The sequence below is a fragment of the Pseudomonas silesiensis genome (genome assembly GCF_001661075.1).
GTDB lineage: Bacteria > Pseudomonadota > Gammaproteobacteria > Pseudomonadales > Pseudomonadaceae > Aquipseudomonas > Aquipseudomonas silesiensis.
In genome coordinates, this window is the sequence record NZ_CP014870.1 from 2,544,740 (window position 1) to 2,602,410 (window position 57,671).

Genomic DNA, 57,671 nt, shown 5'->3' on the forward strand with positions numbered 1-57,671 from the left:
GCGGTTGAACATCGTCTCAACGGACTAACAGATTTGCTCGATACTCGTCCGATCGGACGAGGCGTCGCGCGGGGTGTACGGCTAGGGTGGCGGCAAGCGCATCGGGCGCTTCCCGGCCATGGGGCCAGTACCAGCAAGGGGACACGAATGAGTTCATTCACATCATCCGTCCAAGGGCTCACCAGTCTGTTATCCCGGCAAAAAAGCGCATTCGCCAGCGCCGGTCTGGTGAGCGCCGACACCCGCCGACGCCGACTCCAGCAAGTCATCGATCTGTTGGTCCGCCACCATGGCGCGTTGACCGAGGCGATCGACCTGGATTTCGGTGGTCGGCCTGCCGGTTTCTCGTTGATGAATGACGTGCTGGGCGCCCTGGCCTCGCTCAAATATGCGCGTGACCATCTGCAGGACTGGATGCAGGATGATCCGCGTGCGCCTTTTGCGCCTTACGATCAGCTCGGCGCCAAGGCGTGGGTGATGCACCAACCCAAGGGTACGGTGGGCATTCTCGGTACCTGGAACGCGCCTTTGTTTACCCTGTTCAGCCCCTTGGCCTCGGTGCTGGCCGCGGGCAACCGGGCCATCCTCAAGCCGTCGGACGTGGTGCCACGGACGGCCGAGTTGGTGGCGCGGCTGTTCGCTGAACACCTCGACCCGCTGGAGATCGGCGTCGTCACCGGCGACGTGGAGCTGGCCGAAGCCTTCAGCGCCCAACCGTTTGATCACCTGGTGTACACCGGCAGTACCGCGACGGGGCGGCTGGTCATGCGCAATGCCGCACTGAACCTGGTACCGGTGACGCTGGAGCTGGGAGGCAAGTCGCCGGTCATCGTCTCCGGCAGCGCCGACCTCAAAAAAGCCGCTTTCAGCATCGCCGTGGGGAAAGCCTGCAATGGCGGGCAAATCTGTATCAATCCGGATTTGGTGTACGTGCCCAAGGCACTGCTTGAACCCTTCCTTGAAGCCCTGCGCGCCACCTACAGCGAACTCAATCCGTCGGTGGCCGGCAACCCGGACGTGGTGGCGGTGGTCAACCAGCGGCACCTGGACCGGGTCGAAGGTTACGTGCTGGACGCCCAGGCCCGCGGCGCACGCATCGAGTGCCTGCCCGAACCCCTGGCGCCGAATGCCGAGGACCGGCGCCGGCCCCTGCGCGTGGTGGTCGACCCGGCGCCGGACAGTGTGATCATGCGTGAAGAAATCTTCGGCCCCGCCATGGTCGTGCTCACCTACGAAAACCTCGACCAGGTCATTGACGATATCAATGGTCGTCCACGCCCGCTGGCGCTGTATTACTTCGGCAAAGACCCCGAACAGCAGCGCTACGTGCTCGAGCGCACCGTGTCCGGCGGGGTGACCGTCAACGATGTGATGATGCACGCGGCGATGCACGATGCGCCGTTTGGCGGAGTCGGCGCCTCGGGCATGGGCCATTACCATGGTCACGAAGGGTTTCTCGAGTTCAGCCACCAGCGCACGGTGTTCAAGGCGCCGGAGCATGACCCGCGCCGCGAATGGGGGCTCTTGCCGCCGTATGGCGAACACTTTTTGGCGGCCATGCTGGCCAACGTGACCTCATAACAATAATCGACAGGGCGCGACAATCGCTATGAAAACCAACGAACACCCACCGATGACTGCCTCGACAACCACCTTGTCCAACGAGCCGCCGACCGGCTGGCCGCGGCGCAGTGTGCTCAAGGCAGGTGCCCTGGTCGCGGGAATCGGATTGCTGGGACGTTTTGCCGATGCCCGTGCGGCGGGTCTGTCGGCCAGTGACTACCAAGGGCTGGACGCCTGGGCCATGAGTCAGGCAATTCGCAGCGGCGAGCTGCAGTCCGAAGACCTGCTGGCGGCGGCGCTAGCTCGCTGCCAGGCGGTGAATCCCCGGGTCAAGGCAGTGAACATGCTGCATGAGGCCTACGCCCGCACGCTGTTATCCCAACGCCGTTCCGCCGGTACTCAAACCCAAGGGGCACTGGCCGGCGTGCCGGTGCTGATCAAAGACCTCAATACCTACCTGGAAGGCACCTCGACCAGCAATGGTTGCCGGCTGTTCAAGGACGCCCCGCCAGCGGCCCGGACCAGCACCCTGATCAGTCGTTATGAGCGTGCTGGCGCCGTGCCCTTCGGCAAGACGACCTGTCCCGAGTTCGGCTTGACCACCACCACTGAATCTATGCTGTGGGGGCAGACGTGCAACCCGTGGAACCTGGCCATGAGCGCGGGTGGTTCCTCTGGCGGCGCAGCAGCGGCCGTGGCCGCCGGGATCGTGCCTGTGGCCCATGCCACCGACGGTGGCGGCTCGATCCGCATTCCTGCCTCGTATTGCGGTCTGGTGGGGCTCAAGCCCAGCCGTTATCGCACGCCGAGCGGGCCGGCGCATTTCGAGGGCTGGTTTGGCGCCAGCGTCGGCAATGTGGTCTCGCGCACCGTGCGCGATACCGCGCTGTTTCTCGATGCCGGCCAGGGCCATGAAGCGGGCAGTGCCTACTGGATCCCGCCGCTGGTACGGCCGTATGTTGAAGAATTGCAGCGCGAGCCGGGCAAGTTGCGTGTCGCCGTGGTTCGCCAGTCATTGACCGGCGCGGCGTTGGAACCGGCGATTGCCGCCACGCTGGAGCAGACCATCAAGCAATTGCTGGGATTGGGGCATGAAGTCGAAGAACTGACGCTGAACATCGATCCACGCCAGCTGTTCGGTGCGCATGGCACAGTGATCGGCACCGCCTTGCGCACCGCGATTCACGACCGCGAACAGGTGTTGGGGCGGGCCGCCACGGCGCAGGATCTGGAGAAAATCACCCTGGTCAACCTGGAACGTGCCCAGGCCACCACGGGTGAAGGCCTCTATCGCGCCCGTCAGTCATTCGAAAGTATTGGCGCAACCATGGAGCAGCCGTTCGAACGCTTCGACGTGATCCTGTCGCCGGTCACCGCCAACCTGACACCGCAACTGGGCCTGCTGACGCTGGACCAATCCTGGGACAGCTATGCCCACCACGCCATGGGTAGCGCCGGCTTCACCGTGCTGGCCAACGTCAGCGGCCAACCGGCCATCTCGCTGCCGTTGGGCCAGAGTGATAGCGGCCTGCCGGTGGGCATGATGTTCACCGCCCGCCTGGGAGGTGAAGACGGTCTGCTGCGCCTGGCCAGTCAACTGGAGCAGGATCGTCCCTGGGCCGCCAGACGCGCCGTCCTCTGACAGCACTTGCCTGGCCCTTTCGGCCGGTTGTTCCAGCTTTATGAGCAACTGGCATCGGGCCGGGCTTCTAGTCCGCTTTGACGATGAGCCCGGCCCCTGCAGCCCCGATCATGGGCTGCACTCCGCCAGCATTCGCGCAGCGTCGTCGGCGGTTATTTCTGACCTCAGCTAATGGCATAACAACAATGACGGCTCAAGTTCAGTCTCAGACCCACTACGATGTGATTGTCGTTGGTTCGGGTGCAGGTGCAATGACGTCGGCGGTGTTCCTCGCCGATCACGGTTTCAGTGTGCTGATCGTCGAAAAAAGCGACAAGTACGGCGGCACCTCGGCGATCTCCGGCGGCGGTATCTGGATCCCCAACAACCACTATTTCGCCAAGCTGAACGGCAACGACACTTACGCAACAGCCTTGCGTTATCTGCAAGCCGCGGCGGGCGAACATGTCGATGAAACCCGGCTGCGCACCTATCTGGACAATGCGCCGAAGATGATCGAAGAGCTTGCCCAGACCAGTCGGGTACGCTACGCGGTGGCCGCCAAATACCCCGACTATTACCCGCACCTGCCGGGCGCGCTGCCCGGCGGCAGAACCCTGGATCCGGAGTTCTTCGATACCAGCCTGTTGGGCGACGAACTGGACAACCTGCGTAAACCTTCGCCGTCGACCTTGCTCATGGGCTGCATCGCCTGGACCGCCCGGGATGCGCACAAGGTCATGGCGCGTGGTTTTGGCTGGCGCCTGCTGATCATGGGCCTGATGCTGCGTTACAAACTCGATTTCAAATGGCGCCGCAAAAGCAAGATCGACCGCCGGGCGTCCCTGGGCAGCTCGCTGGTGGCATCGCTGCGGCGCTCGCTGATGGACCGCAACGTGCCGCTCTGGCTCAACACCGATTTTGCCGGCTTGCTCACCAAGGACGGCCGTGTCAGCGGCGTCAGCGTGCGGCGTAACGGTGCCGAGGTGCAACTGCACGCGCGCCACGGGGTGATCCTGGCGTCCGGTGGTTTTGAACAGAACCAGGCACTGCGTGAAAAATACTTGCCGCAACCGACCCGCATGGCCTGGAGTGCGACACCTCCGGGCAACAACACCGGTGCCGCGCTGGAGGCCGGGCTGGCTCAGGGGGCGGCCACCGCATTGATGGATTGGGCCTGGTGGGCGCCGACCATCGCCGTACCGGGCGAGGAAAAACCCCGGGGGATCTTCGCCGAGCGCGCATTCCCCGGCGCCATCGTGGTCAACAGCCTGGGCCGGCGCTTCGTCAACGAGGCCGCGCCGTATCTGGAGTTCGTCGATGCGATGTACCGCGACAACGGGCTCACGGGTGGCAAGTCGGTGCCGGCCTGGGTGATTTTCGATGGCCATTTCCGTTTCAACTACGCGATGGGGCCGTTGATGCCGGGCCAGATCATGCCCGACAGCCGCTTGCGCAAGGAATGGCTGAACACCCTGTACTGGAAGGACGACACCCTGGCCGGGCTGGCCAGACAGATCGGCGTCGATGCCGCCGGCCTCGAAGCCACCGTGGTCAAGGTCAACGAGTATGCGCGCACGGGCAAGGATCCGGACTTCGGGCGCGGCGGCAACGTATTCGACCGTTATTACGGCGACAGCAATATCAAGCCCAACCCGTGCCTGGCGCCATTGCGCAAAGGCGCGTACTACGCCATGCGTCTTGATGCCGGGGACATCGGCACCAAGGGCGGCCTGCTGACCAACGAACATGCGCAAGTGGTCCGTGAAGACGGCGCCGCCATCGCTGGCCTGTACGCGATCGGCAACTGCTCGGCGTCGGTGATGGGCACCAGCTATCCAGGCGCGGGCGGCACACTGGGGCCGGCGATGACCTTCGCCTATGTCGCCGCCAACCACTTGGCCAGCCAGCGATAGGAGGGTGTATGGCGACGTTCGATGACAGTTTCTACACGCCGATCCAGACACCTTTGCAAGTCGCCGACAGCAGCGCGTTGCTGTGGGACGAGCACTGCGATGTATTGGTTATAGGGTGGGGTGCGGCCGGGGCCTGCTCGGCACTGGAGGCCCGCGCCCTGGGTGCCAATGTCTTGATTGCCGACCGATTCACCGGTGGCGGTGCCAGTGCCAAGAGTGGCGGGGTGGTCTACGCCGGTGGCGGTACCCGCCATCAGCAGGCGGCAGGGTTCAGCGACACGCCCGAAGCCATGTTTGACTACCTCAAGCATGAAACCCAAAACGTGATCAGCGACGACACCCTGCGGCGCTTCTGCGCCGACAGCGTCAGCAACCTCGACTGGCTGGAAAGCCACGGTGCGCCCTATGGCCACCAGATGCCACCGGGCGGCAAGACTTCGTACCCGCCTGACGGCTACTTTCTCTATTACTCCGGCAACGAACTGGTGCCGCAGCATGGTGGCCCGCTGCCACCGGCACCACGGGGTCATCGCACCGTGGGCAAGGGCCAGTGCGGCGCGGTGCTGTATGCACATCTCAAGGACGCGTGCCTGCGCGCCGGGGCCCGGCCGTTGCTGCAGGCGGCAGCCAAACGCCTGGTGGTTGATGCGCAGGGGCGGGTGGTGGGTGCCGAGATGTGGTGCATGACCCCCGGCACCCCGCAAGCGGAGTTGCATGCGCGCCTGGCCGCTCGCGCCGAGCGTTTACAGAATTTCGCCGCGGGTTACTGCAACAAGCTGCGTCAGCGGATCGGTCAGCTCGAGCGGGATTTCGCCCGGCCACGTCTGGTTCACGCCCGGAACGGTGTGATCCTCAGTACCGGCGGTTTCATTTTCAATCGCGAACTGATCAAGCGACATGCGCCGAAATTCCTGCGCAATTTCAAGGTCGGGGCCACAGGCTGTGACGGCAGCGGCCTGCGCCTGGGGACCAGCGTCGGTGGTCAGGGCGCTGGATTGGAGCGGGTGTCCGCCTGGCGGTTCCTCAACCCGCCGTACAGTTGGCACAAAGGCATCGTGGTCAATCGCGAGGGCCGGCGCTTCTGCAATGAAGAAGTCTACGGCGCCACCCTGGGCCAACCCTTGATGGAAGAGCAGGGCGGCAAAGCGTGGCTGGTGCTGGATGCGCCGTTGCGCAAGAAGGCCCTCCGCGAGGCATTGTTTGGCGGCTATTGGTGGTTTCAAAGCTTGCCCGCCCTGGTCCTGATGCTGTTCAAGGTGCGCAAGGGCAAGAGCCTGAGCGAATTGGCCAATGCGACGGGCATGGACCCTGCCGTACTGCGTGCCTCGATGCTGGCGGCCAACGCAGCCGCCCGTGGCGAGGCGCCGGAGCCGTTCGGCAAATCGCCGGGCGGGCGTCAAGTGCTCGATCAGGGGCCGTTTTATGCCTGCGACATTTCCGTGACCAATCCGGTCTTTCCACTGGGTGCCTTGACCCTCGGCGGGTTGCGCGTGGACGAGGGCAACGGCGCGGTGCTCGACGGGCAGGGCCAGGCAATACCCGGCCTGTATGCCGCGGGGCGCACCGCGCTGGGCATTCCTTCGCACCTCTACATCAGCGGTTTATCCCTGGCAGACTGCGTGTTCTCCGGGCGTCGTGCCGGAGCGGCCGCGGCCCGGTTCATGGATCAACAGCTGCAGCCGACCCTCGCACAAGAGACGACATGATGACGAGCAACCACAACAACAAAGCCGGCCGGGTTCACGGCAAGGTCGCGCTGGTCACCGGCGGCGCCAAGGGGATCGGCGCTGCCAGCGTGCGGGTGCTGGCGGCTGAAGGGGCCCAGGTGCTGATCAGCGACCTGGACGTCGAGGCAGGCCAGGCACTGGCGGCTGAAATCGGGCCGGCTGCAGCCTTTATCCGCCACGACGTCAGCAGCGAAGACGCATGGCGCCAGGTCATCGACCATGTGCGCGAGCGCTACGGTCGTCTGGATATCCTGGTCAACAATGCCGGCATCCTGATGGCCGGCTCGATTGAAGAAACCAGTCTGCAGGCGTGGCAAAAGGTGATGCAGGTGAATGCCGACAGTGTGTTTCTGGGCTGTCGCGAAGGCATCGCGCTGATGAAGGGCAGCGGTGGTTCGATCATCAACCTGTCGTCCGTCGCGGCCCTGGCCGGGCGTGACGACTACCTGGCTTACAGCGCCTCCAAGGGCGCGGTGGCGGCATTGTCGCGTTCGGTGGCGGCGCTTTGCCGGCGGCGCAGATACCGCATCCGCTGCAACACGCTGCACCCCGATGGCGTGCTCACCGACATGACCCGTGGCAGCCTCCCCGAAGGCGTCGACCCGGAGCGCATGACCATCGACAGCGACCCGATGAACCGCATGTGCCGGCCCGAGGACGTGGCGGCCAGCGTGCTGTTCCTGGCCAGCGATGAAGCCCGGGCGATCAATGGTGTCGAGTTGCGCATTGATAGCGGGCAGATGGTGATGAGTATCTAGCGGCCGTTGCCACCCCATTCCACCGCGCCCCACCCTGTAGGAGCCAGGCTTGCCGGCGAACCGGACGCTCACATTCTTCTATTTCAAAAGTGCTGATACCGGCATCAACACAGCACCCCACAGCCCAGCCGCAGCACCGCCGCCACTGAAGATGAATTGCGGTCCAACACCACGTGCAATCGCCTGCGTCCCCGCAGCGATGGCTAGCCAAGGTGACGCGCAGCCTGGATGCCCCAACATTGCATCCAGGTTGCACAATCCCGTCTTATTGACTGGCATAGGGACTTCACTCAATACGCTCGCAAAATCGACAGCCCGTTGCGCGTCGATACCCACTCGCCAAACCCGCTCGATCGATGTCGACTCAAGCGGTACCCAATCCAGGGCCTGCCGCGCAGCGTAAAGCAGGTCATCGGGCGTGGGCTTGCGCTCCTGCTCCGGGCGATGAATATAGGCTATCGGCGCTAGTGTGGTTTGCGTCAGACGGTTGCCAAACAACAAGCCGACGGCAGCTTCCGCCGTGCCTTCAGGCTGCTGCGGCGCAAACTGCACGGCCAACACCAACAGCAACGCCCGATCGCCAATACGCTGGTCGAGCCACTGGTCCAGTGCAGCCAGTCCGCTGCCATCGACGGGTTCTATGCACTGGCGAATGCCGGATTCGCGCCATGCCTGTCGCCAGACTCGGCGCCATTGCTTGTCCGGCAAACCGATGTCCGTGTCCAGCAATAGGGCCAGCGGTTGATCATCAGGCAACTGCGCTAAAGTGGGCGCCAGGTTGGCGAGCGTCTGCGCCCATATGCTCAGCAATATTGCTTCCGGATTTTCATCTGCGTCGCAGGATAAACAACTATGGCGCAGCGTTGCTCCATCCAACCTGGACGCTTGTGACTTCAGCGCCATCGTCCCACTCAGCAAAACCTCAAGCTGTGTTGCCGGTTCATCCTCAGGTTGTCGAAGCGCAGTCTGCAAGCTGACTGCCAACACCTGTTGCGAGCGACGCCCCTGACGAATCTTGCGGATCATGTCTACTTCGCGAGCTTCATCCCAACCATCGGCAGCACCTTGTTGGCCGACGTGCAACAGCACCCGCCCGAATCCCAGCACGCACCAAACGAGGATTGGAATGCTTAAGGCCATACGCCAGAAATCCGAAGGCCGCTGGAGTAACGTTTTGTCGCCGAACAACAGCGTCCCTCCTGCGCCCAGCAAACAAAACAGCAACAACAGGCCGAGCCAAAGTAAAAATCGAGGTCGTTGAGGGCGCAGTGCGAGAGGAGGAATTTTATCCAGTCTGATTGGCATGACGCACCTTACTCGCCGAAAAATTTATAGACTTACATTGGGCCCATTTCGTAATTATCTTTACTTTTGCTTGGTATGAAACTTTGCACCATCCGGCCATCGAATCCTCCACTAAAACACTGTCCCCCTTGATTAAATACGTCTTGCTTGAATTCTGTAGCAACGGCTCCGAACCGCCATCATAAAGAAATGTTTTCTCCAAAATGGAGCCTTTGATTTTTTTTTCAGTGACGATGGTTTGAAACAAGGGAGAACCAACCGCCGCCTCAACACTTTTTTGATCTTTGTACGGGTAAACGTACGTTGATCGTCCTTGCCCATCGACAGTATCCCCACCTAAATCAAAAAAACGAGTGCGCTTCTGATCGAGAACTAGAGCATCTCCCTCCCGTCTAATGACACTAACATTGTAGATGTTACCTACCGAATCCCACGATCTTGGCGCTTCCATGCGATGGATAACAAAGAGCATTTCTTCGGCCGCCCCAGCAACTGGAAGAAAAAATGCGTCGGTGATTGCTCCTGCGGTACCCGCGTATGGAAACTCATAAACAAGCTTTGGGTTTTCAGATGAAATAACTGAATAAAGGGAAATCCCATCTGGGTCGCGGGAGTACTTCCCTTCGTTTTTCACACTAACCCTAGTATAGGCAAAACACGCTTTGATCCCATGCACATCTAAAAAATTATAGGCTTCCCGAGGACCAATGCCGCTGCACTCTTCATAACCCGCAATAGCTGTTGACCCAAGCAAGCAGCCAAAAACTATTAGCCCAATCATTCTTCGCAAGCCCATAAGCATCACCTCAACCTAAACTTACGATAATTCAATCATCTGTATCGGATATTTCTGTTTGGCCAAGCTCTATCGTTTGTATGCCTCGATATGCATCGTCAGTTAAGTAGTTTTTGCCAGGAAGATTGCAGTCTTTATTAAAAACCTTCTCGCCTTGTTTTCTGGCAACGACTTTGTAGCTAAAGGAGTTTAGGCGCTCGAATGAATAAAGGTACTTGCCTTTTGTAAAACGGAGAGCGGCTCCGCTAATTTCAGAATTTCTCGAGTTGTAAATTGTAAATATTTCTTTTGGAGGTATTTTTTGTTCTGGGTATTGCATTTCTACGATTGCTGGACCAACACCGTAGGACGGTTTTCCAAAGCGGTACTGTACATAGCCACTGTCAGGGGATGTATTCGACTTTGCGCAAATGGAAGCGACTTTCCCTACATAGTCGTATTGATCCAAGCTAGTATTGAAGGCGCAGCTGATATAGATATCCTCTCCTTTCTCGCACATCGTAGTATTTATATCCACGTACGGGTCTTTTGCCCAAGATTTAAAATTTATGAAAAATGTTGCAGCCAAACAAAAAATAAGTATTTTTTTCAATTCAATGTCCCTCTTCTTAACAGCTCAACAAAGTTCTCTCTTCTGTCTGGGTAGCTCTCTGTATGTTTATTTACGATGGCGGTTATTGAGTCCACTACCTCCGGAGCGCTACCTGAATCTGCTATTTCATATAGCTTATTGCTCAGCCAAAAACTTGCGGCTGATCGAACCGCATATTTCATTTCAAGTAAAAGGTCAGGATCTGCAACAAAGTCAGGATGATCATTCGGCCATTGCGCCGAAAATTTTGAGTGCCAACGTTGAAATAACGTGTAATTGTGCAGTCCTGTCAGCTGTTTCAGACCTCGCCCTCTATACTTCCACCCATCACCGCTTGAAATTCCTCGGTTGCCGAGTTCGGTGCGACCCCCATATGCCCCATTGGCGATAGCCTCATAATCGGAGCGTGTCATAGGCAGGCCGTTTTCTTTGATTTTTCCAGTCCGTACTTTATAACCATGTCGCCTTGCTTCTTCCGGGTTGTTCCTGAAGTAGCGAAATAAGTTAATTAACGCATCGGCCTCATAGGAAAAATCCTCATCTACCGATAAATCCACTCCCGTTTCTTGTTGGATTTGCGCAAAAAAGTGAGTTCTTCGCAATGGCGTATCTAGTTTGAAGAAATCGATGTTTGCGTTTAACTCGTCGGCGATTTTTTGCAAATCGCCATATCGACCTTCGCTGAGTTTCGGATAAATACTTCTCATGACCTTAAGGGAAAATTTAAATCGGTTACCACTAAAAATCCCCATCAGCCCAATCGGATGAAAGTGATATGCACTTCCCCAAGAAGGCAACCCCACCTTTTCCGCAACATCCTTCCACCACGCCATTTCTGCGATCCGCTGCTTCTCCGCCAGCCAATTCAAGTGCGGCGTCGAGCCGCTATGGCCGAGCAACTCATCCAGTGCGTCCCATACCTTCGGCTGGTGGAACCACTCGCTTTCCTTGTAAAGGATCATCTGCGAAATCGACTGCGCATGAGCCGGCAGTTGAAGTGCCGCTTGCAGTTCAGTGGCCGTCATCTTGCCGTCGCGGTTGCGATCGATGATCTCGTACAACCGGCTTTTCATCGGCCCCTTGTCGTCTTTTTCGGCAATGGGGCGGTAACGCTCGCGTTGCGCGTCGCTGACGCCGTCGGTGGCGCTGAGAAAAGAGGCCAGCAGGTGTTTGGGTCGGCTGTAGTCGATGATGACGTCATAGCCTTCCCAATCCCACGGACTGACCCAAGGCGTTACACCTATCTCTTCACACACCCAGCCATCGAGAAGTTTGTTATTGGCGTCGTGAAGCAAGTTTTCCAGGCGATACCAGGTACGAGCTTTGCGCGTCGGGCTCGCGGGCACCTGGATTTTTCGGTCTGTTGGCAGATCGTCGAGCAACTTCTTTGGGACCAGCAAGTCGGCAGCACTGAGCGGGCTGGAAGCACTCGACATCTGCAATTGTGCCGCGGTGGTATTGCCTTCAGGCGGCACCACGGGAGTGCCCTTGGCGAGTTTCAGCCAGGTTCGGTCTTTCTTCGGAAGGAGCAGGGCCCAATCCCGACTGTCGTCGATGAACGCCTCGACGTCATCACCACTGAACGTTTCCAGGTGCAGCTTCTTTTCCGGCTCACTCGCGCCGCCGTCCTGATACAGGCCGAGGTGGCCGATCAAGTCTCCAGCCTTGATCGCGATGGGCTCATCAAGCACCACTACCTGATCTGACGCTGCCGGCTCAATGGCACCGTCAAGCGTATCAAAATGCACATACTGGTTGATGCGTTCGAGCTTGCGAAACTCGCCTTCGCCACTGACCGTGACTTCCGATTCAACCGGTAAATCAAAAATGACGTTATCAGCAATCAGCGGTTCGGCTCGGACGTTGACTGTCTTCTTCGACGAACTGATGCGCGTCACTTTGCGGTCTGGGTGTTTGAGCACCTGAGTAGAGAGATAGCCCTTGATCGAGCCATCGGGGTTGAGCAGTTTGGCCGGTCCCAGGCTGCTCTCCAGCTTGCGAAATTGTCCGGTGCCGCTGATGGTCACCTCGGCGCCTCGCGGCAGAAAATCGATGACCTGGCCATGCCACTTGTTGAGCACTTTCAGACCGCGCTGCTCAGGCCGACCGGGGAGGACGTCATTCGCCGTCTGTTTGACGCGAAAGGTCGGTCGCTCGGGCCAGAATGCCGGGCGAGCGATGGTCGAATCCTCGATGTACTTCTCCCAATCCTGCAAATGCATGTAGAGGCTGTAAAAAGTCAGGCTCGGTGGAGTGTCCGGATTGCCATCGATCTTCGGCGCTTGAAGACGATGGCGGACCAGCACGAAGTTGCGCGAGAAGGGTTTCCTGGCGGTGATCTCGTGGACGTAGCAGGTCGTCGGCGATTTGTGGTCGATGCGGTAAGCCACCACTTCGCCGTCGGCCAGGCAGTGCACGCTGGATTGCTTCAGGCCCACGGCGGTACCGCTGTCGAAATGCACACCACCGTGCCACAAGCCATTGCGGCCCAAGGGGTAGTAACCGGCGGTGGCGTTGGCCAGGTGGGTCAGTTGCTGCAATGGGTCGCGCCTGTCCTTGAGCGGGTGGCACCAGTTTTTCAGCGGCGGCAAGTCGTCGGTTTTCGGGGCCGTTGGTGGGGGGATGGGCTGGGTGTCGCGCGTTGGCCAAACCGGAGGCATTGCCCTGGGGGTGCTTGAGTCGTAGTGGCGTCCAAAAATCCAGTCGAGCAGCTTCGCCATGGCGAGTACGTTCCTTGTAACGAAAGGGGGGCAGGCAGCGAAACGGTCAGCTTCAGGGGATGGCCGACGCTCAGGCATAAGGGGATTTTTATGACCATCCGCGTGCCAAGGCTCGCAAGCTTTTACGAAGTCGGTCGAGGTGGAAATAGGGCGTTTCTGATGGATGTGTAGGACGCTTCCGGGTGTTTGTAAGAAAGCCCTCACGTCACTTCCCGAAGGCCACAGCACCTTGCGTCGTTGCCTACGGTTACGCCAGAATCCGCCGGCTTGTGCGCCCAGGGGCTACTCGGTAACTTGATTCGCGTCACTGATGGTCAGTGATCGGGTTTAGTAGCCCGGCCAAGGTTAAAGCGGTCGCATGAGCATCATCAGTCAGGTAACTGCCTGCACTTGATGGCAGCTGTGCGCATGGCGTCCTCGGGCGCGCCGGTTTTTGCTTACCCTTGCCGGTCTACTAACTTGCGCACAGCTGCCACCCTTTCGTGTAGTAGCGAGATGGTGCGGCCCAGCTAATTAAGGGAAGCACTCATGATTAAGCCAACACCAAACCCGCCGGACACCGATCCGGCAACGCCCTCAGAAACCATCGACTCAAACAATTCCCACCCACCATCCGAACGCATTCCCTCTGCCGCCGACATCCAGGCCACTCCGCGCAAGCTTTGCACCATGTTCATCGTCAACCCGGAACTCGATACCGAAACCCTGCTGGCCCACGCCTGTGAGTCGCTGGCTTCGGCCAATGTCATGGCGCTGGATCTGGCGGATCATATGGCAGGGACGAGTCGCAACGCCCTGTTGGGGATTGCCCAGGTCATCATGCTGGGTGAGCTGGCGGTGAACCGGGCGTTGGATCGGATTGATCGGGCTGAATAGGAGATCAAAAGATCCCCGTAGGAGCCAGGCTTGCCGGCGAAGGCGATTTCAAATACGCCTTCGCCGGCAAGCCTGGCTCCTACGGGGATCAACGTTTTCGTTCGGGAGATGTTAATACCCTTCGAACTGCGCCGGGCGTTTCTCGATGAACGCCTGCATGCCTTCCTTCTGGTCCCGTGAGGCGAACAACAATGCATTGGCCTTGCGCTCCAGCGCCAGGCCGGCTTCCAGGGGCGCATCCATGCCCGCCAGGATCACTTCCTTGATCTGCTCGGCGGCCAGGGCTGGCATGGCGGCGATGACGCGCGCCAGCTCCAGGGCGTGTGCCTGCACCTGGTCATCGTCGACCAGGTCGCTGATCAGTCCGGCGACCCAGGCTTCCTCGGCGCTGATCGGTTGGCCGGTGAGCGCCATGCGCATCGCCTTGACCTTGCCCACCGCCCGCACCAGCCGCTGGGTGCCACCGATGCCCGGCATGATGCCGATGCGGATTTCCGGTTGGCAGAAGCGGGCGCTGCGGCCGGCGACAATCAGGTCGGCATGCATCGCCAGCTCACAGCCGCCGCCATAGGCATAACCGCAAACTGCCGCAATCACCGGTTTCGGGCAGTGCTGGATCGGCCCCCAGACCCGTTCGGTGTGGCGCTTGTAGATATCGATGGCGCCGACCCCGGCCATGCTGTTGATGTCGCCACCGGCGGCGAACACCTTGTCTCCACCGGTCAGCACGATGCAACGCACCTCGGGGTCGATCGCAAGCTCACTGAAATAACGCGACAGCAGCGCCTGCAATTCCAGGCTCAAAGCGTTGGTCGCCTGGGGGCGGTTGAGCCGCAGCAGGGCCACGCCGGGCAGTGGGCGTTCGAGCAGAACCGGTGCAGCGGATGAGTCGGACATGAGCATTCTCGAAGACCTGACAACGTGTAAATGGCCACCAGTGTCCTGTTCAGGCGGTTGAATTTTCATCGTCCGTTCAGACGTAGTTTGGCCTGCGGTTCGTCCCTAGAGTGACCCTTGTCAGTAGAAAAGGAGCACATGATGGAGCTGCATTCGGGTCTTGATTACAGCGGCAAGGTGGTGCTGGTCACCGGTGGCACCAAGGGCATCGGCGCCGGTATTGCGCTGGGGTTCCTGGCCGCGAACGCACGGGTGATCGTCTGTGCCCGGCGCGAACCTGAACAGGTGCCGGCGCAGGGTGGCAAGCGCGCGACCTTCATCGCCGCGGATGTGCGGGACCACGATTCCCTGCAACGCCTGTTCGCCACCATCGAGCGCGACTTCGGGCGCCTCGACGTGGTGGTCAACAACGCCGGCGGCAGCCCTTCCGCCGACGCAGCCACGGCGTCGCCCAGGTTTCATGAAAGCATCATCGGTCTGAACCTGATCGCGCCGCTCAACGTCGCCCAGCACGCCAACCGGCTGATGCAGGCCCAGGTGCAGGGCGGTTGCATCGTCTTTATCGGCAGCATCAGTGCGCTGCGTTCCTCGCCAGGCACCGCCGCTTACGGCGCGGCCAAGGCCGGGGTGCTGGCGCTGGTGCAATCGCTGGCGGTGGAGTGGGGGCCCAAGGTGCGGGTGGTCACGGTCAGCCCGGGGCTGGTACAGACCGAGCAGTCGCATCTGCACTACGGCTCCGAGGCCGGTATCGCCGCCGTCGCGGCAGGCATTCCGGCCGCGCGCATGGCGGTGGCCGAAGACATCGCCAACGCCTGTCTCTACATCGCATCGCCGCTGGCCAGTTACGCCAGCGGTTGCAACCTGTTGCTGCATGGCGGTGGTGAACGTCCGGCATTTCTCGGTGCCGCGCAGGTTCTGCCCACCTGATCGACCTATTGCGGCGACCGGGTTCGGTGGCCGCCTTCAATGTGAAGGAGACGACTTTGGCTGATCCACAATTGCTATCCAATGTGCGCGCCCTGGTGGGGCGCCAGTACGGCCGCGTGTATGCCTGGGACGAGGTCAATGCCCCGATGATTCGCCAGTGGTGCGAAGTCATGGGCGTGGACAACCCGCTATACACCGACGCGGGCTTTGCCTTGGGCACCGTCCATGAGCGCCTGATCGCTCCGCCTGCGATGTTGCAGGTGTGGACCATGGAAGGCCTGCACGCCAACAACTATCCACCTGGCTCCACCGACGAGAACCCTTACGAGGTGCTCAAGGAAATGGAAGCCTACGGCTATGCCTCCACCGTGGCGGTGAACTCCGAGCTGAGCTTCACCCGCCCGGTGCGCCTGGGCGAAAAGCTCTACTACACCACGCGCCTGGACTCGGTGGGCGATGAAAAAACCACCGCCCTGGGCACTGGTTTCTTCGTCACCCTGGTCATGAGCCATTTCGTCGAAAAGACCGGTGGCGACGAGCCGGTGGGCCAGTTGCTGTTTCGCGTGTTCAAGTTCCGCGCGGCCAATGCCCAGGCGCCTGCCAAAGTCGAGTCGGCACCGGTCAAGCCCAAGCGCCCGCTGCCGGGCATCAGCGACGACACGCGGTTCTTCTGGGAAGGCTGCGAGAAGGGCCAGTTGCTGATCCAGCGCTGCACCGCGTGCCAAACCTTGCGCCATCCACCGGCTCCGGTGTGCATCCAGTGCCACAGCTTCGACTGGGACACCTTGCAGGCCAGCGGCCGCGCCAGCCTGTACTCGTTCGTGGTGATGCACTACCCCGAGGTGCCGCCGTTCGATTACCCCAACCCGATCGGCCTGATCGAGCTGGAGGAGGGCGTACGCCTGATTGCCGGCCTGGTCGGTATCGAGCGCGAGCAACTACAGATCGGCCAGCGCTTGCAGGTCGAGTTCCAGACCTTCGATGACCAGTTGACGCTGCCTTTGTTCCGGCCGGTAGACGCGTAGGAGCCATTCACCATGGATTTCGAATTAAGTGAAGACCAGCGCGCCATTGCGCAAATGGCCGACAGCCTGTTTGTCGACCATTGCCATGACGACTACATGCGCCAATGGGACACCAGCGGCGAACCGATGATGGCGCCGTTGTGGGCGCTGTGCATCGAGACCGGGCTGCAGGCCTTGGCCATTCCCGAGGAGCACGGCGGCAGCGGCCTGGGCATGACCGAGCTGATGCTGGTGTTACAGGCCCAGGGCAAGGCCCTGGCCCAGGTGCCGTTGTGGCGCCATCAACTGGCGGCCGCGACCCTGGCCCGTTTTGACGCCAGCGACAGTGCGGGGTGGGTCGCCAAGGCGGCGTCCGGCGAGGCGTTGTTGAGTCTGTCCGTCGATGCCTTGAGCAGTGCGCTGGGCATTGAGCTGCAAGCACGTCCTTGTGCCGAAGGCTGGGCAATCAACGGCCGGGTGGCGGCCCTTTCCATGGGCGATCAATCCCGGGCCGCGCTGGTGCTGGTGGAGGCCGATGGCCAACCGCGCTTGCTGCTGTTGGACCTGTCAGCGCCCGAAATACAACGGGTATCGGCGGTGCTGACTCACGGCGAAGCGGTGACCGACCTGCACATCGAGGGCTTGACCGTGAGCAGCGGGGCGCTGTTGCCGGCCGAGGCCGTGGCCTGGCTGGAACTGCGCAGCATGGCGGCGCTGGCTGCCCTGCAACTGGGGGTCAGCGAAGAGCAGATCCGCCGCACCGTGGCCTACGTCAGCGAGCGCCGGCAGTTCGAGCGCAGCATCGGCAGCTTCCAGGCGGTGCAGATGAGCATGGCCGACACCCATATCGCCGTCGAAGCCTTACGCACGGCGCTGTGGCAACTGGCCTACCGCATCGATGCCGGCTTGCCGGCGCCTTCCGAAGCGTTGGCCACCGCCTGGCTGGCCTGTGAAGCGGGACACCGCATCGGCCATGTCGCACAGCACGTGCATGGCGGGATCGGCGTTGACCTGACGTACCCGATCCACCGTTTTCTCTATTGGAGCCGTGGCCTCTGCCTTGCCCTGGGTGGTTCGGCGGCAAACCTGGAACGCCTGGGCGACTGGCTCAACGATAACGACAAGCTGGGATGGAAATATGACCTCGAAGAACACCAAGCGCTTTGAAGACGTGCGCCCCGGCGAAGTACTGCCGGAGCTTGCCGTCCCAATCACGGTGACCCTGATCAACGGCGGCGCGATTGCCACCCGTGATTACTTCCCCGGCCACCACGACGCAGAGGCGGCCCGTGCCTTGGGTTCGCCCCACGTGTTCATGAACATCCTCACCACCAATGGGTTGGTGCAGCGGTTCATCGAGCAGTGGGCCGGGCCGCTGGCGCAATTCACCGCGCTGAAAATCAAGCTCGGCGCACCGAACTACCCCGGCGACTGCATGACCTTCAGCGGCAGCGTCACCGGCGTCGATGCGCACACCCGCTCGGTGGAAATCACCTTGAGCGGCAAAAATTCCATGGGCAACCACGTGACCGGCACGGTCGCGCTGGTCCTGCCCTGACAGCCGGAGAGACACAGATGACTGATTCATCGATTTCCGGGCGTGCCGCGATCGTTGGTCTAGGCGCAACCGAATTTTCCAAGAACTCCGGACGCACCGAATTGCGCCTGGCCCTGGAGGCCACTTTGAGTGCCCTCAAGGACGCCGGCATCGACCCGAGCGAGGTCGAGGGTTTCAGTTCCTATTCCGTGGACAAGGTCCCGGAATACGAAATTGCCCGTTTGCTCGGTTGCAAGGACGTGAAGTTTTTCTCGCAAGTACCCCACGGTGGCGGCGCGGCTTGCGGGCCGGTGATGCACGCAGCCATGGCAGTGGCGACCGGGATGGCGAAAGTGGTGGTGGTGTATCGCGCCATGAACGAACGCTCCTGGTATCGCTTCGGTACCGGTAACTACGGCTTCGCTTCGGCGCCGACCTTCGACAACGTCAACTACGGCTGGTACATGCCCCACGGCTTTCATACGCCGGCGGCCTGGGTCGGCATGTTTGCCCAGCGCTACATGCACACCTATGGCGCCACTAGCGAAGACTTTGGCCGGATCGCAGTGGCGGCGCGGGATTTTGCCGCCACCAACCCCCAGGCGTTTTTTCACGGTAAGCCGATCACCCTGGAAGAACACCAGGCCTCGCGCTGGATCTGCGAACCGCTGCACCTGCTCGATTGCTGCCAGGAATCCGATGGCGCCGTGGCGATGGTGATCACCTCGGCCGAGCGCGCCCGTGACCTGCGGCAGAAACCGGTGACCATCAAGGCCGGTTCCCAAGGCATCAGCCACGGCCAGCAGAGCATGACCTCGTTCTACCGCGACGACATCACCGGGCTGCCGGAGATGGGCGTGGTCGCCCGCGAGCTGTATCGCCAGTCGGGCCTGGGCCCGGAGTCTTTCCAGACCGCCGTGATCTACGACCATTTCACCCCGTTCGTATTGCCGCAGCTGGAAGAGTTCGGTTTCGCCAAACGTGGCGAAGCCAAGGAATTCATCCGCGCCGGGCACCACGCCCGTGGCGGCAAACTGCCGATCAACACCCACGGCGGGCAACTGGGCGAAGCCTACATCCACGGCATGAACGGCATCGCCGAAGCGGTACGCCAGGTGCGTGGCACGGCGGTCAACCAGGTGGCGGATGTGCAGAACGTGCTGGTCACCGCCGGCACCGGCGTACCCACCAGCGGCCTGATTCTCGGCGCAGCTTAAGGAGCAGCCTATGTTCGTCGACCTCACTCCCGAACAACATGCCCTGCGCCTCAAGGTGCGGGATTATTTCCAGGCCCTGATGACCCCGGACCTGCGCGACCAGTTGCGCGGCAAGGAAGGCGGCGAGCTGTTTCGCCAGACCATCCGCCAGATGGGCCGCGACGGCTGGCTGGCAGTCGGCTGGCCGAAGGCCCATGGCGGTCAGGGCTACGCCGCCACCGAACAGTTGATCTTCTTCGAAGAAGCCAACATCGCCGGGGCGCCGCTGCCGTTCGTGACCATCAGCACCGTGGGCCCGGCCTTGATGGCCCATGGCAGCGAGCTGCAGAAAGAGCGTTTTCTGCCAGGGATCGCCGCGGGCGACATCATGTTTGCCATCGGTTATTCCGAACCCGACGCCGGCAGCGATCTGGCGGTGCTGAAAACCAGTGCCCGCCAGGACGATGAAGGCTTCGTGGTCAATGGCAACAAGCTGTGGACCTCGGGTGCCGAGTCAGCCGACTTCGTCTGGCTGGCGGCCCGTACCGACCCGACCCAGGCGCGGCATAAAGGCATTTCGCTGCTGATCGTCGACACCACGACGCCGGGTTTCTCCCACACCCTGATTCCCACCACCAGCATTCCGACCACGGCCACCTACTACGACAACGTTCGGGTGCCCAACGAGATGCTGGTGGGCGAGTTGCACGGTGGCTGGAAGCTGATCACCTCGCAACTGAACCACGAACGCCTCGGCCTCGGCACCTGGTCGGACAAGGTGGTGGCGCTGTTCCGCCGGGTTTACCTGTGGTCACGGGCCCGCGACGAGCAGGGCCGTCGGGCGATGGACAAAGCCTGGGTGCGCAGTTCTTTGGCCGAGTGTTATGCGCGTCTGGAAGCGATGCGCCTGATCAACATGCGCATCGCCGCCGACCTGGAGCTCGAACGCATGAACGTCGCGCTGAGTTCGACCACCAAGGTCTTCGGCTCCGAGTCGGCCATCGAGATCCTGCGCAAACTGGCGGCGATCGTCGGCGCCAATGGCTCGATGCGCAGCGGCTCGGCGGCGACGCTGTTGCAGGGTGAACTGGAATTTGAATTGCGCTCTGCCCCGACCCTGACCTTTGGCGGCGGCACCAATGAAATCCAGCGCGAGCTGATCGCCCAGTTTGGCCTCGGCATGCCGCGCACCCAACGCTGACGCTCGTCCATCAAAAACAAAAACCGTACTCGCCCCGAAACCGGGGCGGGTCGAAGGGGACTTTCATGAGCACTATCGAGCAATTTCGGCAGGACACCCGTGCCTGGCTGGAAGCTAATTGCCCGCTGTCGATGCGCACCGGCATGGCTGAAGGCGATGTGGTGTGGGGCAGTCAGAACCCGCAGTTTCCCTGCGAAGACGCACGCCTGTGGTTCGAACGCATGCGCGACAAGCGCTGGTTCTGTCCCGAATGGCCAGAGGAATATGGCGGCGCGGGCCTGAGTGACGAACAACTGTCGGTGCTGGAAAGCGAGATGCGTCGCATCAAGTGCCGCCCACCGCAAATCAACCTGGGCATCTGGATGCTCGGGCCAGTGTTGCTGGCGTTCGGCAGCGATGCGCAGAAACGCGATCTGTTGCCGCCGATCGCCCGCGGTGAAGTGCGCTGGTGCCAGGGCTTTTCCGAGCCGAACGCCGGTTCGGACCTGGCCAGCCTGAAGATGGCCGCGCGTGATGCCGGCGATCACTTCGTGGTGGATGGCAGCAAGATCTGGACCTCCTACGGCGACAAATCCGACTGGATGTATGCCCTGGTGCGCACCGACTTCAGCGCGCCTAAACACGAAGGCATCAGCCTGATCGTGCTGGACATGCGCAGCCCTGGCGTGACGCCGAAGCCGATCGATTTGATCAGCGGCAAATCGGCGTTCTGCCAGGTGTTCTTCGATGGTGTGAAGGTGCCAAAGAGCCAGTTGATCGGACCGTTGAATGGTGGCTGGAACCTGGCCAAGTACCTGTTGCAGCACGAGCGCAAGGCGATGTCGAAATTCGGCGAGTTCAGTCTGCCGTCGCACTTCGATCTTTTGGCCTTGATGCGTGAATACGTGCCGGCGCCCCAGACCATGAGTGAACACGCATTGCAGGCGCGGGCCACGGCCTGTGCGATGAACGAGCATGCCTACAACCTGACCGTGCAGCGCATGGGTGAAGAGGCGCGGGCCGGTGATGACATCGGCGGCCTGATGTCGATCATGAAGCTGGTGCACACCGAACAGGAGCGCGACAAGTTCGAAGTACTGCTCGACGCCATGGCCGGGCATGCCTTCGGCTGGGAGAGCACGGCATTCAGCGAGCAGCAACTGGCGATCACCCGTTCCTGGTTGAACAGCTATGCGCTGACCATTTCCGGCGGGGCCTCGGAGATCCAACTGAATGTCATCGCCAAGCGCGTACTGGGCTTGCCCGACGCTAAAAAAGGAGTCACCCCATGAGCCTGCGTTATAGCGATGAACAGCGTTTGCTGGCCGACAGCGCGCGGGACTTTCTCGCCGCCCGCAGCCCGGTCGGCGCCCAGCGTCGACTGCGTGATGACGCGGTGGACCTGGGCTTCGATGCACCGCTGTGGCGGGACGCGGTCGAGCTGGGCTGGAGCGCGATTCCGTTCCCGGAAGATTTCGGCGGCCTGGATTTCGGCTGCAAGGGCCTGGGGCCGATCTTTGAATCCATGGGCCGCAACCTGTCGGCCTCGCCGCTGTTATCCAGTGTAGTGCTCGGCGGTTCGCTGTTGCATCTGGCGGGTAATTCGGCACAACAGACGCACTGGTTGCAAGCGGTGATCGGGGGCGAACAGCGCCTGGCCCTGGCCGTGGACGAACGCTCGCGCCACGACCCGAGCCGCATTGCCCTTGAGGTGAAGGCCGAGGGCCAGGGCTATCGCTTGCATGGCGATAAGTACTGGGTCGTCGATGGCCTCGGCGCCGATGCCTATGTCGTGGCGGCGCGCACGTCCGGGCAGCCGGGCGACACGCAAGGCATCAGCCTGTTCCTGGTGCCCGCCGAAACGCAGGGTTTGACCGTCAGTGCCTTGGCGCTGATCGATTCGCGCAACAGCGCACGCCTGCAACTGGATCAGGTGCAGTTGGGCAGCGACGCGCTGCTGGGCAGCCTGGGCGAAGGCTGGGTCACGCTGGAAACCGCGCTGGACCGGGGTCGCACCTGCCTGGCCGCGGAGCTGTTGGGGATGGCCGAGCAACTGTTCGAGACCACCCTGGATTACCTCAAGACCCGCGTGCAGTTCGACACGCCGATTGGCACCTTCCAGGTCCTGCAACATCGCGCCGCGCAGATGTACATCGACCTGGCGCTGAGCCGCAGTGCCCTGATGGCCGCGCTGGCGACCCTGGATGACGCCAGCCACGATGCCCGCGCGCGCGCTCGCCTGGTCAGCCTCGCCAAATGGAAGGCCGGCGACACGGCGATCAAGGTGGCCAACGAGGCGGTGCAGATGCATGGCGGTATTGGCGTCACCGACGAGCTGGATGTCGGCCTGTTCCTCAAGCGTGTTCGTGTTGCACAGGGCTGCCTGGGAGACCGGGATTTCCATTGTGAACGCTATTTGGCCCATGCGTAGGAGCCAGGCTTGCCGGCGAACGGGACGCCACGGTGTAACTGTTGAATCGCGTCATCGTTCGTTCGCGGGCAAGCCTCGCTCCTACAGGCGAACGGGACGCCACGGTGTGTCTGTTGAACCACGTCATCGTTCTTCGCTGTAGGAGCCAGGCTTGCCGGCGAACCAGGCGACGCGGTGTATCTGCAATACCGCGTCATCGTTCTTCGCGGGCAAGCCTCGCTCCTACATAGAAATGGATTCCCACACAAATTGGATGTTCACCGCAGACCCACAGGTCTTTCGGCTGTTCTGGAGAAAACACAGATGAGCATTGAACGCTGGCAAACCGCGTGGCGACAATTGATCGCCCCCGGTGCGCCGTTTGAAGTGGTGACGCCCGATGACGGCGCGCCACGCTATTTCCGTCACGCTGCGCACGACCTGCTGCAGGTGCTCGACGCCGGTCGTGTCCACGGCGACCGTGAGTTCCTGGTCTGGCAGTCGCAGCGCCTGACCTTCAATCAATATTACGATCAGGTTGACCGCCTCGCCGAGCAGATGGTCGCTCGCTTTGGCCTGCAACCGGGCGAGCGGGTGGCGATTGCCATGCGCAACCAGCCGGCGTGGCTGGTGGCCTTCGCTGCGATCCTGCGCTGTGGCGCGGTGTGTGTACCGCTCAACAGTTGGGGCCTGCGCGACGAGTTGCAGTACGCGCTGCAGGACAGCGGTTCGCGTCTGCTGCTGTGCGACGAAGCGCGCCTCGATACCCTGCGCGCAGATCTGGCCCGTGAGCAGCATGCCACGATCGTCGTCGGGAGCCAGGAAGGAACGTTGCCCGAGTATTGCCTGCGTTTCGAAGACTTGATCAGCGCGCCGGCATTACCGTTGCCTTCGCTGGAAATCGACCCCGACGCGCCAGCACTGATCCTTTACACCTCCGGCACCACCAGTCGTGCCAAGGGCGCATTGTCCAGCCACCGGGCGATCTGCCAGGCGCTGTTCGCACTGGATTTCCAGGGCGCGTTTTGCGCCATGAGTTCACCGGAACGCATCGGCGTGGTGATCAACAGCGGCTTCGCGCCAACCACACTGGCGGCTGTTCCGCTGTTCCATGTCAGCGGCTTGCATGCGCAGTTCCTGTCGGCATTGCGCGGTGGTCGGCGCTTGATGCTGATGTACAAGTGGGATGTCGAACGGGCCATCGACCTGATTCGTGATGAGCGCTGCACCCAGTTCAACGGGGCTCCGGTGATGATGCAGCAACTGCTTGCTTCGCCGCGCTTTGGCAGTGAGCAAACCGCCAGCCTGTTTGGCTTGGGGTTGGGCGGTGGAGCTTCGTCCGCTGGGGTGCTCGACAACATGCTCAAGCTCAAGCCCGACGCCATTGGCGGCGCCGGCTACGGCCTGACCGAAAGCAACGGCATCGGTGCGGCGATTGGTGGCGATCAGTTTGTGTACAAGCCGGCAACGGCGGGCTGGGCGCTGCCGATCGTCGATATTCGCATCGGTGACAGCCCTGACCAGCCGCAGTTGGCGGGCACCCGCGGGGTGATCTGGCTGCGTTCGCCGACCCTGATGAGCGCCTACTGGAATCTGCCCGAGGCTACCTCGCAAAGCCTGCGCGACGGTTGGCTCGACACCGGCGATATCGGCTACCTCGATGAAGAGGGCTTCCTCAGCATCACCGGCCGGGTCAAGGAGTTGATCAACCGCGGAGGCGAGAAGATTTCCGCGGCTGAAATCGAAACCTGCATTCTCGATATGCCTGGCGTCCTGGAAGCGGCGGCATTCGCCATTGCCGACCCGTTGCTGGGTGAGACGGTGGGGCTGGCCGTGCATGGCCAGGCATCGACGCTGCCCCAGGAGGCGCAAGTCTGCGCATTCATCGCCGAGCGCCTGGCCGCCTACAAGGTGCCGACGCAGGTCTATCGGGCATTCGAGCCCTTGCCACGCAATGCCACTGGCAAGGTGCTCAAGGCACAACTGCAAGAAAAGTTGGGCGCATAACGCCTGCTTAGTCTTTCCGGACGATGTTGCTGCCGGCAGAACACGAACAATGGGTCCATACCAACAAAGCCTTATCAGCGTAGGAGGCATTACATGAAAATAACAAGAACAGGTCTCGTGCTCGCGGTCGCAGTCACAGCCAATAGCGGGCTGATGGGTTATGCGCACGCCGAGGTGTCAGCTCAGGAAGCCGCCAAACTGGGCAAGGAGCTGACCTGTGTCGGCGCCGAGAAAGCCGGGAACGCGGAGGGCACCATTCCGCCGTATACCGGCAAATACCTGGGTGAAGTGCCGGGCTGGAATCATGTGAAGTTCTCCGGTGGCCAGCCGGTTGATCCCTATGCGGCGGAGAAGCCGATCCTGGTGATCACTGCGCAGAACATGAGCCAGTACGAGTCGCACCTGACAGAAGGGCAGAAGACCCTGCTGAAGAAGTACCCGACCACCTACAAAATGAACATCTACCCCGGCCACCGGGATTTCCGCTACCCCGATTACGTTTGTCGCCGCGCGATGGACAATGCGCTGCACGCCAAGCTGGTCAACGACGGTGCAGGTTTTACCGGGATCGGCCAGATACCGTTCCCGATCCCCAAAAACGGCATGGAATTGCTGTGGAATCACCAATTGCCGGCACGTGCCTACACCGAGGAAAAAACCTCCGACCTGGCGTCGGTCCTGCCCAACGGCAGCATTGGCTGGGGGCGTGCCTACGCGCGTAACCTGTCGCCGACCAACTCGCCGACCGTTGATTCAAGGGACGGCGATATTATTGCGTCCTTCAGTAACAACATGACCCTGAAACCGGCTCGCGACAACGGTACTCTCAGCATTGCCCATGAACCCTACAACTTCGGCACCGGTACGCGTCAGGCCTGGTCCTACAGCCCGTCGACACGCCGCGTAAGGCAGCTGCCAGGCTACGGTTTCGATCAGCCGATGATCGGTACCAACGGCACCATGACCGTCGACGAAGATCGCTTGTACAACGGTTCACCCGAGCGTTTCACCTGGAAACTGATCGGCAAGCGCGAAATCTACAGCCCGGCCAACGCGTTCAAGCCCAACACCGGGACCGTCAAGTACGCCGACATCCTGACGCCCAACCATCCCAACCCGGACTTCATGCGTTATGAGTTGCGTCGGGTGTGGGTCCTGGAGGCCGACTTGAAGGAAGGCTATCGCCATGTCTACGGCAAACGCGTGCTGTTCATCGACGAGGACACCTGGCACTCGGTCATGGCCGACAACTACGATGCCCGTGGGCAGCTGTGGAAACACGCCATGATCAATTACTACTACCACCCCGACATGAGCAGCTGGCAGGCCGGTTCGCAGTTCTTCATGGACCTGAACTCTGGCCAGTACACCGGCTACGGCATGACCAACGAATCGAAGAAAGGGCCGATCCTCAACGAAGGCAAATTCACCCCCGACCAGTACACCGCGGATGCGGCGCGGGCTATCGGGCGCTAAGACCAATGTGGTTGCAATGACAAAAAGCCCCATCGGTATCCGGTGGGGCTTTTTGTTATCTGCTGCACCGCATTATCGTTCTTCGCTGTAGGAGCCAGGCTTGCCGGCGAACCGGGCGCTGGGGTGTGTCTGCTGCACCGCGTTATCGTTCTTCGCTGTAGGAGCCAGGCTTGCCGGCGAACCGGGCGCCGCGGTGTATCTGCTGCACCGCGTTATCGTTCTTCGCTGTAGGAGCCAGGCTTGCCGGCGAACCGGGCGCCGCGGTGTATCTATCGCACCGCGTTATCGTTTTTCGCGGGCAAGCCTCGCTCCTACAGGCGAACCGGGCGCTGGGGTGCATCTGTCGCACCGCGTTATCGTTTTTCGCGGGCAAGCCTCGCTCCTACAGGCGAACCGGGCGCTGGGGTGTATCTGTCGCACCGCGTTATCGTTCTTCGCGGACATGCCAGGTCGCTTCACCGCTCGCTCCAGTGGTCTCGGCAGACACATCGGGAACCACAACTCACCCACCTTCTTCCTCCTGGGATCTAGCCTGAACTGACAGGCTCATGATCAAGGAGGATTACCCATGCCAACCATTCGCCATGCACACCGACTGCGCACCGGCCGCTATTCAGTGCCGGGTCAGGTCTACCTGATTACATCCATTGTTCAGAACCGGGACCCCGTATTCAAAGACTTTGAACAGGGTCGCCTGGTGGTTGATGCGTTGAGAAAAGCTCAGCAAGAAGAGCTGGCCCTTTCGCTGGCCTGGGTTGTTATGCCGGATCATCTTCATTGGCTGATCGAGCTCAAGGACAGCACGCTCACTTTCGTGATGGCGAGGACAAAATCTCGCATTACGTTCGCGTTGAATCGCTCGATCGGGCGTGATGGACCACTCTGGCAACATGGCTTTCATGACCGGGCCATCCGCAGGGAGGAAGACCTGCAGGCCGTGGCCCGCTATATCGTCGCCAATCCGTTGAGGGCAGGGTTGGTCGAGAGAATCGGAGATTATCCATTGTGGGATGCCGTGTGGCTGTAGGAGCCAGGCTTGCCGGCGAACTGGGCGCAGCGGTGTATCTGTTGCACCGTTATCGTTCTTCGCGGGCAAGCCTCGCTCCTACAGGCTCATCAAAAAAAAACCGCTGGAACCTCACAGGTTTCCAGCGGCGCGATGGTATGGGGAGGAGGGTCAGGCAGTCACGGCCTGGTTCGGTGCGGACCGCGGGGCGGGGCTCTTCATATGTTGGCGGTAACGCGGCAGCGCCAGGGTCAGGAACACGCTGGCCAGCACCAGCATTGATACCGACGAAGCCAGGGCATAGCGCAGGGATTCAGTGCCCAGGGTCGGCACGAAGAAGTCGCTGAGCATGCCTACAAACAGCGGCCCGACACCGACGCCCAGCAGGGTCATGGACATGACGAAAATCGCCGTGGCCTGGGCCAGTCGCGTGGACGGAAACAGGTGGGTAATGGCGCTCAGGCACGGTGTTGCCCACCACACACCGAAGAAGGCAAAGGCGCTGTAGAACAGGAACGCCTGTGGCACCGCGATGCTGCCGATATGGAACGCCGTACCCTGGGGCCAGAGGAAGTACGCCAGGGCGAAGGGGATGCTGATCAACGTGCCCAGTAGTGGCACGCCGATTTGCCAGCCGACATCGCGCCGCGCCATGCGGTCGGTGAGCATGCCGCACATCAGGGTGCCGACGGTCGCACCGGTGCCGCCCACCACGCCCACCAGGAACCCGGCCTCTTGCAGGTTGAGGCCGTGGGAACGGATCAGGAAGCTCGGGCTCCAGGTGCCGATGGCGTAGCCGGCAATCGCCGCCGCGCCGCCGGTGAGTACCAGGCACAGGAACGAGGGCATGCGAAACAGCTCGACGAGGGTCTTGAGCCAGCCATCCTGTTGCGCCGCGACGTTGCCCAGCGGCACTGCGCGCTTGGGTGCCCGCACGGTCAGCAGCAGAAGCAGGCCCAGGAAGATGCCGGGTGCACCGATCAGCAAGAAGGCGTAGCGCCAGCCGTGATGCTGGGCGATCCAGCCGCCCAGGCCCAGGCCAACTATCGCCCCCAGGCTGGAACCGAGCATCAGCACCGACAGGGCAGTGGAACGGCGGTTCGCCGGGTACAAATCCGAGACCATGGCCACCGACGGCGCCGTACCGCCGGCCTCACCAACGGCCACGCCGATCCGCGCCAGAACCAGGGTCAAAAAGCTGCCCGCCATGCCGCAGAGCATGGTCATCAGGCTCCAGGCGATGCAGCTGAAGGCGATCACCGGCTTGCGCCCGATGCGGTCCGACAGGCGCCCCAACGGGAAGCCGAACACGGTGTAGAACACTGCGAAGGTCACCCCCGACAGCAGGCCGATGCCGGTGTCGGAAATGCCGAATTCGAGCTTCACCGGTTCGATCAGGATCGCCATCAACTGGCGGTCGATGTAGTTGAACACATAGATGCTGGCGAGCACGAACAGCGCGTAGTGCGTTCGCCATGTCACGGGGGGTTGGTTCACTGCGGGTGCTCCCGGTTTTGTTCTGGTTGCCGCGATGCTCGGCTTGTCGCGGTTTTTTTTCATCGTCCGTTCAGACCATCTTTTTCGTCCCCGGCTGGTCTCCTGTAGGAGCCAGGCTTGCCGGCGAAGAACGATGACGCGGTGTTTCAGATGCACCGCGGCGTGACATTCGCCGGCAAGCCTGGCTCCCACAAGCGGTGTTTCAGATGCACCGCGGCGTGACATTCGCCGGCAAGCCTGGCTCCCACAAGCGGTGTTTCAGATGCACCGCGGCGTGACATTCGCCGGCAAGCCTGGCTCCCACAAGCGGTGTTTCAGATGCACCGCGGCGTGACATTCGCCGGCAAGCCTGGCTCCCACAAGCGGTGTTTCAGATGCACCGCGGCGTGACATTCGCCGGCAAGCCTGGCTCCCACAAGCGGTGTTTCAGATGCACCGCGGCGTGACATTCGCCGGCAAGCCTGGCTCCCACAAGCGGTGTTTCAGATGCACCGCGGCGTGACATTCGCCGGTATGCCTGGCTCCCACAAGCGGTGTTTCAGATGCACCGCGGCGTGACATTCGCCGGCGAGCCTGGCTCCCACAAGCGGTGTTTCAGATGCACCGCGGCGTGACATTCGCCGGCGAGCCTGGCTCCTACAAGCGGTGTGTCAGATGTATCGCGGTGTCCCGTTCGCCGGCGAGTCTGGCTCCTACGTGCGTACAAACGATGCGGTATCGGGATCGCCTTGTCGATAGCGAACCTAGTCTTGTCGGACGATGTTTCGCTCGCGCTCAACGTCAATCATTCAGCCCATATCCGCTGGTATGTCAGCACTTGCCCAAGCTGTGGCAAGCCCTGCGACAGCCTGAAAACAAAGAAGCTGAGGAATTGAAATGAGCGTCTTGTTCGAGCCGGTCACCCTGGGCGAGCTGCAACTGGCCAACCGTATTGTCATGGCGCCCATGACCCGCAGCCGCGCCCTTGCCGATGCAGTACCCGGTAGCGAGATGGTCGAGTACTACCGTCAGCGCGCCAGTGCCGGGTTGATCGTGGCCGAGGGCACCGCGCCGTCCGCCAGTGGCCTGGGCTATTGCCGCACCCCTGCGATCTACAGCAACCAGCAGATCGCCGGCTGGCAGCGGGTTACCGAGGCCGTGCATGCCGAGGGCGGGTGCATCGTCCTGCAACTGATGCACGTCGGCCGCGCTGCCAGCCAGCACAACAAACCGGCAGGCGCTGCGACGGTGGCCCCTTCGGCGCTGCGTGCGCGGACCCAGGTGTTCAGTGACGCCGCCGGCCTGGTCGATACCGACGAGCCACAGGCGTTGACTCTTCAGGGTATTGACGAGGCCATCGAAGACTATCGCCAGGCCGCATTGAATGCGCGCCTGGCAGGCTTCGACGGTGTCGAGCTGCACTGCACCAGCGGTTACCTGCCAATGCAATTCATGGCCTCTGGCAGCAATCAACGCAGCGATGCCTACGGCGGCGATGTGACCGGGCGGGTGCGTTTTGCCAAGGAAGTGATCGAGGCCATGGCCAGTGCGATTGGCGCTGGACGCGTCGGCTTTCGCCTGTGCCCCGGTAATCCCTACAACGACATCGACGACCAGGATCCGGCTGCCACGGCGGCCGCCTTGTGTGAGGCCGTGGCGCCGTTAGGCCTGGCTTACCTGCACATCATGCGCTCGCCACTGGCAGACCTCAATGCCTTCGCCCTGGCGCGTCAACACAGCCCTCATGCGTTGATTCTCAACGATGGTTTCGACGGTCCTTCGGCCAGTGCCGCTCTCGCGTCGGGCGAGGGGGCTGCGGTGTCGTTTGCTCGTCACTTTATTGCCAACCCCGATCTGGTGGAGCGCTTGAAGCGAGGCCTGCCGCTGACTCGCTTCGACCGCAAGACGCTTTATACGCCGGGTTCGGCCGGTTACTCGGATTACCCCGCCTATCAAGCCAATGCCCAGGAGGTGGCGCAATGAACCTGAACGACTTGCCCAACGTCCTGCCGGCCCATCCGGTACCACGGGAGCAGACACAGGCGCTGCTCGACCAGCGCTCGATCGCCGCCGGGCAGATCAAGCCGAAAGACCTCTACACCTTGGCTGACCGTCTGGAGCAGAAGGTTGCTGAGCAGGGTGAGCACACGTTTCTGATCTATGGCGAGCAGACCCTTAGCTACTTTGAGGTCGATGCGCGGGCCAATCAGATGGCTCACACGTTTTATGCCAATGGTCTGCGCGCCGGCGATGTCTGCGCCCTGGCCATGGAGAACCGCCCGGCGTTTTTCTGCACCTGGTTCGGCCTGGTCAAGCTCGGGGTCGTGGTGGCATTCATCAACACTCAGGTCAGCGGTCGCCCGCTGCTGCATGCGTTGCAAACCACCGAAGCCAAGGCGTTGGTGATAGGCGAAGAATGCCTGGCCAATGTGCAGGCCACCGAAGGCTTTCCGGACCTGCCATGCTGGCTGATACGCGACGCGGAAAATCCCTGGACAGGGCCGCTGCCCAAGAGCGTCGACGGGCATTTCGATGCGCGTCTGGAAAAAGCCCCGCGCACGTCGTTTCCCCGTGATATCCGCGCGCACATCGAAGCGCAAGCCTCGACCCTGCTGATCTTCACCTCGGGCACTACGGGCTTGCCCAAGGCGGCGCGCTACAGCCACATGCGCTGGATGTCCTCGGGCGATGTGATGGAAACCACTCTGCAAGCCACTTGCGAGGATGTGTTCTATTGCTGTCTGCCGCTGTACCACGGCGCCGCTGCCACGTCGGTGACCTCCACCGCCCTGCGGGTGGGCGCTGCCATCGTGGTGCGCCGCAAGTTCAGCGTGCGAGAGTTCTGGAAGGACGTCGCGCGTCATCAGATCAGCATCTTCCAGTATATCGGTGAGATCTGCCGCTACCTGCTCAATCAGCCGGTGCAAACGGGTGAGCGCGAGCACAGTCTGCGCTGCATGCTTGGTGCCGGGCTGTCACCGGACTCCTGGCAGCGCTGGCTGGAGCGCTTCGGTCCGATCCAGGTGTTCGAGGGTTGGGGCGCCACCGAGGCCAATACCTCGGTGATCAACGTCGACAACTATTTCGGTTCCTGCGGCCGGGTGCCGGACTGGAACAAAACCAACCTGCGGCTGGTGCGGTACGACATCGAAAACGACTGCCACCCACGGGACGAAAACGGTTTCTATCAAGTCTGCAAAGTGGGCGAGATCGGTGAGGCCATGGGCTTTATCGTCGATCACCCTGAGATCGGTGGCGGACGTTTCGAGGGCTACACCTCAAGCGAGGCCACCGAGAGCAAAATCCGCCGCAATGTGTTTCGCGAGGGCGATGCCTACTGGAGCTCCGGCGACTTGCTGCGCGAGGACGCCGACGGTTACTGCTACTTCGTCGACCGCATCGGCGATACCTATCGCTGGAAGAGCGAGAACGTTTCGACCCTGGAAGTGGCGGACGCGCTGAGCGATCTGTCGGGCCTGGAGCTGATCAACGTCTATGGCGTCCAGGTGCCGGGCCATGAAGGACGCGCCGGCATGGCCGCCGTGCTCATGCAGGAGGGCCAGGCGTTCGATCCGGACGCTCTGTACCGCCTGACCGAAACGCGCTTGCCGCGCTATGCGACCCCGGTGTTCGTGCGAGTCACCCAGTCGGCGGACCTGACGGCCAGCTTCAAGCTGCGCAAGGTCGATCTACAGCGCCAGGGCTACTGCCCGACCCGTTGCAGCGATCCGCTGTTCATCCGCGACGAGCAAGCCCGCACCTATGTGCCCTATTCGGTAGAGGCCCTGACGCGGGCCGGCCTGACGCCTTTCGCGGTGGCCGACCATGGCTGATCTCGACGACAACGGTCACGAACTGCGCGGCGGCCTGCGGTATCCATGGCCTCAGGCGCCTGATTCCGGGCAGGTGCGCGAAGTGGCGCCAGGGGTGTGGTGGTTGCGTATGCCGCTGCCGTTTCGCCTGGACCACATCAACCTCTACCTGCTGCGCCATACCGACGGCTGGGTAGTGGTAGACACCGGCATGAACACCGAGCAGACCCGCGAAGTCTGGGACCGGGTGCTGAATGAAGTGTGTGCTGGCCTGCCGGTGTTGGCAGTGGTCTGCACCCACTTTCACTCCGACCATGCCGGGGTGGCCGCATGGCTTTCGGAGCGTTTTCAATGCCCGGTGTACATGACCGCCAGCGAGTTCCAGTCGTTGCACGTCAAATTTCCCGCCGGTCAACCACCGGGTTGGGACTTCCTCGACTTCTACCGCAAGGCCGGCGTGGCTGACGAGCAAAGCAGCGAGATGTTCGCGGTGATGAGCAACGCCCATTTTCTGCCCGCGCCGCTGAACCATTACCGCCGTTTGCGCGAGGGCAGCCTTCTGAATATCGGTGGCCGCACCTGGCAGGTGGTCATCGGGCGCGGCCACTCGCCGGAACATGCCTGTCTGTATGCCGCCGATGACGGCTTGTTGATCTCCGGCGACCAGGTGTTGCCGCGCATCACTTCTACCGTCGGCGTACATGCCACGGAGCCGTTGGCCAACCCGCTGCTCGACTGGCTCGACTCCATCGAGCACCTGCGCAGCTTGCCCGACAGCGTGCTGGTGCTGCCGGCGCACGAGCGGCCGTTTTTCAATTTGCATGAGCGCCTGGATCAGCTGGAGGCCCATCACCGCGGGCATCTGGCGCAGATGCTGGCCAACTGTGACGAGCCGCGCACCGTGCTCGAACTGATGGCCGTGTTGTTTCCCAGGTTGTCGGGTCGTTTCGACGAACTGATGGCGCTGGGCGAAACGTTGGCCCATGCCAACTACCTGGTGGCCGCAGGGTCGCTTGCGCGGGAAGAGGACCGGGGGTGTTTTCGCTACCGGCGTGCTGTAAGGGGAGCGTGCGCTGTTACACCGCTCAACGTGTTTTGAGCGGATGGCACGGCAGCAGTGTTGAACATTCCAGGCAGCCAACCGGTTGCCCTTGAGGAGAATCAGTGTGATCAACAACAAAAATAACTCTAAGGTCATGGTTTCGAGCGCATTTCAGGTCAGCAGCCTGGCGGCGGCGATTGCGCTGGTGTCCACGCCGGTATGGGCCGGCGATACGATCGAGTTCGACAACGGTTTGACCATGGACTGGTCGGTGACCACCAGCTACGGCATCGGTATGCGCACCGGCAGTCAGAGCGATCGCTTGCTGACGGTCAACGCTGACGACGCTAACCGCAACTTCGATAGTGGCAGCCTGACCACCAACCGCGTGGGTGCGCTCGGCGAAATAATCCTGCGCAAGGACAACTACGGCGCCGTGGTGCGCGGCAGTACCTTCTACGACGACGTCTACCACAGCGGGAACGATAATGACTCGCCCGCCACCGTGAACAAAAGCGGCAGCAACGACGAGTTCACCAGCGACACCCGTTACTACAGCGGCGGTCGTAGCAAACTGCTGGATGCCTATGTGTTCAGCGGCTGGCGCTTCGACAACGACACCATGCTCGACGTCAAGGCCGGGCGGCATATCGAGTCCTGGGGCGAAAGTTTGTTCTACCCGGGTGTGAACGGCGTACAAAACCCCTCCGATGCAGTAAAAGCGTCCCAGCCGGGTGTTGAAGTCAAGGAAATACTCTTGCCGGTGGGCCAGTTCTCCGGCTCGTTCCGACTGAACCCCCAGCTGACATTCGGTGCATACGTGCAATACGAATGGAAGGGCACCGAACTGCCGCCGGTGGGTAGCTACCTGTCGAGCAGTGACGTGGTTGGCCCCGGTCGCGAGTTCATCTACGCCAACGGCCAGAAGATCGCTTACCGCGGCACCGACGAACCGCGCGATAGCGGCCAGTGGGGCGTGCAGGTGCGCTACCGCCCGGTACCGGCCATCGAGGTGTCGTTGTTCCACGTCAACTACCACGACAAGAACCCGGCCACCGCTCTGGTCGGCTACGACCCGCTGCCGGTGGGCGGTGGCCTCAACGCCTTCGTCAGCAATGGTTACCGGATCAAGTACTTCGAAGACATCAAGCTGACCGGCATCGCCGCCTCGACCAAGATCGGCGACACCCAGGTCGGCGCCGAATGGTCGTACCGCGACGGTGCGCCAGTGATGGTCAATACCGGCCTTGGCGCGGTGCCGTCCAAGGGCAAGGGCCAGCAAATGCAGCTGTCGGCGATCCGTATCCTGGGGAACCGCCCCTGGGCCAGCCAGACCACCCTGACTGCTGAAGTCATCCGTGTGCAGGTCGACAGCGTCGAATCCACTTCGGCGGCGCCCAACCTCCAAGGCGTGAACCTGCTGCCCTCCCTGACACCTCTAGTGGCGTCTTCCGATGACTATACCTACAGCACAGCCGCGGGCTTCCGCACCAAGTCTTCCAGCGCCTACACCCTGGGCGCATCGTTCAGTTATCCGGGCGTTTTCCAAGGCTGGGATCTGGAAGTGCCCTTCAGTTTCTCCAACGTATTCAGCGGCTCTACCCCCATGTCCGGCAGCATCTCCGGGGTGCGAGGTGACCGACGCCTGAGCGCGGGCACCACCTTCAAGTACCTGGGCAATCTTGAACTCGGCTTGAGGTACATCAGCTACCTGGGTGAAGCGGACCCGGTCAACCGTCCGTTCGCCGACCGCGACTACGCCACGTTCTCGATGAAATACACCTTCTGATCGACCACACAAGGACCGGGTCGCTTTCACCTGCCCGGGCTTTCAACACAACCTGGAAAAGGCCGCAGCGTAACGCTTCGGCATGGAGGCACTATGGGGCTCAAAGGGCATGCGGCCATTGTTGGCACCGCACAATACAAACCGGAAAAATACTCGACCGCGCCCAAGATGTTTCACCTTGAGCAAGTCGCCGACCTGGCGGCCAAGGCCCTGCGTGATGCCGGGCTCAAGGCCTCGGACCTCGACGGGCTGGTAATCAACGGCCCGCACTTTCATGAAGCCTCGGTGTTCGTACCGGCGATGGCCGCCGAGTACCTGGGCCTGCGCCTGAACTTCGCCGAAGTGGTCGACCTGGGCGGCTGCACGTCGGTGGGCATGGTCTGGCGCGCCGCTGCGGCCATCGAACTGGGGCTGTGCCAGGCCGTGCTGTGCGTCATCCCGGCACGCATGGCGCCGTTGGGCCCTGACGAGGACCCCGGCTGGATGGCCCGGTCCATGCGTTTCGGTGGACACAGCACAGCGTTCGGCGCGCCCGAAGCCGAGTTCGACCTGCCTTACGGGCACATGGGCCAGAACACCGGCTACGCGATGATCGCCCAGCGTTATGCTGCACAGTACGACTACGACCAGCGGGCGATGGCCAAGATCGCCGTCGACCAGCGCACCAACGCCCTGGCCAATCCGCAAGCGATGTTCTACGGGCAGCCTTTGACCATCGAACAGGTACTGGCCAGCAAAATGGTCGCAGACCCGTTGCACGTCCTGGAAATCGTGATGCCGGTGGCCGGTGGCGCCGCGATGATCATCACCAACAAGGAAGTGGCGGCACGCTCGCGCAAGCGTCCGGCCTTCATTACCGGGTTTGGCGAACACCTGGCGTTCAAGTCGCCGTCCTATGCCGAAGACATGCTGAACACGCCGATTGGTCCGGCTTCACAGCGGGCCTTTGCCATGGCCGGGCTCAAGCCCAAGGACGTCGATGCGGCGCAGATCTACGACTGCTACACCATCACCACCTTGCTGACCCTGGAAGATGCCGGTTTCTGCGGCAAGGGCGAGGGCATGGCGTTCGTGCGTGAACACGACCTGACCTGGCGTGGCGATTTCCCGATGAACACCCATGGCGGGCAACTCAGTTTCGGTCAGTCGGCCTCGGCCGGTGGCATGAGCCAGGTGATCGAGGCGGTGACGCAGATCGCCGGTACTGCCGGTGAGCGCCAACTGGGGCGTTGCGACAGCGTCTACGTCTCCGGCACCGGCGGCGTGATGAGCGAGCAGGGCGCATTGATACTTCAGGGAGCATAAGCACATGTCCAACAACAAACCGATGCCGGTGGCGACGCAGATCTCCGCACCCTTCTGGGAGGGCTTGAAGGCTCGCCGCCTGTTGATTCAGCAATGCAACGCCTGTGCGCACTGGAACTTCTACCCGCGCCGGCATTGCACGGTGTGCCTGGAACATGACCTGGCCTGGCGCGAAGTCGACGGCACCGCGACGCTGTACAGCTACACCGTGACGCGCATTGCCACCTTGCCTGACTTTATGGATGAAATGCCGCAGAAACTGGCGGTGGTCGAGTTGGCCCAAGGGGTGCGCATCAATACCAACCTGGTGGGCCTTGATGAAGCCGAAATCCGCATCGGCATGCCGCTGCAGCCGGTGTTCGCCGAAGTCGACGCCAAGGGCAACCGCTTGCTGCGTTTTACCGGGGTGGACAAGGATGCGGCGGGCCTTGAATCGCTGCCCGCGCTGGACAGCGAACCGACGCCTGTCGCGTCGCAGCAACCGCCTGTCCGGCAGATCGACCTCAACGATGGGCCGGCCTTGCAGGCCCTGGTCAGCGAGCAGTTCAGCGACTGGAGCAACGTGGTGCTGGTCGACCAGGCACTGATCGACGCCTTTGCCCTGTTGTCGGGCGACGATTACTGGATCCATACCGATCCGGAGCGGGCGCGCCTGCAAAGTCCGTTCGGCGGCACCATCGCCCACGGCGCGCTGGTCCAGGTGCTGCAGTCGCGGATGAAACTGGCGCTGGGCTTCGAGGTCAGCGGTTACACCACCCAGATCAACTACGGCTCCGATCGCCTGCGCTTCCCGGCGCCTGTGCCGGCCGGCTCGCGCATCCATTCGCGGGCCCGGGTGAAAAAAGTCGAGCTGTCGGCCCGTGGCACCCAGATGACCCTGGAACTGACCACCCATGTGGTGGGCCAGGATCGGCCGTCGGTAATCAACGACCTGGTGATCCTGTACATCGCCTGATCGCCCCACCCCTGTTCGCTGTAGGAGCCAGGCTTGCCGGCGAAGAACGATGACGCGGTGTGTCAGATAAACCGCAGTGCCTGGTTCGCGGGCAAGCCTCGCTCCTACAGGCGAAGAACGATAACGCGGTGTGTCAGATAAACCGCAGTGCCTGGTTCGTCTGTAGGAGCCAGGCTTGCCGGCGAAGAACGATAACGCGGTGTGTCAGATAAACCGCAGTGCCTGGTTCGCGGGCAAGCCTCGCTCCTACAGGCGAATAACGATAACGCGGTGTGTCAGATAAACCGTAGTGCCCGGTTCGCGGGCAAGCCTCGCTCCTACAGGCGAAGAATGATAACGCGGTGTGTCAGATAAACCGTAGTGCCTGGTTCGCGGGCAAGCCTCGCTCCTACAGGCGAATAACGATAACGCGGTGTGTCAGATAAACCGCAGTGCCTGGTTCGCGGGCAAGCCTCGCTCCTACATCTATGCGTCGCACACACACATCCCCCGTCCTGTGTCATTTGCGCCATTGCATAAGCCATTTGGACGATGTGTCACCCAGGCCTAGCGCCGACTATTCCCTCAGAGGCAACCCATCTCGATTGCCTCGCATGCCCTGGCGCCTGACAAGAACAAGAGGATTGGCCCTATGACTTGCCCTATGCACGCGTGCCTTAGACAGGAGCATTACTCATGCGCTCTGTGATCGGCTACGCGGTTTGCCTGGTGGTCGCCTTGACCATCGGCTACACCTTTTCCCCCAAATCCCCACCGCAAGCGGAACTGTTGGCCACACGCCCGGACCGGGTGCAGATCAACGGCCTGCTCAATCTAGGCTCGCGCGTGGTCGCCGTGGGCGAGCGGGGCAGCATCCTGCTCAGTGATGATCAGGGTGTCAGTTGGCAGCCAGCCAGCGTTGCCACGCAACGCAATGCCACCCTGACTGCCGTGGTGGCGCTGGACGAAAAACGCTTGCTGGCCGTCGGGCATGACGGCTGGATCCTGCGCTCCCTGGACTCAGGCAGCAATTGGCAGGAAATGCGTTACGACAGCGACCTGGGCGAACCGCTGCTGGGCATCTGGACCGGCGGTGGCGACAACATCATGGCGTTCGGCAGCTTCGGCAAATTCTATCAATCCGTTGATGCCGGGCAGACCTGGACGCCGCAGTCCCTGGACATCGACAGCGCGCACCTCAACAGCATGGACGGTGGCGGCGATGGCCGGCGCATGTTGGTGGGTGAGCAGGGCCTGGTGCTGCGCACGGCCGACGCCGGCCAGCACTGGCAGACCCTGCCGGCGTTCTACAGCGGCTCGCTGTTCGGCATCGTGCGCCTGAGCGCGGATAACTGGGTGACCTACGGCATGCGCGGGCATGTATTCGTCAGCCACGATTTCGGCGATAGCTGGACCCAGATCAACGTGGGCAATCAACTGCCGTTGTACGGCCATGTACTGCTGCCCGATCACTCGGGGCTGGTGATCGTCGGCGCCGGCAGCTCGGTGGTGCGCCTGGATGCACAGGGTGCGCTGGTGGGTGTCGAACGCCTGGCCGGGCTCGGTACGTTGACCTCGGCGACGATGGTTGGCTCGCGGCTGCTGGTGGGTGGCGAGCGCGGAGTATTGCAGGGATCAGGTGGCAGCGTTGCTGCCCTAGTGGCCAAACAGGCCACCCGGTAAATGAGAGGCAGGCAATGAATCAAGGTAAACACTGGGTGACGCGCTGCGTCGAAACGTGCGCCGACCATCTGATGGCCTGGCGCAAGGGCCTGCTGCTGTCATTCGTGCTGGTGACGCTGGGCCTGGGCTACAGCGCCACCCACACGCAACTGGATCCGGGGTTCAACAAACAGATTCCGGTGACCCATCCCTACATGGTCAACTTTCTGAAGTTCAGCCGCTACTTCACCGGCGCTAACCGCCTCCTGGTCAGCGTGCGCTGGAAAGGCGAGGGTGACATCTATAACGCCCAGTACCTCGAGACCCTGCGCAAAGTCACCGACGACGTGTTTTTCATTTCCGGGGTCAGCCGCCCCAGCGTGACGTCACTGTTTACCGCCAATGTGCGCTACATCGAAATTACCGAGGAAGGTTTTTTTGGCGACGTGGTGGTGCCACCGCGCTTTAGCGGCACCCTCGAAGACCTGGCTCAGGTACGCAGCAACACGGCGGCCTCCGGACAGGTTGGCCGGCTGGTGGCCAATGACCTGAAGTCAGCCATGGTCCGCGCCGACCTGCAGGACACTGACCCCAAGACCGGCCAGCCAGTGTCCTATGTCGACATCGCCAAGCGCCTGGAAGATATCCGCGCCAAGTACAACAGTCCCGATATTGAGATCAACATCGTCGGCTTCGCCAAACTGGTGGGCGATGTGGTCGAAGGGCTGAACACGGTGATCGGCTTTTTTGTCGTCGCCTTCGTGATTACCGGGTTGCTGCTGTGGCTGTATTCCCGTTCCCTGCGCCTGACCGTGGTGGCGCTGGTGGTAGCGCTGCTGCCGGTGGTCTGGCTGCTGGGCCTGTTGCCGTTGCTGGGGTTGGGCATTGATCCGATGTCGATCCTGGTGCCGTTCCTGATCTTCTCCATCGGTGTGTCCCATGCGGTGCAGATGACCAACGCCTGGAAGCAGGATGTGCTGGCCGGCAGCACTTCCAGGGAAGCGGCGCGTTCGGCGTTCTGCAAGATTTTCATTCCCGGTTCCCTGGCCTTGTTGATGAACGCCCTGGGATTTGCGGTGATCATGTTGATCGACATTCCCATCGTCCACGAACTGGGGGTGACGGCCTGCATCGGCGTGATGCTGATGATCATCACCAACAAACTGATGCTGCCCATCATCATTTCCTACCTGCGCCTGGAACCTGCGCTATTGCGCCGGGCGCAATCACGTCCTGCGGGAAGGCATCGCCTGTGGTGGCGCTTGTCGGCGCTGGCCGAGCCAGGGCCAGCCCTCGGGGTATTCGCCGTCAGTCTGTTGCTGCTGGCGGCCGGGGCCTACAAGGCTCGCGACCTGGCGGTGGGCGATATCGGTGCAGGCGCGCCGGAGCTGCGGGCCGATTCTCGCTATAACCTGGACAACAGCAAGATCATCAGCAGCTACTCCATCGGACTCGATGTGATGTCGGTGTTCGTCCAGGTCAAGGGCGTCGAAGAAGGCTGCCTGTCGCCCACGGTGATGCGTGCGGTGGAAGCCTTCGATTTCCGCATGCGCACGGTCTCTGGCGTACAGTCGATCCAGAGCGTGGCGGACATGGGCAAGCGGGTGATCGCCGGCAATAACGAAGGCAATCCACGTTGGGCGGCGATTCCAGGATCACCCCGTGGCCTGAGTCAAGGTGCGCGGGCCTATGTGCCGGATGACGGATTGGTCACCGACGGTTGCCAACAGATGCAGATCCTGGTGTTCCTTGCCGACCACGAAGGCAGCACGGTCAGCCATACGATCGCTGAAGCCCGGCGGATCATTGCCGAGGTCAGCTCGCCGCAGGTCGAATTCCTTCTGGCCGGTGGCAACGTGGGGGTGATGGCGGCCTCCAACGAGGCGGTCAAGCGTGCCGAAATCATCATGCTGGGGGCGCTGTTCGGTTCAGTAGCGCTGTTTTGCTGGATGACCTTCCTGTCGATCCGCGCGGTGCTGTGCATTCTGGTGCCGCTGGCAATTGTCGCGATCCTGTGCAACGCCTTGATGACCATGCTCGGGATCGGCCTGAAGGTCGCCACCTTGCCGGTGATGGCGTTGGGGGTGGGCGTGGGCGTGGACTACGGCATTTATCTGTACGAGCGCATCCAGCATGAAATGTTGCGCGGATCCAACCTGCGTGAGGCGTTCTACGAGGCCATGTGCCAACGCGGCACGGCGGCGGTGTTCACGGCCGTGACCATGTCCATTGGTGTCTGCACCTGGGCCTTCGCGCCGCTGAAGTTCCAGGCGGACATGGGTGTGTTGCTGTCGTTCATGTTCCTGGTCAACGTGCTGGGGGCGATTTTCCTCTTGCCGGCGCTGGCGGCCTGGTTCAATCGCGGGCGACCGTTGGTCAGTGAACGGGCACGCCAGCACCCGGCACCACAAGGCAGGTTTGAGCTGAAAAAAAGCCCGGCTGCGCGTGATTCTCAATAGCGAAAAAATAAACCTGCCGGGCCTATTGTGGAGTAGGCAGGCGACAGGGAAACTGACGCGCGGGGCCCCTGTTTTCGGGGCCCCCGCAGGCCACTAGCCAAAATTATAAAAATAACAAGGGAAGGGCACCGTCCTTACCCGAGCGAGGAAAGACTATGCAAGATGGTGTCCTGACCCCGGAAGTCCTGGCGAGCCTTGGCCTGGATCTCACGCGCTACAACGAGTTGGTGGGCGAGATCTACGACGGCGCCCTGGATCCGAAACTGATGGCCAACGCCCTCAGAAGCTTTCTCAAACTCTACGAGGCCAACTACGTCACGCTGATCCTGCGGGTGCCGGACCAACCCGATACGGGCGTGATGATCCTCGTGGGCGATCGCGAAGGTGCCGGTGACGTCTGTTATATGACTTACCCGCAGACCAATACGCCGTTCGCCAACCAGCCACTGGACAAGGTGTTCACCGTCGATGACATCATGAGCTCCACGGAATGGGAACACAGCGCCTACTTCAAGGCGTTCTGCGGTCCCAACGATGTGTATCACGTGATGTGTGCGGACATTTCCACCCCGGACGGCGGCAAACTGCGCTTTCGCGCCACCCGCCCGAAACATGCCCCCAACTTCTGCGCCAACGAGCGGGCGCTGTGCGCCAGTTTCCTGCCACACCTGCGCCGCGCCTCGCAATTGCATAACCTGCTGGACCGCAGCGAATCGCTGAGCGGGCTGTATTCCCAGGCCATCAGCCGGTTATCGGTGGCGACCCTGGTGCTCGACGAGAGCGGCAGCGTATTGCAGATCAACCCGGTGGCCGAGGAAATTCTCGCCCGTTCCGATGGCCTGAAACTGGTGGGCGGACGCCTGGAGGCGACCTATCCAAGTGACAACCGTGAACTGCAACGCTTGATTCGCGGCGCGTTCTGCCCGGATGCGCCGAAAAGTGCCGAGGCCATGTCGGTGACGCGGCCTTCAGGTCTGGTCAACCTCGGTGTGGTGGTCGAATCCATTCCGTCCCTGGACTGGGCCGAGGAGAAGGGCCAACCGACGGCGTTGGTGTACATCCGCGATGCGTCGAGCAAATCCCTGGCCAGCGAAGTGGTGACCAAGCAGCTGTTCAACCTGACCAAGGCCGAAACCGCCCTGGCCATGGAACTGGCCAACGGCCTGTCCCTGGAAGAAGCTGCCGAGGCCCTCAATATCCGGCGTAACACCGCGCGGGCACACTTGCGCTCGATCTTCTCCAAGACCGGCGTGCGACGCCAGACCGAGCTGGTGCGCATCATGCTCAACAGCGTGGTGGCCTTGGGTAAACCCAAGCTGGTGTTGAAGATGGGTGAGAAAATCAAGGTGCCGCCGCTAAAACTGGCCGTGCCTATCTATCGCCAGGCCTGAGCCCGGCGAAGAACGCGTTGCCACAGATACACCACGGCATGTGGTTCGTCTGTAGGAGCCAGGCTTGCCGGCGAAGAACGATGACGCGGTGTGTCAGATACACAGCAGTGCCCGGTTCGCTGTAGGAGCCAGGCTTGCCGGCGAAGAACGATGACGCGGTGTGTCAGATACACAGCAGTGCCCGGTTCGCGGGCAAGCCTCGCTCCTACAGGCGAAGAACGATGACGCGGTGTGTCAGATAAACCGCAGTGCCTGGTTCGCCTGTAGGAGCCAGGCTTGCCGGCGAAGAACGATGACGCGGTGTGTCAGATAAACCGCAGTGCCTGGTTCGCCTGTAGGAGCCAGGCTTGCCGGCGAAGAACGATGACGCGGTGTGTCAGATACACAGCAGTGCCCGGTTCGCGGGCAAGCCTCGCTCCTACAGGCGAAGAACGATGACGCGGTGTGTCAGATACACAGCAGTGCCCGGTTCGCGGGCAAGCCTCGCTCCTACACGTAGTCCGCACAGACGATGCCGTCGCGTGATAGCCCTGTCGATACTGGGGGACCCATCACGGAGAATCACCATGCCAACTACAGCCATCACCGGGAGTGCCTCGGGAATCGGGGCCGCCGTATCCGCCGCCATGCGCGCCGCCGGGCACCAGGTCATCGGTATCGATCGCAGCAACGCCGAAGTGGTCGCGGACCTGTCCACCCCGCAGGGTCGTGACGCGGCCATCGCGCAAGTGCTTGAACTCAGCGGCGGGGTGCTCGACGGGCTGATCTGCTGCGCCGGGGTCGGTGTCACGGCGCCGACCTGCGGCCTGATCCCGGCGGTCAATTACTTTGGCGTCAGCCAGTTGCTCGACGGCCTGCGAGGGGCGTTGGCCAAGGGGCAACAACCGGCGGCGCTGGTGATCGGCTCGGTGGCGGCGACGCATTCGGGGGCCGACGGCCAGCCGATGATTGACGCGATGCTCGCAGGTAATGAAGATCAGGCGATCGCGTTGGCCAACGCCCTCGACCAGCCTCACGTTGCCTATGCCGCCTCTAAATACGCCATCAGTCACCATGCCCGCAACCTGGCCATGAACTGGGGCAAGCAGGGCATGCGCTTGAACGTGGTGGCGCCGGGCGCGGTTGAAACCCCGTTACACCAGGCTTCGCTGGAAGATGCACGGTTTGGCCAGGCGACCCGCGATTTCGTCGCGCCCCTGGGTCGCTCCGGTCGCCCGGATGAGCTCGCCGCAGTGGTCGCCTTCCTGCAATCGCCACAAGCATCGTTTGTCCATGGCAGCGTGGTGTTCGTCGATGGCGGTATGGACGCCATGGTCCGCGCCTCGCGCTTCTAAAAGGAATCTACATGAACAAGGTGGCATTCATCACCGGCGCCAGCCGTGGTATCGGCCGGGAGGCGGCGCTGGCGTTCGCCCGCGCCGGTTTCGATCTGGCGATCAGCGCCCGTACCCTCAACGAGGGTGAACAACATGAACATGCCCTGCGCGATGCTGCCGGGGCACCGCTGGCCGGCAGCCTCAACGGCACTGCCGAGGCGTTACGCGAACTCGGTTGCCGGGTGCTCGTGGTGCCGATGGACCTGCTCGACAGCGCTTCGGCCCTGGCTGCCTGCGCGGCGGTGCTGGCCGAGTACGGACGCATCGACGTGCTGATCAACAATGCGATCTACCAGGGCAGTGATCTCAACGCCGGGTTCATGGACCTGCAAGCCCAGACCCTGGAGAGGATGTTCCAGGGCTACATCCTCACCCCCTTTCTATTGACTCGGGCAGTGGCCGAACACATGGTGACGCGCGGTGGCGGGGTGGTGATCAATGTCACCTCCGGCGCTGGCGAAAGCGACCCACCGGTGGCGGCGGGCAAGGGCGGTTGGGGTTATGCCTACGGCGCGGGCAAGGCCGCGGTGTCGCGACTGTCCGGGGTGCTGACTACGGAACTGGGTGAGGCCGGCGTTCGCGCCTATACCCTCAATCCGGGCGTAGTCACCACCGAAGCCCTCAAGGCCACCATCGGCGATAAAGGCCTGATCGCCCTGCGCGCCGGCAGTGCCCCACCTCACGTTCCGGCGGCCGTGATGCTGTGGCTGGCCACCGCCGAACAGGCGCCAGGGTTTCAACGCCGGACCATCGCCGCGCAGCCGTTTGCGTTGGAACACGGCATCGTCGCCGATTGGCGTTAACCCGAAGAACGATGCACCGCAGCGCCTGGCTCCTGTAGGAGCCAGGCTTGCCGGCGAAGAACGATAACGCGGTGTCTCAGATGAACCGCAGTGCCTGGTTCGCGGGCAAGCCTCGCTCCTACAGGCGAAGAACGATAACGCGGTGTGTCAGATACACCGCGGCGCCTTGTTCGCGGGCAAGCCTCGCTCCTACAGGCGAAGAACGATAACGCGGTGTGTCAGATGAACCGCGGCGCCTTGTTCGCGGGCAAGCCTCGCTCCTACAGGCGAAGAACGATAACGCGGTGTGCCAGATGAACAGCAGTGCCTGGTTCGCGGGCAAGCCTCGCTCCTACAAGGGGGGTATCGATCGTTCCCGCGTCATGGGAACGATCATTGGTCTTTACGCCTGCCGCTGCTGACGGGCGAGGGTCATGGCGGTGTCTTCGATCATGTCTTCCTGGCCGCCGACCATACCGCGACGGCCCATTTCCACGAGGATTTCCCGGGCCGACACGCCATATTTTTTCTCGGCGCGCTTGGCGAACAACAGGAACGAGCCATAGACCCCGGCGTAGCCCATGGTCAGGGCATCGCGGTCGCTGCGGATCGGGAAGTCCATGATCGGCACCACCAGATCCTCGGCCACGTCCTGGATGCCAAACACGCTGACGCCAGTCTCGATGCCCATGCGGTCGCACACTGCTACCAGTACTTCCATCGGCGTGTTGCCTGCACCCGCGCCGAGGCCCGCGCAGGCGGCGTCGATACGGTTGGCCCCGGCAGCAATCGCGGCGATGGAGTTGGACACGCCCATCGACAGATTGTGGTGGCCATGAAAGCCGATCTCGGTCTCGGGCTTGAGGGCCGCGCGCATCGCCGCCACGCGGGCGCTGACGTCGTGCGGCAGCAGGTAGCCCGCCGAGTCGGTCAGGTAGATGCAGTTGGCGCCGTAGCTTTCCATCAGCAAGCCTTGCTTGACCAGGCCTTCGGGGCTGTTCATGTGGGCCATCATCAGGAAACCAACGGTGTCCATGCCCAGGCCACGGGCGTGGGAGATGTGCTGTTCGCTGACATCGGCCTCGGTGCAATGGGTGGCCACGCGAATGGTGTTGACCCCCAGCTCATGGGCCATCGTCAGGTGGTCGACGGTGCCGATGCCCGGCAGCAGCAGGGCCGAGACCTTGGCCTTTTTCATCAGCGGGATCACCGCCGACAGGTACTCCTCGTCGGTATGGGCCGGGAAGCCATAGTTCACCGAGCTGCCGCCCAGGCCATCGCCGTGAGTGACTTCGATCAACGGTACGCCGGCCGCGTCGAGGCCGCAGGCGATGTCCTTCATTTGCTGCAGGCTGATCTGGTGACGCTTGGGGTGCATGCCGTCGCGCAGGCACATGTCGTGAACGGTGATGCTTTTGCCGCGAAGATCCATGGTCGGCTCCTTATGCGTGGGCGGTTTGGGCGGTGGCTTGCAGCACGAGTTCACCCTTGAGGATTTCCTCGGCGAACATCTCGGCGGTGCGTGCCGCGGCGGCGGTCATGATGTCGAGGTTGCCGGCGTACTTGGGCAGGTAATCGCCCAGGCCTTCGACTTCCATGAAGATCGACACCCGATTGCCGTCGAACACCGGGCCGTTGACCAGCCTGTAGCCGGGCACATAGCGTTGCACTTGCTTGATCATGGCCTCGATGGCAGCGGTGATCGCCGGCTGGTCGGGTTCACTGGCGGTCAGGCAGTGCACGGTGTCGCGCATCATCAGCGGTGGTTCGGCAGGGTTGATGATGATGATCGCCTTGCCTTTCTTCGCGCCGCCGACCTTTTCCACTGCGCTGGCGGTGGTGCGGGTGAACTCGTCGATGTTTTTCCGGGTGCCGGGACCGACCGATTTGGAGGCGGCGGTGGCGATGATTTCGGCGTATTCCACCGGTTGCACGCTGGACACCGCCGCCACCAGCGGAATGGTCGCCTGGCCGCCGCAGGTGACCATATTGACGTTCATCACGCCCAGTCCCAGTTGGGACTTGAGGTTGACGGGTGGTACGCAATACGGGCCGATGGCCGCCGGGGTGAGGTCGATCATCAACACGCCCAGGGCATTGAGCTTGCGCGAGTTCTGCGCGTGCACGTAGGCCGAGGTGGCGTCGAAGGCGATCTGGATCTGGTCTTCGAGGACATGGGGCAGCAGGCCGTCGACGCCATCGGCGGTGGTTTTCAGGCCCAGCTCGCGAGCCCGCGCCAGGCCTTCGGAGGAGGCGTCGATGCCCACCATCCACACCGGTTCGAGTACTTCGCTGCGCATCAGTTTGTACAGCAGGTCGGTGCCGATGTTACCCGGCCCGATCAGCGCGCATTTGATCTTTTTGCTCATGTTTTTTTTGGCTCCTGAAGAGGGAAGGGCGATTCACGGGACAAAGCGCAGGCTGGTTTCGCCCAGCCCGGTCATGGACAGGCTGATGCGGTCGCCGGCGACCACTGGCACCAGCGGCGCCAGCGCACCGGAAAGAATGATTTCGCCACGGCGGAACGGGATGCCCAGTTCGCCCAGGGTATTGGCCAGCCAGGCCACGGCCGCGCAGGGATGGCCTTGCACCGCCGAGCCCAGGCCCGAGCCTGCCGGCTGGCCGTTTTTCAGCAGTTGCATGTGCACCGCGGCCAGGTCCAGTGAACGCGGGTCGATGCGCTGGGTGCCGAGGGCGAATACGCCGCAGGACGCGTTGTCGGCCACGGTGTCCTGGATGCGGATCTGCCAGTCGTCGATCCGCGAATCGACGATCTCGAAGCACGGCACGACCCATTGGCTGGCGGCCAGCACGTCCTCGGCGCTGATGCCCGGGCCTTGCAGGTCTTCGGCGAGGATAAAGGCGATTTCACCTTCGGCCCGTGGCTGGATCAGGTTATGGCGGGCCAGGCTGACATCGCTGCCATCCTCGACCTGCATGGCGTCGGTGAGGAACCCGAAGTCCGGTTGGTGGACATCGAGCATTTCCTGCACGGCGCGGCTGGTGACCCCGATTTTCTTGCCGATCACCCGCTCGCCAAGGGCTTCGCGGCGTTGCAGGAAGTGCAGGGAGATCCGGTAGGCCTGCTCCAGGGTGATCTGCGGATAACGGCGGGTCAGGGGGGGCAGCGTCTGGCGACCGCGCAGGGCGTTGAACAACTCGTCGCCGAGCGCATTGATCAAATGGGTGTCCATGGCGAGGGCTCCACATGAATGGGAAGAAAAAAGCCCGCCCCAACGTCATCAGGGGCAGGCCCAAAGGAGTCGGTCAGCCGGGCCAGACCGACGAGTCGGCGCCGCCATCGACATCAATGATCTTGCCGGTCACCCAGGCCGAAGCGGGGCTGGCCAGGTACAGCGCGGCGGCGGCGATGTCTTGCGGGGTGCCCAGGCATTTGAGCGGGGTGTTGGCTTCCATGACTTCGCGCATGGCGGCGGGCATCACGCCGTTCAGCGCTTCGGTCAGGGTAGGGCCGGGCGCGACGGCGTTGACCCGGATCTGCGGCGCGAAGTCCTGGGCCAGCAGGCGGGTCAGATGGCTGAGGGCGGCCTTGGCCGTGCCGTAGGCGCTGAAATGGCGCTGGGCATAGCGCGCCGCCACCGAGCTGATATTGATGATGTTGCCGCCACCGGCCTCGCGCATCAGCGGCACGCACAACTGGCAGAAGGCGTAGCTGGTGGCGACGTTGAAGTTCAGCACCTCGGCGAACTGTTCAGGCGTCATCGCCAGAGGATCGTTGGGCCCGCCGCCGCCAACGTTGTTGACCAGATGCGTGATACGGCCCATTTGCTCAACGCTGTGGCGCACCAGTGCCTGGCGTTGCTCGGCATCGTTGACGTCACAGGCGAACGCCAGGGCGCGCCGGCCCAGACCGCGAACTTCTTCGGCCACGGCCTCTACTTCATCCAGCGAACGTGCCGAGCACACTACATCGGCGCCGGCTTCGGCATACGCCAAGGCAATCGCCCGACCAATGCCGCGGCCGCTACCGGTGACGATGGCGACGCTGCCGTGCATCTGGAAACGCTGCAAAATACTCATGGGCCCTTGCTCCGTGGGGTCGATTGTCGATGGAATTTAATATCGCCGCCACGGCTGCCGCCAGCATCGTCTCAATGGACTAGCGCCGCGGGTGCCGCGGTTTATCTGTTGCACGGCGTTATCGTTCTTCGCCTGTAGGAGCCAGGCTTGCCGGCGAACCAGACACCGCGGTTTATCTGTCGCACCGCGCTATCGTTCTTCGCCTGTAGGAGCCAGGCTTGCCGGCGAACCGGGCACCACGGTCTATCTGTTGCACCGCGTTATCGTTCTTCGCCTGTAGGAGCCAGGCTTGCCGGCGAACCGGACGCTGCGGTGTATCTATCAAACCGCGTTATCGTTCTTCGCGGGCAAGCCTCGCTCCTACGGAACCGGGTCCCCCCTAGTCCGCTTTGACGATGAATGATTGTTCGCTCGATCCGATGATCCATCACAACTCGCGCAGTGGCGCAGTGAGATCGGGAGAATTGAGTGATGCACAGCATGCGAGAAAAGACCCAGGACGAACGTGATCTGCTGGAACGTGCGCGCAGCCTGGTGCCGGCACTCAAGGCGCGCACGGCGCAGGCCGACAAGGATCAGAAGGTACCGGTGGAGAGCATCGTCGAGTTGCAGGCCGCCGGTTTGCTGCGGGCCTTGCAGCCAAAGGCGTTCGGTGGTTATGAAGTGGACCCGCGAACCTTCTTCGAAATCCAGACCATCCTCGCCGAGGGTTGCATGTCCACGGCCTGGATCTACGGCGTGATGGGGGTTCACCCCTGGCAGCTGGCACGTTATCCGATCGAAGCACAGCGTGAAGTCTGGGCCGATGACCACAGCACCCTGATCTGCTCGACTTATATGCCGGCGGCCAAGGTCACGGTGGTGGAAGGCGGTTACCGGATCAGCGGACGCTGGGGTTTCTCCAGCGGCAGCGAGCACTGCCAATGGGTGCTGTTGGGCGGCATCCTGCCACCCGATGGCGAACTGGCCGCCGAGCACGGCACCTTCCTGCTGCCACAACGCGACTATCTGATCGAGCGCAATTGGGACGTGCTGGGCCTGCGCGGCACCGGCAGCCATGACATCGTGGTCGAGGATGTATTCGTCCCGGCCCATCGCGTGCAACGCACCAATAACTGGACCCTTGAAGCGACGCCCGGGCGCCTGGTCAACACCAACCCGATCTACGCGATCCCCTTCGCCCAGGTGTTCTCGCGCGCTGTCTCGACCTCGGCCATCGGTGCCCTGCAAGGCGCGATCAACGAGTTCCGCGACAACGCCGCCAAACACATCGGCAAGCATGGCGCCCGTACCGCTGACGATCCGGTGGCGCAAACCGCTGTTGCCGAGGCGATGATCACCGTCGACAGCCTGCGCCTGGTGCTGGAGCGCAACTACGAGCACCTGATGAGCCTGGCCCGTGCCGGCGAATACCCGGACACCGAAACCCGCCTGCTGTATCGCTACCAGTCAGCCTATGTAACCAACATCTGCGCCGAGCGGGCCAACGATCTGCTGCGCAGCATGGCCGCCTCTGGCTTGTACAACACCAACCCGGTGGCGCGGCTGTTCCGCGACCTGCACCAGGCGCGTGGGCACATCGCCAACAACTACATGGCCTACGGGCGCAGCTACGGCGCGGTGATGCTGGGCCTGCCGAACCCGGACCCGTACGTCTGAGGCCATGGTGCCCGTTTCGATACCCCTGGGTTTACACCTGCCCGTGATACACGGGCAGGTGGTCATGAGTACCTGAGCTATGAACAATTATCTTGCCCTGCGCGTGGCGCGAGTGATCGAGGAAACCGCTGATGCGCGTTCCCTGGTTTTCGACGTGCCGGAGCATTTGAGCGAACACTTTCGTTATCAACCCGGCCAGTTCCTGACCTTGCGAGTGCCCTTCGAGGACGGCTGGTTGCCGCGCTGTTATTCGTTGTCGAGCACGCCGTTGCTGGGCGAACCGCTGCGGGTGACGGTCAAGCGTGTGCGTGACGGCCGGGCCTCGAACTGGCTCTGCGGCGAGTTGCAGGCCGGTCAAACCCTGGAGGTGCTGCCGCCCGCCGGGGTGTTTGTGCCGCGCAGTCTGGACGACGACCTGCTGCTGTTCGGCGGGGGCAGCGGCGTGACGCCAGTGCTTTCAATCCTGCGGTCGGCGCTGTTGGCCGGCCACGGCAGGATTCTGTTGATCTACGCCAACCGCGATGAAGCCTCGGTGATTTTTCGCGACGAACTCAAGGCCCTGGCCAGCGCGCACCCGCAACGTCTGCAGATTGTCCACTGGCTCGATTCGGTGCAGGGCATTCCGGCCGTCGAGCAATTGGCTGAACTGGCGCGTCCGTTTACTGACGCCCGGGCCTTTATCTGCGGCCCCGGGCCGTTCATGGACGCGGCGGTCAGTGCACTGAAAAGCCTGGGCCTGCCCGGTGGTCGGGTCCATGTCGAACGCTTTGTCTCATTGCCCGGCGAAGGCGAACTCCCCCTGGCGGCCAGCAGTGAAGCGGCGATGGCTGCGCAGTTATCGGTGCGCCTGGATGGCGAGGAACACAACCTGGCCTGCGACAGCGGCGAAACCGTGCTGGCAGCGATGGAGCGTGCCGGCCTGAATCCGCCCAGCGCCTGCCGAGTGGGCGGCTGCGCCTCGTGCATGTGCACGCTGGAAAGTGGCGACATCGAACTGCTGCACAACGATGCGCTGGACAGCGGTGAACTGGCCGAAGGCTGGATCCTGGCCTGCCAGGCTGTGCCAACCAGCGCCCACTTGCGTATCCGTTTTCCCGAATGATGCAGATCACCGAGCCTACGATGAACCAGAGCCTGAAGATATCCCTGCCGCTAAGCGAAGTGCCCACCACCATTGCCCGGTTGGTGTTCCAAAGCGCCGAACGTTTTGCCGGTCGCACGGCCATCGAAGACAACGGGCAGTGCACTGATTACGCCGAACTGCCAGAACGGGTCATGGGCTTTGCCCGGGGCTTGATGGCGCTGGGCATCCAGGCCGGCGACCGGGTCGGTATCTGGGCGCCGAACAGCGGTGACTGGATCCTCGCGGCGCTGGGCATTCAGTGCGCCGGTGCGGTGCTGGTGCCGATCAACACACGCATGAAGGGCCTTGAGGCCGCCGATGTGCTGGAGCGCAGCGGCTGCCGGGTGTTGTTTGTCCCGCAGCGTTTTCTCGACGTCGACTACCCGGCGCTGCTCGCGCCCCATCGGCCGGCCAGCCTCGAACACCTGGTGTTGTTAGATGGCGACACGCCGGGGCTGTCGTCGGACTTGACCCTTGCACAGTTCCTGCTCGGCGCGGCAACCATCGATGCCGACAGCGCCAGACAGCGAGCATTGGCGGTCGGCCCCGAGGCCGTGTGCGACCTGTTGTTCACCTCCGGCACCACCGGCAAACCCAAGGGCGTGATGAGCGGCCATGGTCAGAACCTGCGGGCCTTCACCGAATACGTCAAGGTCATCGGCCTGGTGCCGGGTGACCGCTACCTGATCGTCAACCCGTTCTTCCATGCCTTTGGCTACAAGGCCGGTTGGCTGACCTGCCTGATCGGCGGGGCGACCATCCTGCCCCATGCGGTGTTCGACGCAGAACAAGTCTTCCAGCGCATCGCCCGTGAGCGCATCAGCGTACTGCCCGGCGCGCCGACCCTGTACCTGTCGCTGCTGGCCCACCCGCGACTCAAGCAGACCGACCTGTCGAGCCTGCGCATCGCGGTGACCGGTTCGGCGAGCATCCCGCCGAGCCTGATCGAGCGCATGCGCAACGAGCTGGGATTTACCGTGGTCACCACCGCCTACGGACTGACCGAGTGCGGCGGGCTGGCGACGATCTGCGATCCCCAGGACTCGGCGCAGGTAATCGCCGGCACTAGCGGGCGGCCGATTGCCGGCACCGAAGTGAGCATCCGCGACCCGCATAACCAAGCGCTGGACGCCGGGCTTACCGGTGAGATCTGCCTGCGTGGCTTTCACATCATGCAGGGCTATTTCCAGAACCCGGAAGCGACCCGCGAAGCCATCGACGCCGAAGGCTGGCTGCACACCGGCGACGTCGGGCGCCTGGACGAGGCGGGCAACCTGATCATCACCGACCGCCTGAAGGACATGTTCATCGTCGGCGGTTTCAACTGCTACCCGGCGGAAATCGAAGCGGCACTGATCAGGCACCCGGCCATTGCCCAGGTGGCAGTGATCGGCATCGCCGATGAGCGCATGGGCGAGGTCGGGTGTGCCTGCGTGGTCCTGCGCGAAGGTAGAGAGCTCGACGAGGCGCAACTGATCGCCTGGAGCCGAGAGCAGATGGCCAATTACAAGGTGCCGCGCCAGGTGCGCTTCTTCAACGCCTTGCCACTCAACCCGTCTAGCAAGGTGGCGAAGAACGAACTGCGGGCGGTGGTGGCCAACGACGCTCAGGCATGAGGCGGCCCTCTCTCACCAAACGGACGATGTGCGTGGCACCGGCTTTTTTCATGCTGTGGCGACACTAGAAAAAACAACAACAAAAGGAGAGGAGCATGTTTACGCGAAACACTGTCGCGCGCCATTCGGGGAACCTGACCGGTAGTCGCTGCCTGTTGGCAACGGCCATCACCATCGCCAGTGCCACAGCCAGCGCCGCACCGACCATCGAACTGGGAGAAAACACCACCCTGGATTCATCGCTGACGGTCAACTACACCGCCTCCATGCGTACCGCCAAGCAGGCCAGTCAATACCTCAACGACCCGAACAACGACGACGGCACGCGCAACTTCAAGCGCGGATCGTTGATCAACAACCGCCTGAGCCTGTTTGGCGAGCTGCAACTCAAGCACGACAACCTCGGTGCGGTGTTGCGCGGCAGTCAGTTCTACGATGATGTCTACAACCAGAAAAACGCCAATGACTCGCCGCAGACGGTGAACAAGGTCGGCCACAACGATGGCTTCAGCGACGAAACCCGCAGGCTCAGTGGCAGCATGGCGCGACTGCTCGATGCGTATGTGTATGGCAACTTCGATGTCGGCGAGACCCAGTACCTGTCGCTCAAGGCCGGCCGGCACCTGGTGGCCTGGGGCGAGAGCCTGTTCTGGCCTAACATCAGCCAGGGCCAGGCCCCGGTGGATGCCACCAAGTTCAACGTGCCGGGTACCGAGGCCAAGGACTCGTACTTGCCGGTGGGGCAGGTGTCCGGATCGTGGTCGCTGAATGAAAACCTGGCGCTGGTGGGCTACTACCAGTACGAGTGGGAAAAGACCCAGCTCAACCCTGTGGGCGACTACTTCGGCAGCGATACGTTCGGTCCCGGCGCCGAGTTCTATCGCCTGGGCAGCGGTGCGGTCGACCGCCTGCCCAACGGCCTGGCGGTCGGTTATGCCGGTGAAAAAGATGCCAGCGACAGCGGCCAATGGGGCCTCGGCGTGCGCTACCGGATCACCGAGAACACCGAACTGGGGCTGTTCCATTACCGCTATAACGAGCGCATCGGCTCGATGTTCTTCGACTTCACCGGCACCACCCAATACTCCTCGCTCAAGAGCATCGGCCATGACGGCACCGCGCCGTCCTATCGCCTGGGCTACTTCGAAGACGTCAAGCTGACGGGCATCAGTTTCACTTCCAAGGTCGGCGACTCGGTGCAGTATGCCGGTGACCTGAGCTACCGCGATGGCGCCTCGGTCTACCTGAACAACGGCGCGCCCACCACCGGTCAGATCTGGCAAGGCAATCTCAACGCCATGTACATCCTGGGCCCAAGCCTGCTCGCCCATCAGACCACCTTCATGGGCGAAGTGGTGCATCAACGCATCGACGGGGTAGACAGCCTGACCATCACTGGCGGTGGGGCCGGCGTGGACGGCACCTTCGACACGTTCGAGTCGAAGACCCAGACCCGCGGTTCGACCCTGCTGGGCGTTGGTGCCTACATGGATTACCCCTCCATTGCCACGGGCCTGGACCTGAGCACCAAAGTGGTGTGGACGCAGAACGTCGACGGCAGCGCCTATCAGGGCCTGGGCCGTGACGAGAAGCGCCTGACCGTGGGGGGCGACTTCAAATACCTGGGCAACTTCCAGATCGGCATGACCTATGTCGCCTACCTGAGCTCGCCGGATGTCGCCCAGGGCCGACTGCTGGCTGACCGCGATTATCTGTCGCTCAACGCCAAGTACACCTTCTGATGATCATGGCTGCGTCGCGAGATGGCGACGCAGCCTTCATTTGTAGCCTGATAACAACAAAGAGAGGCCTGTCATGAACCCTCGTCCGACCCCGTCACCGTTCAGCCCTATTGCGATTGGCCCACTGACCCTGAAAAACCGGTTTATCAAGTCCGCCACCAACGAGGGCATGAGTGCCCAGGGCGTACCGTCCAAACAATTGGTCAAGCTGCACTCGGCCCTGGTCGCTGGCGGCACCGCCATGACCACCGTGGCCTATTGCGCGGTGAGCAGCGATGGCCGCACCTTGCCCAACCAGTTGACCTTCACCCAATCCAGCCTGCCGCACTTCAAGGCCCTGACCGACGGCGTGCACCAGGCCGGTGGCCTGGCCAGCGCGCAGATCACCCACGGCGGCTGCTTTACCTTCATCCGCGAACGCTCGACCAAACGTCCACTGTCAGCCAGTGGCGGTTTCAACAAGATCGGCCTGATGAGTGGCATGTTCCTCAAACAGGCAATGACCGAAGCCGACATGCAACAAGTGGTGCGCGAATTCGCGCAAGGCGCACGCCTGGCACGCCAGGCGGGTTTCGATGCCGTGGAAATCCACATGGGCCACGGCTACCTGCTCAGCCAGTTCATTTCGCCGATGTACAACAAGCGCCGCGATCAGTACGGCGGCAGCCTGGAAAACCGCCTGCGCTTTCCGCGCCAGGTGCTGCGTGCGGTGCTGGACGCGGTCGGCAAGGACATGGCGGTGATCTGCAAATACAGCGTCACTGAAGGCGTGCGCGCCGGTAACAGTGCCGAAGACGGGGCGCAGATCGCCCGCATGCTGGAAGAGGAGGGTGCTCACCTGCTGGTGCTCAGCGCCGGGATGAATGCCGAGTCGATCACCACCATGTTCGGCTCTTCCTTCCCCAAGGAAAACCGCGTGCAACAGAAGAACAAGATCATCGCCCTGGCTATGGCCATCCAGCGCCGCAAAGAGCCGACCGTGGAATTCCGTGAACTGTATTTGCTGGAACATGCGCGCAAGGTACGTGCCGCGGTGAAAATGCCACTGGCTTATCTGGGCGGCGCCAAGAGCCTGGCAAGCATCGAAAAGATCATGGCCGAGGGTTTCGACCTGGTCGCCATGGGCCGGGTGTTGCTGGCCGAGAATGACTATGTCAACAAACTCGAAAGTGGTGCCAGCCGCGACTCGATCTGCACGGCCTGCAACCGCTGCGTGGCGATGATGTACACCCCCGGCGGCACCTCTTGCGTACTGGGCCAGCCCGGCGATGCCGTGTTGAACAGCCAACAGGCGGCGAGTCGCTAACCTGCGCGGTGCCTGGTTCGCCTGTAGGAGCGAGGCTTGCCCGCGAAGAACGATAACGCGGTGCAACAGATAAACCGCGGTGCCCGGTTCGCCTGTAGGAGCGAGGCTTGCCCGCGAAGAACGATAACGCGGTGCAACAGATACACCGCGGCGCCCGGTTCGCCTGTAGGAGCGAGGCTTGCCCGCGAAGAACGATAACGCGGTGCATCAGATAAACCGCGAAGAACGATAACGCGGTACAACAGATACACCGCGTTGCCCGGTTCGCCTGTAGGAGCGAGGCTTGCCCGCGAAGAACGATAACGCGGTACATCAGATAAACCGCGAAGAACGATAACGCGGTGCAACAGATACACCGCGTTGCCCGGTTCGCCTGTAGGAGCGAGGCTTGCCCGCGAAGAACGATAAGGCGGTGCAACAGATAAACCGCGAAGAACGATAACGCGGTACAACAGATACACCGCGTTGCCTGGTTCGCCGGCAAGCCTGGCTCCTACAGCGAAGAACGATAACGCGGTACATCAGATAAACCGCGAAGAACGATAACGCGGTACAACAGATACACCGCGTTGCCTGGTTCGCCGGCAAGCCTGGCTCCTACAGGCGAAGAACGATGACGCGGTGCAACAGATACACCGCGGT

At 62.1% G+C, this 57,671-nt stretch carries 42 protein-coding genes and 1 pseudogene; 33 read left to right on the forward strand and 10 right to left on the reverse strand.

Features of this window, described 5'->3' with window-relative positions; genetic code table 11:
* Positions 1 to 147: 147 nt before the first annotated feature.
* From PMA3_RS11570 to PMA3_RS11590, 5 genes are all read left to right on the forward strand, one after another.
* On the forward strand, positions 148 to 1,581 hold the full coding sequence (locus PMA3_RS11570) for a coniferyl aldehyde dehydrogenase (protein WP_064677277.1): 1,434 nt from the start codon (positions 148 to 150) through the stop codon (positions 1,579 to 1,581).
* Between the two features lie 52 nt (positions 1,582 to 1,633).
* Positions 1,634 to 3,205, forward strand: a complete 1,572-nt coding sequence (locus PMA3_RS11575) for an amidase (protein WP_064677278.1) — start codon at positions 1,634 to 1,636, stop codon at positions 3,203 to 3,205.
* Positions 3,206 to 3,390: 185 nt separating this feature from the next.
* Entirely contained in the window at positions 3,391 to 5,100 is a 1,710-nt protein-coding gene (locus PMA3_RS11580; protein ID WP_064677279.1) for an FAD-dependent oxidoreductase, read from the forward strand.
* Between the two features lie 8 nt (positions 5,101 to 5,108).
* Positions 5,109 to 6,806 (forward strand): FAD-binding protein, encoded by a 1,698-nt coding sequence (locus PMA3_RS11585; protein WP_064677280.1) that lies wholly within the window; start codon positions 5,109 to 5,111, stop codon positions 6,804 to 6,806.
* On the forward strand, positions 6,803 to 7,585 hold the full coding sequence (locus PMA3_RS11590; RefSeq protein WP_064677281.1) for an SDR family oxidoreductase: 783 nt from the start codon (positions 6,803 to 6,805) through the stop codon (positions 7,583 to 7,585). The genes PMA3_RS11585 and PMA3_RS11590 overlap by 4 nt, the downstream gene beginning before the upstream one ends.
* 78 nt (positions 7,586 to 7,663) lie before the next feature.
* On the opposite strand, the gene PMA3_RS11595 is transcribed toward PMA3_RS11590, so the two are convergent.
* Genes PMA3_RS11595 through PMA3_RS33060 form a run of 4 tightly spaced genes read right to left on the reverse strand, consistent with a single transcriptional unit; the run spans position 7,664 to position 12,998 of the window.
* Entirely contained in the window at positions 7,664 to 8,890 is a 1,227-nt protein-coding gene (locus PMA3_RS11595; RefSeq protein ID WP_064677282.1) for a hypothetical protein, read from the reverse strand.
* On the reverse strand, positions 8,871 to 9,686 hold the full coding sequence (locus tag PMA3_RS11600; RefSeq protein ID WP_152032255.1) for a hypothetical protein: 816 nt from the start codon (positions 9,684 to 9,686) through the stop codon (positions 8,871 to 8,873). Before PMA3_RS11600 ends, PMA3_RS11595 begins: the two co-directional genes overlap by 20 nt.
* Positions 9,687 to 9,717: 31 nt before the next feature.
* Positions 9,718 to 10,278, reverse strand: coding sequence for a hypothetical protein (locus PMA3_RS32475; RefSeq protein ID WP_152032256.1), 561 nt, complete (start codon positions 10,276 to 10,278; stop codon positions 9,718 to 9,720).
* On the reverse strand, positions 10,275 to 12,998 hold the full coding sequence (locus tag PMA3_RS33060; protein ID WP_064677284.1) for a glycoside hydrolase family 19 protein: 2,724 nt from the start codon (positions 12,996 to 12,998) through the stop codon (positions 10,275 to 10,277). Before PMA3_RS33060 ends, PMA3_RS32475 begins: the two co-directional genes overlap by 4 nt.
* A 528-nt stretch (positions 12,999 to 13,526) precedes the next feature.
* Between PMA3_RS33060 and PMA3_RS11610 the strand changes: the two genes are divergently transcribed.
* Complete coding sequence (locus PMA3_RS11610; RefSeq protein ID WP_064677285.1) at positions 13,527 to 13,874, forward strand: DUF6124 family protein; 348 nt, start codon at positions 13,527 to 13,529, stop codon at positions 13,872 to 13,874.
* Between the two features lie 111 nt (positions 13,875 to 13,985).
* Here PMA3_RS11610 and PMA3_RS11615 read toward each other — a convergent pair whose 3' ends face one another.
* Positions 13,986 to 14,771, reverse strand: a complete 786-nt coding sequence (locus PMA3_RS11615; RefSeq protein ID WP_064677286.1) for an enoyl-CoA hydratase — start codon at positions 14,769 to 14,771, stop codon at positions 13,986 to 13,988.
* A gap of 141 nt (positions 14,772 to 14,912) precedes the next feature.
* Here PMA3_RS11615 and PMA3_RS11620 point away from each other — a divergent pair, with 141 nt between their 5' ends.
* The 11 genes from PMA3_RS11620 (at position 14,913) to PMA3_RS11670 (ending at position 27,535) form a co-directional block, all read left to right on the forward strand.
* On the forward strand, positions 14,913 to 15,698 hold the full coding sequence (locus PMA3_RS11620; RefSeq protein ID WP_064677287.1) for an SDR family oxidoreductase: 786 nt from the start codon (positions 14,913 to 14,915) through the stop codon (positions 15,696 to 15,698).
* Positions 15,699 to 15,754: 56 nt separating this feature from the next.
* A complete protein-coding gene (locus tag PMA3_RS11625) occupies positions 15,755 to 16,723 on the forward strand; it encodes a bifunctional MaoC family dehydratase N-terminal/OB-fold nucleic acid binding domain-containing protein (protein ID WP_082930302.1) in 969 nt (322 codons plus the stop codon).
* 12 nt (positions 16,724 to 16,735) lie between these two features.
* The gene (locus PMA3_RS11630) at positions 16,736 to 17,869 is read left to right on the forward strand and encodes an acyl-CoA dehydrogenase family protein (RefSeq protein WP_064677289.1); all 1,134 of its coding nucleotides are present in this window, start codon (positions 16,736 to 16,738) and stop codon (positions 17,867 to 17,869) included.
* Positions 17,841 to 18,260 (forward strand): MaoC family dehydratase, encoded by a 420-nt coding sequence (locus tag PMA3_RS11635; RefSeq protein WP_064677290.1) that lies wholly within the window; start codon positions 17,841 to 17,843, stop codon positions 18,258 to 18,260. The genes PMA3_RS11630 and PMA3_RS11635 overlap by 29 nt, the downstream gene beginning before the upstream one ends.
* A 17-nt stretch (positions 18,261 to 18,277) precedes the next feature.
* Complete coding sequence (locus tag PMA3_RS11640; protein WP_064677291.1) at positions 18,278 to 19,456, forward strand: lipid-transfer protein; 1,179 nt, start codon at positions 18,278 to 18,280, stop codon at positions 19,454 to 19,456.
* Between the two features lie 10 nt (positions 19,457 to 19,466).
* Positions 19,467 to 20,636 (forward strand): acyl-CoA dehydrogenase family protein, encoded by a 1,170-nt coding sequence (locus tag PMA3_RS11645; protein WP_064677292.1) that lies wholly within the window; start codon positions 19,467 to 19,469, stop codon positions 20,634 to 20,636.
* Between the two features lie 65 nt (positions 20,637 to 20,701).
* A complete protein-coding gene (locus PMA3_RS11650) occupies positions 20,702 to 21,907 on the forward strand; it encodes an acyl-CoA dehydrogenase family protein (RefSeq protein WP_064677293.1) in 1,206 nt (401 codons plus the stop codon).
* Positions 21,904 to 23,046: an acyl-CoA dehydrogenase family protein gene (locus tag PMA3_RS11655; RefSeq protein ID WP_064677294.1), complete on the forward strand. Its 1,143-nt coding sequence runs from the start codon at positions 21,904 to 21,906 to the stop codon at positions 23,044 to 23,046. The genes PMA3_RS11650 and PMA3_RS11655 overlap by 4 nt, the downstream gene beginning before the upstream one ends.
* A 303-nt stretch (positions 23,047 to 23,349) precedes the next feature.
* A complete protein-coding gene (locus tag PMA3_RS11660; RefSeq protein WP_064677295.1) occupies positions 23,350 to 25,032 on the forward strand; it encodes a class I adenylate-forming enzyme family protein in 1,683 nt (560 codons plus the stop codon).
* A gap of 93 nt (positions 25,033 to 25,125) precedes the next feature.
* Positions 25,126 to 26,508 (forward strand): DUF1329 domain-containing protein, encoded by a 1,383-nt coding sequence (locus PMA3_RS11665; RefSeq protein WP_064677296.1) that lies wholly within the window; start codon positions 25,126 to 25,128, stop codon positions 26,506 to 26,508.
* 568 nt (positions 26,509 to 27,076) lie between these two features.
* Positions 27,077 to 27,535 carry an REP-associated tyrosine transposase gene (locus PMA3_RS11670; RefSeq protein ID WP_064677297.1) on the forward strand — a complete coding sequence of 153 codons (459 nt, stop codon included), beginning with the start codon at positions 27,077 to 27,079 and terminating at the stop codon, positions 27,533 to 27,535.
* Between the two features lie 150 nt (positions 27,536 to 27,685).
* On the opposite strand, the gene PMA3_RS11675 is transcribed toward PMA3_RS11670, so the two are convergent.
* Positions 27,686 to 29,011: a spinster family MFS transporter gene (locus tag PMA3_RS11675; RefSeq protein ID WP_102136410.1), complete on the reverse strand. Its 1,326-nt coding sequence runs from the start codon at positions 29,009 to 29,011 to the stop codon at positions 27,686 to 27,688.
* 876 nt (positions 29,012 to 29,887) lie between these two features.
* Between PMA3_RS11675 and PMA3_RS11680 the strand changes: the two genes are divergently transcribed.
* From PMA3_RS11680 to PMA3_RS11730, 11 genes and pseudogenes are all read left to right on the forward strand, one after another.
* Positions 29,888 to 30,973: an alkene reductase gene (locus PMA3_RS11680; RefSeq protein ID WP_064677299.1), complete on the forward strand. Its 1,086-nt coding sequence runs from the start codon at positions 29,888 to 29,890 to the stop codon at positions 30,971 to 30,973.
* A complete protein-coding gene (locus tag PMA3_RS11685) occupies positions 30,970 to 32,823 on the forward strand; it encodes a long-chain-acyl-CoA synthetase (RefSeq protein WP_064677300.1) in 1,854 nt (617 codons plus the stop codon). The genes PMA3_RS11680 and PMA3_RS11685 overlap by 4 nt, the downstream gene beginning before the upstream one ends.
* Positions 32,816 to 33,901 carry an MBL fold metallo-hydrolase gene (locus PMA3_RS11690; RefSeq protein ID WP_064677301.1) on the forward strand — a complete coding sequence of 362 codons (1,086 nt, stop codon included), beginning with the start codon at positions 32,816 to 32,818 and terminating at the stop codon, positions 33,899 to 33,901. The genes PMA3_RS11685 and PMA3_RS11690 overlap by 8 nt, the downstream gene beginning before the upstream one ends.
* 67 nt (positions 33,902 to 33,968) lie before the next feature.
* Positions 33,969 to 35,633, forward strand: a complete 1,665-nt coding sequence (locus tag PMA3_RS11695; protein ID WP_237140713.1) for a DUF1302 domain-containing protein — start codon at positions 33,969 to 33,971, stop codon at positions 35,631 to 35,633.
* A 93-nt stretch (positions 35,634 to 35,726) separates the two neighbouring features.
* Complete coding sequence (locus tag PMA3_RS11700; RefSeq protein ID WP_064677302.1) at positions 35,727 to 36,938, forward strand: thiolase family protein; 1,212 nt, start codon at positions 35,727 to 35,729, stop codon at positions 36,936 to 36,938.
* Positions 36,939 to 36,942: 4 nt separating this feature from the next.
* Positions 36,943 to 37,893: a bifunctional OB-fold nucleic acid binding domain-containing protein/MaoC family dehydratase gene (locus PMA3_RS11705; protein ID WP_064677303.1), complete on the forward strand. Its 951-nt coding sequence runs from the start codon at positions 36,943 to 36,945 to the stop codon at positions 37,891 to 37,893.
* A 675-nt stretch (positions 37,894 to 38,568) separates the two neighbouring features.
* Entirely contained in the window at positions 38,569 to 39,555 is a 987-nt protein-coding gene (locus PMA3_RS11710) for a WD40/YVTN/BNR-like repeat-containing protein (RefSeq protein ID WP_064677304.1), read from the forward strand.
* Between the two features lie 14 nt (positions 39,556 to 39,569).
* Positions 39,570 to 41,993, forward strand: coding sequence for an efflux RND transporter permease subunit (locus tag PMA3_RS11715; RefSeq protein ID WP_064677305.1), 2,424 nt, complete (start codon positions 39,570 to 39,572; stop codon positions 41,991 to 41,993).
* A 155-nt stretch (positions 41,994 to 42,148) separates the two neighbouring features.
* Positions 42,149 to 43,384: a helix-turn-helix transcriptional regulator gene (locus tag PMA3_RS11720; protein ID WP_064677306.1), complete on the forward strand. Its 1,236-nt coding sequence runs from the start codon at positions 42,149 to 42,151 to the stop codon at positions 43,382 to 43,384.
* Between the two features lie 566 nt (positions 43,385 to 43,950).
* A complete protein-coding gene (locus PMA3_RS11725; protein WP_064677307.1) occupies positions 43,951 to 44,718 on the forward strand; it encodes an SDR family oxidoreductase in 768 nt (255 codons plus the stop codon).
* Between the two features lie 11 nt (positions 44,719 to 44,729).
* Positions 44,730 to 45,458, forward strand: a pseudogene (locus PMA3_RS11730) (SDR family NAD(P)-dependent oxidoreductase); the annotation flags it as partial.
* 487 nt (positions 45,459 to 45,945) lie between these two features.
* On the opposite strand, the gene dmpG reads toward PMA3_RS11730, so the two are convergent.
* From dmpG to PMA3_RS11750, 4 genes are all read right to left on the reverse strand, one after another.
* Complete coding sequence (gene dmpG, locus PMA3_RS11735; protein ID WP_064677309.1) at positions 45,946 to 46,974, reverse strand: 4-hydroxy-2-oxovalerate aldolase; 1,029 nt, start codon at positions 46,972 to 46,974, stop codon at positions 45,946 to 45,948.
* A gap of 10 nt (positions 46,975 to 46,984) precedes the next feature.
* Positions 46,985 to 47,911, reverse strand: a complete 927-nt coding sequence (locus tag PMA3_RS11740) for an acetaldehyde dehydrogenase (acetylating) (RefSeq protein WP_064677310.1) — start codon at positions 47,909 to 47,911, stop codon at positions 46,985 to 46,987.
* A 33-nt stretch (positions 47,912 to 47,944) separates the two neighbouring features.
* Positions 47,945 to 48,736: a fumarylacetoacetate hydrolase family protein gene (locus tag PMA3_RS11745; RefSeq protein ID WP_064677311.1), complete on the reverse strand. Its 792-nt coding sequence runs from the start codon at positions 48,734 to 48,736 to the stop codon at positions 47,945 to 47,947.
* A gap of 73 nt (positions 48,737 to 48,809) precedes the next feature.
* Positions 48,810 to 49,583 (reverse strand): glucose 1-dehydrogenase, encoded by a 774-nt coding sequence (locus PMA3_RS11750; RefSeq protein WP_064677312.1) that lies wholly within the window; start codon positions 49,581 to 49,583, stop codon positions 48,810 to 48,812.
* 471 nt (positions 49,584 to 50,054) lie between these two features.
* Between PMA3_RS11750 and PMA3_RS11755 the strand changes: the two genes are divergently transcribed.
* The 5 genes from PMA3_RS11755 (at position 50,055) to PMA3_RS11775 (ending at position 57,029) form a co-directional block, all read left to right on the forward strand.
* The gene (locus PMA3_RS11755; RefSeq protein ID WP_064677313.1) at positions 50,055 to 51,242 is read left to right on the forward strand and encodes an acyl-CoA dehydrogenase family protein; all 1,188 of its coding nucleotides are present in this window, start codon (positions 50,055 to 50,057) and stop codon (positions 51,240 to 51,242) included.
* A 79-nt stretch (positions 51,243 to 51,321) separates the two neighbouring features.
* Positions 51,322 to 52,344, forward strand: a complete 1,023-nt coding sequence (locus PMA3_RS11760; RefSeq protein ID WP_064677314.1) for a ferredoxin--NADP reductase — start codon at positions 51,322 to 51,324, stop codon at positions 52,342 to 52,344.
* A 20-nt stretch (positions 52,345 to 52,364) separates the two neighbouring features.
* Complete coding sequence (locus PMA3_RS11765; protein ID WP_064677315.1) at positions 52,365 to 53,981, forward strand: FadD3 family acyl-CoA ligase; 1,617 nt, start codon at positions 52,365 to 52,367, stop codon at positions 53,979 to 53,981.
* Between the two features lie 95 nt (positions 53,982 to 54,076).
* A complete protein-coding gene (locus tag PMA3_RS11770) occupies positions 54,077 to 55,723 on the forward strand; it encodes a DUF1302 domain-containing protein (protein ID WP_064677316.1) in 1,647 nt (548 codons plus the stop codon).
* A 73-nt stretch (positions 55,724 to 55,796) separates the two neighbouring features.
* On the forward strand, positions 55,797 to 57,029 hold the full coding sequence (locus PMA3_RS11775) for an NADH:flavin oxidoreductase (protein ID WP_064677317.1): 1,233 nt from the start codon (positions 55,797 to 55,799) through the stop codon (positions 57,027 to 57,029).
* Positions 57,030 to 57,671 lie beyond the last annotated feature (642 nt).

What these genes read in the sequence shown, in the direction of transcription:
- PMA3_RS11760 (WP_064677314.1), top strand. Translation starts at nt 51,322, where the DNA reads ATGAACAATTATCTTGCCCTGCGCGTGGCGCGAGTGATCGAGGAAACC.
- PMA3_RS11575 (WP_064677278.1), top strand. Translation starts at nt 1,634, where the DNA reads ATGACTGCCTCGACAACCACCTTGTCCAACGAGCCGCCGACCGGCTGG.
- PMA3_RS11655 (WP_064677294.1), top strand. Translation starts at nt 21,904, where the DNA reads ATGAGCCTGCGTTATAGCGATGAACAGCGTTTGCTGGCCGACAGCGCG.
- PMA3_RS11690 (WP_064677301.1), top strand. Translation starts at nt 32,816, where the DNA reads ATGGCTGATCTCGACGACAACGGTCACGAACTGCGCGGCGGCCTGCGG.
- PMA3_RS11740 (WP_064677310.1), bottom strand. Translation starts at nt 47,911, where the DNA reads ATGAGCAAAAAGATCAAATGCGCGCTGATCGGGCCGGGTAACATCGGC.
- PMA3_RS11670 (WP_064677297.1), top strand. Translation starts at nt 27,077, where the DNA reads ATGCCAACCATTCGCCATGCACACCGACTGCGCACCGGCCGCTATTCA.
- PMA3_RS11570 (WP_064677277.1), top strand. Translation starts at nt 148, where the DNA reads ATGAGTTCATTCACATCATCCGTCCAAGGGCTCACCAGTCTGTTATCC.
- PMA3_RS11685 (WP_064677300.1), top strand. Translation starts at nt 30,970, where the DNA reads ATGAACCTGAACGACTTGCCCAACGTCCTGCCGGCCCATCCGGTACCA.
- PMA3_RS11775 (WP_064677317.1), top strand. Translation starts at nt 55,797, where the DNA reads ATGAACCCTCGTCCGACCCCGTCACCGTTCAGCCCTATTGCGATTGGC.
- PMA3_RS11665 (WP_064677296.1), top strand. Translation starts at nt 25,126, where the DNA reads ATGAAAATAACAAGAACAGGTCTCGTGCTCGCGGTCGCAGTCACAGCC.
- PMA3_RS11635 (WP_064677290.1), top strand. Translation starts at nt 17,841, where the DNA reads ATGACCTCGAAGAACACCAAGCGCTTTGAAGACGTGCGCCCCGGCGAA.
- PMA3_RS11750 (WP_064677312.1), bottom strand. Translation starts at nt 49,583, where the DNA reads ATGAGTATTTTGCAGCGTTTCCAGATGCACGGCAGCGTCGCCATCGTC.
- PMA3_RS11620 (WP_064677287.1), top strand. Translation starts at nt 14,913, where the DNA reads ATGGAGCTGCATTCGGGTCTTGATTACAGCGGCAAGGTGGTGCTGGTC.
- PMA3_RS11725 (WP_064677307.1), top strand. Translation starts at nt 43,951, where the DNA reads ATGCCAACTACAGCCATCACCGGGAGTGCCTCGGGAATCGGGGCCGCC.
- PMA3_RS11640 (WP_064677291.1), top strand. Translation starts at nt 18,278, where the DNA reads ATGACTGATTCATCGATTTCCGGGCGTGCCGCGATCGTTGGTCTAGGC.
- PMA3_RS11600 (WP_152032255.1), bottom strand. Translation starts at nt 9,686, where the DNA reads ATGGGCTTGCGAAGAATGATTGGGCTAATAGTTTTTGGCTGCTTGCTT.
- PMA3_RS33060 (WP_064677284.1), bottom strand. Translation starts at nt 12,998, where the DNA reads ATGGCGAAGCTGCTCGACTGGATTTTTGGACGCCACTACGACTCAAGC.
- PMA3_RS11715 (WP_064677305.1), top strand. Translation starts at nt 39,570, where the DNA reads ATGAATCAAGGTAAACACTGGGTGACGCGCTGCGTCGAAACGTGCGCC.
- PMA3_RS11770 (WP_064677316.1), top strand. Translation starts at nt 54,077, where the DNA reads ATGTTTACGCGAAACACTGTCGCGCGCCATTCGGGGAACCTGACCGGT.
- PMA3_RS11650 (WP_064677293.1), top strand. Translation starts at nt 20,702, where the DNA reads ATGAGCACTATCGAGCAATTTCGGCAGGACACCCGTGCCTGGCTGGAA.
- PMA3_RS11660 (WP_064677295.1), top strand. Translation starts at nt 23,350, where the DNA reads ATGAGCATTGAACGCTGGCAAACCGCGTGGCGACAATTGATCGCCCCC.
- PMA3_RS11580 (WP_064677279.1), top strand. Translation starts at nt 3,391, where the DNA reads ATGACGGCTCAAGTTCAGTCTCAGACCCACTACGATGTGATTGTCGTT.
- PMA3_RS11720 (WP_064677306.1), top strand. Translation starts at nt 42,149, where the DNA reads ATGCAAGATGGTGTCCTGACCCCGGAAGTCCTGGCGAGCCTTGGCCTG.
- PMA3_RS11745 (WP_064677311.1), bottom strand. Translation starts at nt 48,736, where the DNA reads ATGGACACCCATTTGATCAATGCGCTCGGCGACGAGTTGTTCAACGCC.
- PMA3_RS11610 (WP_064677285.1), top strand. Translation starts at nt 13,527, where the DNA reads ATGATTAAGCCAACACCAAACCCGCCGGACACCGATCCGGCAACGCCC.
- PMA3_RS11680 (WP_064677299.1), top strand. Translation starts at nt 29,888, where the DNA reads ATGAGCGTCTTGTTCGAGCCGGTCACCCTGGGCGAGCTGCAACTGGCC.
- PMA3_RS11765 (WP_064677315.1), top strand. Translation starts at nt 52,365, where the DNA reads ATGAACCAGAGCCTGAAGATATCCCTGCCGCTAAGCGAAGTGCCCACC.
- PMA3_RS11595 (WP_064677282.1), bottom strand. Translation starts at nt 8,890, where the DNA reads ATGCCAATCAGACTGGATAAAATTCCTCCTCTCGCACTGCGCCCTCAA.
- PMA3_RS11705 (WP_064677303.1), top strand. Translation starts at nt 36,943, where the DNA reads ATGTCCAACAACAAACCGATGCCGGTGGCGACGCAGATCTCCGCACCC.
- PMA3_RS11590 (WP_064677281.1), top strand. Translation starts at nt 6,803, where the DNA reads ATGATGACGAGCAACCACAACAACAAAGCCGGCCGGGTTCACGGCAAG.
- PMA3_RS11645 (WP_064677292.1), top strand. Translation starts at nt 19,467, where the DNA reads ATGTTCGTCGACCTCACTCCCGAACAACATGCCCTGCGCCTCAAGGTG.
- dmpG (WP_064677309.1), bottom strand. Translation starts at nt 46,974, where the DNA reads ATGGATCTTCGCGGCAAAAGCATCACCGTTCACGACATGTGCCTGCGC.
- PMA3_RS11630 (WP_064677289.1), top strand. Translation starts at nt 16,736, where the DNA reads ATGGATTTCGAATTAAGTGAAGACCAGCGCGCCATTGCGCAAATGGCC.
- PMA3_RS11700 (WP_064677302.1), top strand. Translation starts at nt 35,727, where the DNA reads ATGGGGCTCAAAGGGCATGCGGCCATTGTTGGCACCGCACAATACAAA.
- PMA3_RS11710 (WP_064677304.1), top strand. Translation starts at nt 38,569, where the DNA reads ATGCGCTCTGTGATCGGCTACGCGGTTTGCCTGGTGGTCGCCTTGACC.
- PMA3_RS11755 (WP_064677313.1), top strand. Translation starts at nt 50,055, where the DNA reads ATGCACAGCATGCGAGAAAAGACCCAGGACGAACGTGATCTGCTGGAA.
- PMA3_RS11585 (WP_064677280.1), top strand. Translation starts at nt 5,109, where the DNA reads ATGGCGACGTTCGATGACAGTTTCTACACGCCGATCCAGACACCTTTG.
- PMA3_RS11615 (WP_064677286.1), bottom strand. Translation starts at nt 14,771, where the DNA reads ATGTCCGACTCATCCGCTGCACCGGTTCTGCTCGAACGCCCACTGCCC.